Origin of the sequence: Ectobacillus panaciterrae DSM 19096 (assembly GCF_000430785.1) — a bacterium.
GTDB classification, from domain to species: domain Bacteria; phylum Bacillota; class Bacilli; order Bacillales; family Bacillaceae_G; genus Ectobacillus; species Ectobacillus panaciterrae.
Genome location: NZ_AUMR01000028.1, coordinates 1 through 57671, shown reverse-complemented (window position 1 = coordinate 57671; position 57671 = coordinate 1). Strand labels below are relative to the sequence as shown.

The following is a 57671-nucleotide window of genomic DNA, read 5'->3' as shown; positions in this document are numbered from 1 at the left end:
CGTTTGCGACATTATACTGTAGACCGCAACCGTTAAGTGCCAGGCGAGCTGTCCTAATGAAAAATGCTCTTTCGCTACTCGCTGCTGCAAAGATTCATCCGTCAGCGCTTCCAAAATCCGCTGCGTCGCTACCGCTTCGTGCTTCCATTCTTCCGCAAATTCTTTCAAGCTTACAAACATGTCAAATCTCCTCCTTAAAAACCTTGATGAGTTTAGTATAAAACATGTTCGCTGACAGCAGTCTGTCATCATTTTTCATATAATCGCACAATTTCTTGCGCTTTTTCATGCAAAGTTGCCCGCACATAGAGCGGTTCCAGCACTTCCACGGCATCCCCGTAACTAAGCAGCATGCCGTACAACCATGGCTGATCCGGCATCGTTGTTTGTACGAGTATAGCTCCATCGCTCTCAACCTCAATATGAGAGGATTGAAATTCATCCGCCACTCTGTACCGAACCGATGGGCTGAAGCGCATCATGATATGTATACGGGAAGATGGATTCGGTTTGGTCCACAACGCTTCCAGCTCTTCCTGTGATTTCTCCCGCCGCTTGAACTCCGTTTCCAGCACCTCTAAATTTTTAATTCGGGACAGCTTGAAAATACGATAATCCTCACGCTCGCGGCAATACCCGTACAAATACCAACCGTGCCCTTTGAGTGCCAAGGCCATCGGTTCAACTAAACGCTCTAGCTCTTCTCCTTGTTTATTAACATAGAAAAAACGAACAAGACGTGTTTCCTTTATTCCCTTGCGTATGCCGACAGTCTTCTCTTTATTGCCATCATCCACCGGCCAAGGGTGGAAATCCACAATCAGACCGTGTCCGGATTCTGTTTGTGGATTGTTTGCTATTAAAGCTCCAACCTTATCCATAAGAGCTCCGATTTCCCGATCCTCCAATGTCGCCTGAATCCCTTTCAGCGCGCTGAAAATGGAATGCAGCTCCTCTTGAGAAACGAGCTGCCGGTCCAGCTTATAGCTATCTATGATTTCATAGCCTCCGGCTGCCCCTGAGTAGGACACAATTGGAATCCCTGCTTGATTAATCGTCTCTAAATCTCGATAGATGGTGCGCAGCGACACCTCAAACCGCTCTGCCAGCTCCTTGCCGCTCACCCTTTTGCGGCCGAGAAGCAGCACTGTGATAGCCAACAGCCGTTCCAGCTTCATACACGTTCCCCTCCTTTATAAGAGCTTCTCGAAAAAACGTGATTAACCCCCCGCCGTAATGAGAACTCTTTTGACCTATAATGCTTCCATTCAACAGTCTTTGTATTACTTTAATAATGATTCTGAAAAGCCTTAATCATTTCCTTCTATAAGTAACCCTATATCAATGGAGGAAAAATAAGATTATTCTTATAGCCACACTGAACTTTTATTGATGGTATTTTTATATGTATATGTTAATAAGAATAGAACGAACGTAGTATTTACTGGGGGGTTGGGAATGAACAGGGATGAAGTCGTATTACATCCTGATACGGGTGTTACATCTGGAATGTTTGTTGAGCGATCATTAAATGAAATTCGTTTTTGGTCTAGAATCATGAAAGAGCATTCTTTATTTCTTCGATTGGGTTTTAGATGTGAGGATACTCAACTAATCCAAGAGGCTAATCAATTCTACCAATTGTTTGAACACATCGAACAAACCGCACATTCCTTTACAAATCAAACAGATCCTGAGCAAATAAAAAGATTTAATTCAGAAGTACAACAAGCTGCAACCCATATTTTCGCATTTAAACGAAAAGTTCTAGGATTAATTCTCACATGTAAATTGCCAGGGCAAAATAATTTTCCACTGTTAGTTGATCATACAAGTAGGGAAGCTAACTATTTTAGAAAACGTTTAATTGAATTAAATGAAGGTAAATTGAAAGCTCTTCCTGATGCTATTATTAAAGAAAATGTCTTCTTCTTAAGGATTATGGCAGACCATGCTAAATTTATTGGTCATCTTCTTGATCCAGCGGAAAGAAAGCTTGTAGATATGGCTCGGAATTTCAGCAATGATTTTGATCAATTGATGTATCAAGCAATTGACTTAGAATCTATGAAGCCACAATCTCAAACAGTTCCTCTTTTAGATCAATTCCTGGATCAAAATCGTGTGTCGGTCGCATCTCTTCGGGACTTTAAGAAAACGGCACGTGATTTAATTGAGCAATGTAAAATAAAGAGTATCATTCATCCACTATTAGCAGACCATGTTTTCCGTGAAGCTGATAGATTCCTTGAAATAATTGATATGTTTGATGCTCATCTTACAAGCGGTAAACCACAATCTAGACAGTAGAAGATTAAAGAATATAGAGTTAATTGTACCCCGCTTATGGAGAAAGGCACTATTTTTTCCATAAGCTGAGAAGTTAACAATTTATTGTTAGCTTCTTTTCCTTGTGATGGTATCATATTCCTTTGTCAACTACCATGGAAGAGCAGTGAACCTTTCATAATCTGTGGTGTAGCGAAGAGCGGCATGGGTGACTAATGGGTTTAATTAAAAAAGGAGTGTGTGTTAAAAAATAGCCTGTATCTATGATTACTTGGTAATCTAAGATACAAGCTTTATATTTCGGTAAATAACTGTCCTTATATATTTAATGTACAAGAGTGTTTTCCCATAGCATTGTTCTTAAAGCGCTTTTATCGTCCTCTTCTGTCGCCTTGACGCTGCTTCGGCTTCGCATTCCCTTTGAATTGAGACTGCTTCTTGCCATAAGCTTTTTCACTTGGCTGTTTGCGGCTTCTCTCTTTCTTTCCTTTATCTTCTTGCTTTCCCTTATACTCTTTTCTTTTCCGGTCCTCTTTCTTTTCAAAAGAATCATTCTTCTGCGGCTGCGCTGTTTCCAGCTTGCTGCGCTGAATTGACATCTTAATGCCTTTTTCAATCATCTCTAAATGCTGCCGGTCCTTCGGTGCGAAAAGGGTGACCGCAAGCCCTGTTTCCCCTGCTCGCCCTGTGCGCCCGATTCTATGGATGTAGCTTTCCACATCATGCGGAATGTCATAGTTGAACACATGTGTGACACCTTCCACGTCCAGCCCTCTGGCAGCTACGTCTGTTGCTACTAGGAATTGAATTTTCGCCTGACGGAACCGTTCCATTACCTGTTCACGCTTTGATTGCGACAAGTCGCCGTGCAGTTCATCAGAGTTATATCCATACTCTTGTAACGCGGCATTGAGCGTACTTGCTCTTCGTTTCGTACGGCAAAAAATCATCGCAAGAAACGGCTGATATTCGTCCAACAGCATTCGCAAGGCCGATTGCTTCGTCCGGTCTGTCGTTTCCACTGCCTGCTGACGAATATCCTTCACTGTAACTTGTGCCGTTTTGATTTGTACGTTCTCCGGCTTCTTCATATACCGTTTTGCAAGCGCACGAATTTCCCCTGGCATAGTTGCGGAAAACAGTGCGGTTTGTCTGTCTGGAGACGTTTTTTCAATAATATCCTCTACCTCGGATAAGAACCCGATGTGAAGCATTTGATCTGCCTCATCCAGCACAAGAGTAGCGACACGGGAAAGATCGATGGTTTCACGCCGTATATGATCCAACAAGCGTCCCGGCGTTCCTACCACTACGTGCACAGCTCCCGCCAATCTTTTCATTTGCCTTTCAACGTCCTGTCCGCCGTACACCGCCAGTACATGAACATCAGGCAAGTGCACGAGCATCTTTTTAATTTCATTCGTAATTTGAACCGCAAGCTCACGCGTAGGCGTGACAATCAACGCTTGTATGTACGGCTGCTGCGGATCGACCGCTTGTAATATAGGAAGCACGAATGCTAACGTTTTGCCTGTTCCAGTTTGCGCCTGCGCCACCACATCTTTTCCTGCAAGCAAAAGCGGAATTGCTTTTTCTTGCACAGGTGTTGGTGCAGTCCGTCCATTTTCCTGCAGCGCTTTTTGCAGCTCCAGACGAATGTCCAGCTTTGAAAAATCTGTCATAGAAATCACCTCTTCATATATTATGCCTTCCTAAGTATACTGGAAAACCCTCATACCGCTGGAACTTTTTTTCCCGCATGGCTTTCTGTTGAGCGTTGTATTATAATAATTGTTACTTAATTATGAAATAAGGAGACTTTTCACATGTCAAATACAGAGCATAACGAACAAGGAACACCGCAACAAAAGAAAATGAGCCTGCAAGAAGCAATGATGCAGAAGCTTGCGAGCAAAAAACAAGCGCAAGCAAACGGAAAATCATCCATGAACGGTTCAAGTGCAACAAAAAGCATGAAAAGCCAGCAAACGAAAAAACCGAACAACCAGCGCCGCCGTACAGGTGTGTAAATGAACGGACAATACCGGAAAAACATCACTCCCGGCCTTTCTGTCAACATCGTCCTCAAGCAGGATCAACGAACAGGGAAGCTGACGAGCGGCATCGTAAAAGATATTCTGACGAACTCCGCCTTTCATCCGCACGGCATTAAGGTACGGCTGCAGGATGGGCAAGTAGGAAGAGTGAAAGACATTATCGCAAAGTAAGAGCTGTATCCACAAAATGGATACAGTTTTTTTACACGCTTGTCTCCTGCAGCACAAGTCTTGAATACTATAAAGTAAAACAAAAAAGCAGGTTGATTATGCTCATATATCGAATTATCTTTACCGCTCTTTCGTACTTGGGCACACCGTACGTATGGAACGCTCCATCTCATCAAACAGCCTCATTCGATTGCAGCTCCTTCATTCAGCACGTATTCGGCATTCATGGAATCGCGCTGCCTAGAAGCTCACGGGAGCAATTTCAAATAGGGACTTCCGTTGCCTTTTCTAATTTGCAGCGGGGGGATATACTATTCTTTACAACAAAACAGAGGAAGAAGAAAAGGGGAATTGCAAAAGTGGGACATGTCGGATTGTACTTAGGAAACAATTACATGCTTCATACGTATCGGGAAGGAAGAAAAGTCACTATTTCTGAATTGAATTCCCATTGGCGCAGTGCTTTTATGGGCGCAAAACGAATAGAACAGCCCCAATAAACCGGGGCTGTTGCTTATAAATTGTATTTATAGAGCACTAAGCTTACATATTGTGCAAAAATCATACATCTATCTTTGCTGCTCAGCTCCTCATATGCTTCCTTCTTTTGAATGATTTCAATACAGCGACTTTGCGTTCTTCAAATATACTTACTTAATCTTACATAATCCATTAGCAACAGTCTTTGTGAAAAGAGCCTGCAAATAAAAGGTTTCCCCTAAGGTAAGCTCTTATAATTCCATTTGGTGTGCTTCCATCAGGATACGTCCCCATTCTGTCATGCCGCCAAGCGCTGCGGCAAGCAATACATAAGCGATTACGACTTTCCATTTTGTTGCAGCTGACGCCTCGTAGTAACGGACGATTGGCTCCATTTCGTCCCTCCAGCGCTGAATTTCTCCCCCTGCGCCTTGCTCATCCAACGCCCGCGCCCAACCTTCTTCTGTCGTATTGAGCTCTGTGTAATATTGAATGTGAGATAGCACTTCCGATTCCCACTTTTCCGCTTTGGATGGGCTCGGGTTATGTTCTAACTCATTCATCCGCTGCACGAGTGCAGAATACCCGTCTGGTTCCCCCAATCTTTCACACCACGTATCGTAAATATCTATCTTCGTGCTTAATTCTTTTATACGGCGTTCTTCCTTGAATCGGTTCCAAATTGTACCGATTCCAAACAGGATAATCAGCCAAGTCAAGACGCCTCCGAATGAAATGGCGGCAAAAATAAGCCCTCCCAATCCAATGAGCCAGATGCGCGGACTCACAACCGCGAGGATGCGTCCACCGTCAAGCGGCGATACAGGCATAAGATTGAATAAATTGATTATGCCGCCTACTGCGATGACCATCGCCCAGAAGGGATTTTTTGTGATAAGATACATACCAGCCGCCACAAGGACGGATAACAAACCGAAGAAAGGACCCATGTATCCAATGAAACTTTCTGTTCTTGCATCTTTTGGCTTCTCTTTAAGTCCGATAACCGCTCCCATGAAAGGGATGAAGAGCGTCGGACTTGTAGGGATGCCCTTCATCCTCGCCCCCAGACCATGACCGCCTTCATGCACGGCGAGAAGCGCGACAAGCGCCACCCCAAACTTCCATCCATAGATTATCGCGTAAGCTCCAATGCTAAGGAACATGCTGAAAAGTGTAGAGAACTTGAATATCTTCAGCGCTACAAGCACATATTTCAACTTTCCTAATGCCAACGCACCGATCCCCAACAATACACCTAAGAATGTGGATTTATTGCCATTTCGTTTCTCCATAGATTTCACCTGCTCTCATTTTTTATTTTGAATCGATACGAAACGAGCATGGTATATAGCTCCTTATATTCGCCTTTTGCATCTCCTTTTCATCATACCAATCTCCTTATCTGCTTTGCAGTCTTGACATGAAAAATTATCCTTTAATCCCTTTTTCTCTCATAAAAAAGCCTTTCCGCTTCATTCGAAAAGGCTGCTTCTTGCTATTTCACATTGAACATAAAATCACCGGAGCTTCATCAAATGAGATTTGCCTTCTCATCATTTTATCAAGGGATATTCCATCTTTCGTAAATCCTGTAGAAGCAAACTCGATCATTCCTGCCGCACATACAATCCCCCCGCTAACGCTACCTTCTTCAGCATATTCATTCACCTCTCGTACTTTTGATATTTAACACAATGTATTGCACCGCTGCTTTATACAAGAGCTTACCTGCCGGAATGAGAACTGTACCAAGCAGCACGCCTAATCCTCCTAAAATCAAATCAGTATAACCAAGTTTCCTAGAGTTTTTACACCAGCATCCTCATACCTTTACAAAGTCTTAACATTGGATTAATGTGGGATAAACATTATGAAAGTATCCTAAAACAGTAAACAATCAACAAAAACATTAAAAAAACAACATCCGTAGGAGGAGTTTTTGATGAAACGTGAATGGAGCAAGAAGTCTTTTAAGTCTATTCAAGCTGGAATATTAGGAATGAGTTTACTAGGTTTAGCTGCTTGCGGAACAAAAGAAGAGACTACTGCCCCAACTGTTAGTGATTCAAAATCGTTAACAATTGGAGAAATGGAAGCCAAGGCAAAGAAAGAAGGAAGCATTAACAGTGTTGGTATGCCTAATACATGGGCAAACTGGGGCGAAACATGGGATGACGTGACAAAAAAATATAATTTGAAGCATACAGATACAGACTTATCCAGTGCTGAGGAGATTGCTAAATTTGAATCCGAAAAAGAGAATGCAACAGCTGATATCGGTGACGTGGGGATTTCTTTTGGACCAATTGCTGAAAAAAAAGGCTTAACCCTCCCATATAAAACTTCTCATTGGGATGAAATACCTAAATGGGCGAAAGATGATAAAGGAAATTGGGTTGTTGGATACCAAGGAACAATTGCATTTCTTACTAATAAAAAATTGGTGAAAAACCCGCCAAAATCCTGGGATGACATTTTAAAGGGAGATTACAAAGTAACGATTGGAGATGTTCAGCGCGGAGCGCAGAATCAGATGGGGGTTCTTGCTGCGGCTATCGCTTACGGTGGTAATGAATCGAATATTAAGCCAGGACTTGACTATTTTGCTAAGCTTGCCAAGCAAGGCCGCCTTAGTCTAACGGATGCAAAGCCGGCTAACATTGAAAAAGGCGAAGTAGAAGTTGCAATTGTTTGGGATTTCAATGCACTTAGTTATGCTGAACAAATCAATCGTGACCAATTTGACGTAAGTATTCCAAAAGAAGGTTCGGTAGTAAGCGGTTATACAACCATCATCAACAAATATGCAAAACATCCGTATGCAGCGATGATGACTAGAGAATATATCTTAAGTGATGAGGGACAAATTAACTTAGCTAAAGGATTTGCTCGCCCAATTCGTGATGTACAACTTCCAAAAGAAGTAGCTGACAAACTGCTTCCAAAAGAGCAATACACAAATGCAAAACCAGTTCAAGACTCCAAAGCTTGGGAAAAAACTGCTAGTACTTTACCGCAGCTTTGGCAAGAAGAGGTGTTAGTAAATGTCAAATAAAGTGATAGCTATTGTTGTTGATGGTATGCGATATGATAAAGCATGCGAGGCGCTAGGATTTATTCAGCATCTGGTTGAAACGAATCAGGCGGCACTTTACAAAGTGAAGTCTGAGCTTCCAAGTCTTTCCCGTCCATTATATGAAGTATTACTAACAGGTACGCCCGCATCAATGAATGGAATTACGTCAAATCAAGCCGTTCGTCTCTCTACCGAGAAAAGTCTCTTTCATCTTACGAAAGAAAACGGCTTAAGAAATGCAGCGGTATCTTATTACTGGGTAAGCGAACTTTATAATCGCGCGCCATTCCATTTTATTGAAGACCGTGAGCAAGAAGATAAGTCTAAGCCTATTCAATGCGGAAAGTTCTATTGGGATGATGACTATCCGGACAGCCATGTGCTGATGGATGCTGAGGCTTTGCGCAGAAAGCATGACCCTCACTTTTTATACATTCACCCTTTGGGCGTTGATGTGAAAGGAGAAAATTACGGTTCGGAATCTAAAGAATACCGTGAGCAAATCTTAAAAATGGGAAGCTTGTTAGCACAGCTTCTACCTATTTGGATGAAAGAAGGTTACCATATTTTAATTACATCTGATCATGGCATGAGTGAATACGGCAACCACGGCGGCACAACTGATGGTGAACGCGACGTACCGCTTTTCATCATCAGCCCAAGAGTTGAAAACGGAATTCATGGAGAAGTAATTCCGCAATTAGCTTTTGCACCACTCGTTTGTGAACTCTTAGGTATTGAGCCGACCGATAAAATGATTTCATATAGATTGCCCGGGTTAAAAGAAACGGTTTCCCTTTAAAAAGGACAATCTATCTAAAACTACAACAAAGAAACATGATCGAATTGTAATTGATCAATTATATAAATGTAACTAAAAATCGACATAAAAACGTTTCTTTTAGAGGGGAGAGAGCATCCGGCTAAGCGTAGAAGCGGTCAAACCCTTTTCGTGGCCCATGCAGGGAGAGAGAGAGGGAGCACGCGCAGTTTCCCTTTTGTTCTACACGGCAAACGATAGATATGTCGGAATAACAAAGCGGACTTATATAGAAGCTTAACTTTCCTTTAAAGGTTATCTTGTTTGTTGCATTTAAATTCAAGAACATCATTTCCCAGATAGTATATATAACTTGAGTCTATCTGGCTATATAGCCAGATAGATTCCAAAAATTGTTAGCACATATAGAGGAGCGAAAAATCTTGCAAAAAATTAAAAAACAAAAATTGTATTTATTAGCTCTTTTACTGCCGTTTATCATTCTTGTTATTGGCTTTGAAATTGGGCCGTTAGCTTCCATGATTAAAAACAGCTTTTATGCAGACGATGGAATTAATATTACAATTAATCAATATTTAACCATATTTAAAAGCAAATTTTACTTACAAGCAATTCATAATAGCGTCCTTATTTCATTATTTTCTGCAATAACTTCTATTATGGTAGCCGTTGTTATCGCCTATTCATTTACGAAATTCTCAAAACAAGTACAAAATCGCTTACTTATGATTGCCAATATGACTTCTAATTTTGAAGGAATTCCTCTTTCTTTTTCATACATTATTTTACTCGGAAACAATGGGTTATTTACTTTGCTTTTTGCCAAGCTTGGATGGGATGTGTTTGCAAAGTTTAATTTATATTCTTGGACTGGATTAATTCTTGTTTACGTTTACTTTCAAATTCCGCTCGCTGTTATGCTTCTTTACCCTGCTTACCAGGGTATAAAAAAACAATGGAAAGAAGCCGCAGCGTTATTAGGAGCTTCAAAACTGCAATTTTGGCTTCATATTGGCCTGCCGATTCTGCTGCCTAGTATTGCAGGTATATTCAGTATTTTGTTTGCAAATGCCATGGGTGCTTATGCTACAGCATATGCATTAGTTGGTAGCAACTATAATTTATTGTCATTGCAAATTGCGGCTCTGGTTGCCAGTGACGTTACATTAAAGCCACAGCTGGGTAGTGCGTTAGGTGTTCTTCTAGCTTCGACTATGATCGTAGCGATGTGGTTTAATCAACGAATGATGCGCCGCATTAGGAGGGATTTACGATGAAATCTTCATTACATTTCCATAAAATAGCTGTTGGATTACTAATCATCTATTTATTAATTCCGCTTATGGGAACATTTTTATTTTCTATTGCTGGTAAGTGGGATCATACTATTTTACCTGAGTCTTTTACAATGAAGTGGTACATTGAATTATTTCAAGATGAAAGGTTTTTTGCTGCCTTTCAACGCACACTGTTTCTGATTGTTATGTCTGTGGGACTTAGTATTCTCATTATGCTTCCGACAATTTTTATCATAACCGTATATTTTAGTAAATGGGAAGGGATGCTCCAAGCAGCGGCCATGCTTCCTTATGGAATCCCTCCAATTGTTGGGGCTGTCGGGTTAATCAAGTTATATTCGAATGGGCCGATTCAAATTTCTGGAACGCCTTGGATTTTGATTGGTGCGTATTTTGTTACTATTTTACCATTTATGTATCAAGGTATCCGGAACAGTCTGCGGACAATTAATGCAGTAGAACTTGTTGATGCAGCTGAGTTATTGGGTGCGTCAAAATTCCAAGCTTTTCGAACAGTAGTGTTTCCAAATATCTTATCCGGTATCCTAGTGTCCACCCTATTATCAGTTGCCCTTTTGTTTAGTGAGTTTTCTTTTGCTAAGTTGCTCGTTGGCGGTCAGTTTGAAACCCTTCAAATTTATCTTTCCAACAAACTAAATACTAGCGGTCACTTAACAAGTGCAATTGTTATTACGTATTATTCAGTGATTTTATTTTTAACATGGGCAGTTTTAAAAATCACGTTTAGAAACCAAAAAAGTCCTATTCTGTTAAATAAAAAACGAATTTTTTCGATTTTCAAGAAGCAATCTCCTAAAAAAATTACTGTTTTGGAAGGTGAAAATTAATGAGCTATGTAACCATTGACCAGGTGACTAAGAGATATGAAAATCAGGTGGTTTTAAATAATATTTCTTTAACATTGCAAAAAGGGGAATTTGCTACACTTCTTGGGCAAAGCGGATGCGGGAAAAGTACATTATTACGTTCCATTGCAGGGCTTGAAGAAGTTGATATAGGAAGTATCTTGGTAGATCAAAAAAACATTACTCACTTATCACCGCGTCAGCGTGAAGTCGGTATGGTGTTTCAGTCTTATGCCCTTTTCCCAAATATGACTGTTTTCGATAACATCGCATACGGACTTAAAATGAAAAAAGAAAAAAATATTAAATCAAGAGTTCAAAACATGATTGATATGGTCGATTTAACCGGAAAAGAAGGGTCTTATCCTCATCAATTATCTGGCGGGCAACAGCAGAGGGTCGCTCTTGCACGAGCACTTGTGATGGAACCGAAAGTGTTGCTTTTGGATGAGCCGTTAAGTGCATTGGATGCAAAAATCAGGAAAAATTTACAAAAAGAATTAAAGAGAATACAGAGGGAATTGGAGATTACAACTATTTTCGTTACCCATGATCAGGAAGAAGCTATGACCCTGTCTGATAAAATCTTTATCATGAATGAAGGAAACATTGTACAATCCGGATCTCCGTCAGAAATTTATGTTTCTCCAGTCAATACGTTTGTTGCAAAATTTATTGGAAATTATAATGTTCTTCATATGGATGTTTTTCATAAGCTTATTCGCAGTACAGAATTGAAAGGATATGAAGTAGCCATTCGTCCTGAGGTTTTACAATTGATACCTGTCGGCCACGATATCTTGCCTTTACAAGATAATTGGACAGTCAAAGGTTGTATTAAAGATATTTCAATGACGGGTAATGTTTTAAGATACGAAGTTGAAACAGATGATTCTATTTTTCACGTGGATTCTCTTCACCATCAAGGGGAAATGTTGGAACAAGGCACACGCGTTCATATCCTTATACCGAAGAAAGAATGCATTGCTTTATAAACTATAAATAATAAGGTGATAAAATGTCGATTTTACCAGAAGAAAGAAAGAATGAAATTTTAAATGAACTTAAAAGAAACGGAAAGGTAAAAGTCATTGACTTGGCTAAACAATTTAATGTTTCAGAAGAAACCATTCGTCGCGATTTGACGCTGCTGGAGGAAAATGGGCTTTTGAAAAAAGTTTATGGCGGAGCAATTAAAACAACCTTTCAATCTGGAGAACCTCCATTTACACAGCGTACTGCAGTGAATCAAGAAGCGAAAATTAAAATTGGTAAAAAAGCAGCAGAGCTCATTTCAGACGGGGATGTGATTGTTATCGATGTAGGTACGACCACTGTTGAGTTCGCTCATTTCATCCAAAACAGAAAGAATATCACAATTTTAACAAACTCTATACCTGTCTCATCTGTATTAACGGAATCTCTCAATCAAAATAAATTTACAGGAGAGATTTTATTGCTGGGAGGACAAATTGACCCGAAACAACAATCTGTAAGCGGTCGCCTAACCGAGCAAATGTTGAATCAATTCAACATCGATAAGGCGTTCATTTCAGCGGGCGGTGTTTCTATTCAAAACGGCGTGAGCAACTACCATTTAAATGAAACATTGGTTTCCCGTACCATGGTCGATGTATCAAAACAAATTATTCTATTAACGGATCATTCAAAATTCGGTGTCGATACATTTTGTAAAGTTTGTTCCTTAGAAAAAGTCGATGTGATTGTCTGCGACCAACCATTTCCAGAAGCATGGAAGGATCATTCCAAATTGAACGAAATCGATTGGATCGAAGCATAGTAATCTATAAAAGGAGACATGCAACATGAGTTTAATTGCAATAGATTTAGATGGAACACTATTAAACCATCGAAATGAAATTAGTGAAGAAAATATAAAGGCTATTCAATACGCCCAAGAAAGAGGCTTTGAAGTAGTCATTTCGACAGGCCGAGCTTATTTTGATGTTCGAAAAATTTGTGAAAAGGCCGGTCTTTCTACATTTGTAATCGGTACAAACGGAGCAACCATTCATTCAAAAGATGAAAAGCGTATTTCTGCTGCTGCTATAGATAAGAACCATGTCCTGTCTATTCTTCGATGGTTAGACGAACGGAATTATTACTATGAAGTGTTTACAGAAAAAGCAATTTATACTCTTAAAAAGGGAAGAGAAGATTTCTATAATGAGATTAAAAGTATGAGCAGCGCAGATTTAGACGCAGATATGAAAGAATTAGTTGAAATGGCGGAGAGGCAATTTGATCAGTTTGGGTATGTTTTGGTTGAAAACTATCATGATATCCTAAAACAAGAGGAAGACTTTTATAATATTTTAGCATGTTCTTTCGATAAAAAGAAATTAGAAGAAGGATGGGCACAATTCAAAGAATTTGATGAGTTGCTGGTTGTTTCATCTGCTGATCATAACATTGAAATTACTAGTAAAAACGCTTCAAAAGGAATTGCCCTTGAAAAATTGGTTTCCTTGACGAATTGCTCCTTAGATCAAGCTATGGCAATCGGAGACAGCAACAATGATTTATCCATGCTCCAGAAAGTCGGATACAGTGTAGCCATGGGAAATGCGAAAGATGAGATAAAAAATGTTTGTACAGCAACAACTCTCAAAAATGATGAGAATGGTGTGGCTCATGCAATTTACCAATACCTTGAGAATCTCGTAATTCAAAAATAACCTGCTATAATGGCAGGTTATTTTTGAGGCTGTTAGCTTTATACGCAAGGGAATAGCAATGTTGCCACTGGCGAAGGAGAGAACCTTAAAATGGCATGGATTTATATTATGATAGCAGGTCTTTTAGAAATCGTCTGGGTGATAGGTCTTAAATATTCAAACGGGTTTACGGAATTAATACCTAGTATGCTAACTGTGGGAATTATAATTTTCAGCTTTTTTTTACTGTCAAAAGCTTTACGTTCAATTCCAGTGGGAACAGGGTATGCAGTTTTTACGGGTTTGGGTACTGTAGGAACTGTAGCTATTGGCGTGACCTTTTGGGGAGAGACAATTAATTTACTAAAAGTGTTTTTTGTTATTTTAATGATCTTTGGAATAATCGGCCTAAAAATCATTCCCCCAAATGGTCAAGCACCAAAAGAAGTTAAATGATTTGTACAAGGTTAGGTGATTATTAAATGTCTTGGTTTTTTCTTCTTATTGCTGGATTTGCTGAGATTGGCAGTGTCATAAGCCTTAAACTGGCTGAAGGGTTTAAACATTTTTTGCCCTCCGTAGCCTGTCTTGTGTTTGGGAGTTTAAGCTTTTATTTTCTTTCTCTATCATTAACTGTTCTTCCAATCGGGCCCGCTTACGCGATATGGACTGGCATTGGCTCTGTCGGAAGTGTTTTAGTAGGAATGACTTTCTTTAATGAACCTAAAGATATAAAGAGAATATTTTTAATTATTTGTATTATTATAGGAACTGTTGGTGTTAAAATAACTTCGGGACAGTGAGAAAAACTGGGCAAAAACCGCCCAATCCTTTTTATGTGGGCATCGTGTGCCTGCCGAGTATAGTATCGGTCAAACCCTTTTAGGCGCCCTAGCCTATGTTTTTTACTAAATAAGCGATTTGTTCTTTTATGTGCCGTATACTGCAAGCATCATGGATTTTAAAAGAAGGACAGATTTGGAGGCATTGAGGCGCAATTTTATACTTTCTTACTTTGCCAGTTCACCTCTCATATTTCTTGAAGATACTTTGAAAAGGACAAACACGAAATTCAAAAAATTTATCCAAGCTCAACCATAGCAGGACTACCTAGTTATATCAAGGTTTGCCCGCCTAACTCCGGCTGCAAAGGTTACGTAATAAAATTTAATTTTCAACTTAGCATGGATGAACCCATATAACCGTGCTATAAAAAGGGGAAAAAAGATGAGAACTATTCAGATCGAAGGCAAAACTGTACAAGATTGGAAAAAAGAATATCCTTTAATAAATGAATTAATTTCAACAAAGGAAGTATTTTGGTCAAACCCTAAATATGAATTGTTTCAAACAGGAATTAAAAAAACTCCACTTAATGAAAAAGATGTAAAAGCTGCGGAAGAAAGATTAAAACGTTTTGCCCCGTACATCGCTAAAGTCTTTCCTGAAACAAGCAAGCTAAATGGGATTATTGAATCTCCTATCGTTAAAATCCCTTCTATGCGCCAACATTTAGAACAAATACATGAACTAGAATTGCCAGGTGAATTTTTATTAAAATGTGACAGTCATCTTCCGATTTCAGGTTCTATTAAAGCAAGAGGCGGTATTTATGAGGTTCTTAAACATGCAGAAGATTTAGCTCTTCAACAACAGCTGTTAACACTGCAAGATGATTATTCAATTATAGATAGTGAGAAATTTAGAAACTTCTTCTCACAATATTCGATTGCAGTAGGTTCAACAGGCAACTTAGGACTTAGCATTGGAATTATGAGTGCAAAAATGGGCTTTAACGTAACGGTCCATATGTCAGCCGATGCAAAGAAATGGAAAAAAGATCTTCTTAAAAGCAAAGGAGTAACGGTTGTTGAATACAAGGAAGATTACAGTAAGGCCGTAGAAGAAGGTAGAAAGCATGCGAATAGCGAACCAAATTGTTACTTCATTGATGATGAAAATTCCAGCGATTTATTTTTGGGCTATGCAGTGGCAGCTTCTCGGTTAACAAAACAATTAGAGGATATGAATATAACTGTAGATGAAAATCACCCGCTCTTTGTTTACCTTCCATGCGGAGTAGGCGGCGGCCCCGGGGGCGTTGCTTTCGGTTTAAAATTACTATATCAAGATCATGTACATTGTTTCTTTGCAGAACCTACCCATTCGCCGTGTATGTTACTTGGTCTAGCCACGGGATTGCATGATAAAGTTTCTGTACAAGATTTTGGTATTGATAACATCACAGCAGCAGACGGCCTTGCGGTTGGAAGACCATCCGGATTTGTCGGCCAAACCATCGAGCCTTTATTAAGCGGATGTTATACTGTGAGTGATGATGAGTTATATAAGCTATTAAGTGCATTGATTGATACAGAGAATATTCACCTGGAGCCCTCCGCATTGGCAAGTGTATTTGGCCCCATTCAGCTCATTAAGGAGAAAGAAGGACAGGAATATTTAAAGAAACATCACTTAGCAGACAAAATGAAACATGCTACACACGTCATGTGGGCCACTGGCGGCAGTATGGTCCCTAAAGAAACAATGAACGAATATTACAAAAAGGGATTAGAATTATCATGAACCTCCCCCACTTACCGTTACACTACACCATTCACACGCTTGAAGTGGGGGTATTCTCGCCCAATTTTTGATAAAAAGAACTGAGCACGGGAAAACCGCCCGTGCTCAGTTCTTTTTAGATGGGTATAGCGATTATGAGTATATAACTGATTGGTTTCCCCGTCATTTTGAGGGCATTCCCCCTATCATCAAGCCGTTTATTATCCGATTTCGGCAGTTTACTATCCAAAATAGTGCATTTACTATCCAAAATGGCGCATTTATTATCCAAATTACGATATTTATTATCCGAAGAAGAAACATGATTAACAGCATTGCTGCGGAATTTTATACTTTCCTGATTCAATAAAAAATACCCTCCTGTTAAAAGGAGAGCACTAAGAAAAGCATTTTTTACTTTTATTTATCTTCATTAAGCAATCCCATCAATTCCGTCAATTCCTCATTCGTAAGATGCCGCCATTCCCCAACTCCCAAACCAGCCAGCTCTACATTCATAATCCGAACGCGCTGCAGCCGCACCACCGTATACCCTAAGGCTCTGCACATTCTCCGGATTTGGCGGTTCAAGCCTTGCGTAAGAATAATCCGGAAGACAGTTTCGCTGACGCGGGACACCTTACAAGGCTTCGTCACGGTATCCAGTATCGCAACACCTGCAGACATCTTATTCACGAAATCGTCCGTAAAAGGTTTATCAACGGTTACGATATATTCCTTTTCATGATTATGTTCGCCCCGTAAAATCTTGTTGACGATGTCCCCGTTGTTCGTAAGGAGAATCAAGCCTTCCGAGGCTTTATCCAGCCTGCCCACGGGGAAAATCCGCTCTGGATAATTCATGAAATCGATGATGTTGCCCTCTATGCTTTTTTGCGCCGTACATGTAATGCCGACCGGTTTATGCAAGGCAATGTAGACAGGGTCCGTTTCATGTTTTTCAAGCGGCTTTCCATCAATAAGAATCGTGTCCCCAGGTTCCACTATGCTGTTTTTATGTGCATGATCCCCGTTGATGGTAACGCGATTGTTTTTAATAAGCCGCTCAATCTCTCTTCTTGGGTAAGTGCCTGTCAGGCTGATATGCTTTTGAATTCTCAATAAATGACCTCCAAGGCCTACTTCCGAAATAAAATAAGAAAATCCTCGTAGCCCTCGCGCTCCAAATCCTCTTTCGGAATGAAACGCAGTGCCGCGGAGTTAATACAGTAGCGCAGGCCGCCTTTATCACGCGGCCCATCTTCAAATACGTGTCCTAAATGCGAATCCGCTTCCCTGCTTCGCACCTCCGTACGTGTCATGCGGTGGCTTAAATCAATGTTTTCTTTCACGCTTGCAGACATAATCGGCTTTGTGAAGCTCGGCCAGCCGCAGCCGCTGTCGAATTTATCCAATGAGCTGAATAACGGCTCACCCGAAACGATATCTACGTAAAGACCTTCCTTTTCATTGTTCCAGTACTCATTTTGAAAAGGCGGCTCTGTGCCGTTTTCCTGTGTCACATAAAACTGCATATCTGTCAGTTTTTCCTTTAAGTGCACGTTGTTCTTGGGCCAATGCTCCTTAATGAATGCATCTCGTCCGGAGCCCTTGCGGTACAGCTCATAGCGGAAGGGGTTTTTCTTATAATAATCCTGATGATATTCTTCTGCCGGATAAAACGGTTTTGCCGGAAGAATCTTTGTCGCAATCGGCTTTTTAAAACGACCGCTCTCTCCCAGTGCTTTCTTGGATGCTTCTGCTTTTTGACGCTGTTCTTCCGTATGATAGAAGATCACTGTTTCATAAGACTGACCGCGGTCATGAAATTGTCCGCCTGGATCAGTCGGGTCGATTTGACGCCAATACATTTCCAACAGCTCATCATAGGAAATGCGGCTCGGATCAAATGTAATTTGCACCGCTTCATAGTGCCCTGTTGTTTCTGAGCACACTTCCTTATAGGTTGGATTTTCTATATGTCCTCCCGTATAGCCTGAAACAATACCGTAAATCCCGTCTATCTCATCAAAAGGCTTCACCATACACCAAAAGCATCCGCCTGCAAACGTCGCAAGTTCTTTGTTTTGTTCTGTTCCGCTCATCCTCTTCACCTCATTTTGTAGAAGTTACTACGTATTATATCATTTCCGATGTGAGTTCCAAATTTTGAACATTAAGAAGAATAAAACCTGTCATAACGCTGTTTATTATCCGATTTAGATTACCTATTATCTAAATCGAGACACTTATTATCCGAACCTCACCTTTACCGAATCACCGTAAACCCCATCCACTCATCCGGCAGCAAGCTCTGATATTTCCTCTGTAAAAAACGATCATCAATTAATAAAATCGTACCAGTATCATTTTCGGAGCGGATAAGCCTGCCGCCTGCCTGCAGCACCTTGTTCATGCCTGGAAATACGTAGGCATAATCATATCCGTTTTTTCCGGCTGCATTGAAATAATCTTTAATAATATTGCGCTCCAGCCCGAGCTGCGGCAGCCCGACGCCTACCACGGCAACGCCGTTCAAACGATCTCCTTTTAAATCGATGCCTTCTGAGAAAATGCCCCCTAATACTGCAAAGCCGACGAGCGTTTCTTCGTTTTCAGCTTGAAACGCAGCTAAGAAGTGTTCTCTTTCTTCTTCAGACATGCCTGTATCCTGCACAATGGTTTTTACTTCCGTCTCTCGTTCCATAAACGATTCATATACATCTCTCAAATATTGATAGGACGGAAAAAAGACAAGATAGTTACCCGGACGATGTTCTATGAGTTGATGCAGTGCGGCTGCAATATTAGGCTTCGTTCTCTCTCTGTCATGGTATTTCGTTGATACTGGCTGGACGAATACTTGAAGCTGCTCTTGATGAAACGGAGAAGGAATGGAAATTATAAAATCCTCCTCCTGCGCCCCCAGCATATCCTGGTAATAGGACAGCGGCGTTAAAGTAGCGGAAAAATAAATTTTAGAACGATAGTTTTTCCCCATTTGCCGTAACAGATGGGACGGGTCCAGACAAAACAGCTTCATACGTACTTCACTTTTTTCAAACTCTGTATAAGTAACATATCGCTCATCATATAAGCTGGCGATTCGCACGAAAGATTGCACAGAAAAGTACGCATCGAGCAAGAGCGATTGTTCCTCTCCGCCGTTTCCTGCCGCAAGCTCCATCTCCGCAGCGATAATGAATTCTTCCAACAGCCTCACAAGCTCTTCATCTAGTTCCTTCCGCACAATCTGCTTTTCATCAGATTGTTTTCGCAAAGCAATGAAGTACTGATTGATGGCATGAGCCACGTCATGCACTTTTGCGTTAATCCCTTTAAAATTCCGCTTCAGTTGCAAGTAAACGGATTTATGCACTTCTGCAGAAAACATCTCTCTCGCCCTGTCCACCAGATTGTGCGCTTCATCAACCAGTAATACTGTTTGCTTCTTCTGCTCTTCAAACAAACGTTTGAATGAAACACGCGGGTCGAAAATGTAGTTGTAATCGCAAATGACCGTATCCGCTGCGTATGCCAAGTCCACTGAAAACTCAAAAGGACAAACCTTGTGCTCTAAAGCATATTTCTCGATTACGCTGCGGCTTAAAATCGTTTCATTTTCTAAAATATCAAGAATCGCATCGTTAATCCGGTCATAATATCCGTTCGCAAATTCACAGTATTCCTTTTGACATCTCGTTTCCTCTTTAAAACAAACCTTATCCTTCGCCGTAATGGTAACCGTATGCATGCATAGGCCTTTTTTCTCCATTAGAGAAAATGCCTCTTCGGCTGCCGTTCTCGTAATCGTTTTGGCCGTTAAATAAAACATGCGATCCAAGAATCCCTCTCCCATCGCTTTGGCAGACGGAAAGGTAGTGGAAATAGTTTTCCCGATTCCAGTAGGAGCCTTCGCAAATAAGCTTTTCTCATCCGCTATCGTTTTGTATACAGCACCCGCAAGCTTGCGTTGTCCTTCGCGATATGTTTGAAACGGAAACGGAAGCTCCTTGATGCTTGCATTTCTTTTTTCGCGGTGGCGCAGCTGCATGGAAGCGTAGGGCGCATACCGTTTCACGACATCAAAAACAAAGCTCTCAAGCTCCGTAAAGGATACGATTTGCCGGAACCGTTTCTGTTCCTCCGTGTCCACATGTACATATGTCAATTGCACTGTCATCTCATTCAGACCATGTTCCTTCGCATACATGTATGCATAAAATTTCGCCTGTGCCCAGTGAACCGGATGCGTTTCCTCTGTAATTTGCGACAAGTCCTTTGACGTCGATTTAATTTCATCCACTATTATCATGTCATCAGAAAAAAGCAAACCGTCACATCTTCCATCTACGATAAATTCGACGTCTTCATAAGAAAGTTCTGCTTGCACGTATACCTCTTTTTGGTCTAACTCTTTATATGTTTTCTGTATTTTTTGATGCGCCTTCGTTCCTTCTATAAGCGTCGTGCTTGTCCGGAACCCCGTGTCGATGCTGCCGCTGCGAAACACATATTCCACGAGAGAGCGCACTGAAATTCTCACTGTACCTGACATATCATCACCCGCTCATACTTTGTTCCTTCTACTATACCACGTTACGGGCGATGAAATACTGTCATACCGCTTCACCCATTATGTGCAATCTGTATACAGTCGGTACTGTCCGCAAATCTTGCCTCTCTTTCTGTAGCATAGAATAGTAAATAGCAAAAAAACAGCTGCCATCTCTCCCATGACTGCCAGCTGCTCTGCCTGGCGCAATCCTAAAACATACTTGTCAAAGAGCGAATATAGGACTGAAAGCGACCCAAAATGAGGGAGACTTCTTTCGGAAAATCGTTAAAACTAAGAAAGGTAAATTTATCCCCATATCATATATTTGCTTAATAAAAAAGCTCCTGCCTGAAGCAGAAGCTATGCGTCCTTTACGATAGGAATTTTAATTTTAACAGAAAATATATCATGTTCGTACTTATAAGATAAAATTCCGTTATATTGACCGACGAGCTTTGCGATAATGTATGTTCCCATTCCTTCATGCCCCGCTCCTTTAGAGCTCATAGCAAAACGCCGAAAAATATGGTCTGCTGTTTCTTTAGGGATAGGAAGGGTATGATTTATAATTTCTAATACAAAAATTCCTCCGCAGCTGCTTGTCCGTACTTGTATCGCTGATTTCCTCCCATGTTGTCGATATGCACTTGCAGCCTCTACACTGTTTGCCAACAAATTGCTTATAAGCTTTGCTTGGTCAATCATTTTCATTGGCAAATAAGAAAGAGGTATACGCAAATCATAATCAGCTTGCACATCATGCATCTCTGCGTCTCTTTTATATCGCACAAGAATTGCAGCTATATGACCTTCCTCGCCTTTTATAGAAGCATTTGTCTCTTCATATTCCTGAAGCAGCTCACTGAAATAATCATTTGCTTCTTCAAATTTCTTCTCATTGAGTAAATACTGGATGACATTTACGTGCTTTAAAAAGTCATGACGTTCAGAACGAATACGCCGAAAGGATTCATTCTGCTCCTGCTGCTTATCGTTGACCTTTTGAATCGTCTCTTGCATTTGGAGCTGCTGTTTTGCTTGCGTGTACCTGAGAAACTCCATGACAAATAAACCGCTCCAACAAATCGCTGCTGCAGCAGAAGAAGTCAGCGGGATTAAGCTGGCTAACAAACCTTGTACGACAATAAAACCAGCATGTTCAGGCACATGCCGGAGCAGAAAAACAAGTTCTCGACCGAATTTCATAAAATAGAAAATGGCGCAGACAACCCCTGCTATTCCAATGCCTGTCCGTGTTAAATCAGCATCCCCAACAAAACTTCCTGCACCGGCCAATATATACACAATGAATATGAGGATTGCTTGTAATCTTGAGTTCACATTTCGTCTCCTATGTTAAAAATAATTCTTTTGCAATGCATCGAGATTTATCTTTGTAATAACAGCTTTCCGATCTGTTCCGTGAAAACTCACTACATACGAATTCTTCGTATACAGGGAGAAGTTTTTCACAAAATGGATGTTAATAATAAAGCTTCGATGCGACCGGATGAAACTCCGCTTAGAAAGCTCCTCCTCTAGCTCATTCAGTGTAGTATAAACCATATAGTCGCTATCCTTTGTTGCGATCGTTGTAGAGCGGCCTGTTCTTTCGATGAAAACAATATCTTTCTTATCAATAAAATAAATATCGGTTTTTGTTCTCAAGACAAGCTTATTAGAGTCCTGCACCTCCTGCTTTTTTTTCTGCAGACGTGCAATTCCCTTCAGTAATCTATCCTTGGAGTAAGGTTTCATAATGTAATCCAGCACGTTCAACTCAAAAGCATGCACCGCATAGCCGCTGAAGCCCGTAACGAAAATGACTTGTATGTCAAGAGCATAACTGGTGATGAAATCAGCCAGCTCATAACCTGACAGCTTTGGCATTTCAATATCAGTAACAAGCAAATCTATTTCATCTTTTTTTATATGTTCATATGCTTCCTCTGCATCATCGGTCATAAAGACAATCTGAATATCTTCCTCCTTGGATAAGGTTACGAACAGCTTTTCCAAATCATATTTCGAATCATCCACTAATCCAACCTTTAGCATCCATCTTCACTCCGCACCCTATTTATCTACTACTTTACCATATTAATCCAAGTAATGGATATGTTCGCGACATAATAAGGCAGTTTCACGACAGAATGGCAGTCAAGAACCGCTTTTTCTTCTAATATAAAGCTATAACCAAAACGAAAAGGAGACTGCACGATGATTGAAGTGACGAATGTTTCCAGAAGCTTCAAAGAGAAAAAAACAGTTATTGACGCAGTAAAAGATCTTTCTTTTACGATCAGTAAAGGCGAAGTTGTAGGGTTATTAGGAGAAAACGGTGCCGGAAAAACAACGCTTCTTCGCATGATTTCCACCATGCTGGAACCGACGGATGGTCAAATTTTCATAAATGGCATTGATATTCATAAAGAACCGATGAAAATCAAGCGAAGCATTGGCGTATTATTCGGCAGCGAAACCGGTCTATATGATCGGTTAACCGCACGGGAAAACCTTGCTTACTTCGCCAAGTTGTATGGCCTAGGCAGCCATGAAACGAAGAACCGCATTGATTACCTTGCGGCACGCTTTGGAATGAAGGAATTTCTGGACCGGAAAGTCGGCGGTTTTTCAAAAGGGATGCGGCAAAAGGTGACCATCGCCAGAACGCTCATTCACGATCCTGATGTCATTCTTCTCGATGAACCGACAACGGGACTGGATATTACATCCGCGAACATGTTCCGGGAATTAATCCACCAGCTGAAAAAAGAGGGAAAGACCATTATTTTCTCCAGCCATATCATGGAGGAAGTGAAGCAGCTTTGCGAGTCCATTATTATGATTCATAAAGGACAAATGGTATTTGAAGGGCACATTGAGCAGCTGTATAAGGAAGAAGAAAGCACAGATTTAAACTATATCTTTATGTCTCGGCTCGTAAGGGGGAATCGTTAATGACATGGCATGTATATATAAAAGAGATGATTGATGCGCTTCGTGACCGAAAGACGCTTGTACTGAGCGTTATGATTCCAGTGTTATTCAATATCGCTGTTGTACTGTTTATGGATCAGGTGTTTTTAGCGGAGAAAAAGGAAACGTATAAAGTGATAGTAAAAGAAGATACGAGCCAGCAAGTTCTGGACTGGGTGAAGGAAATCAAGGATATAGAAATTGAGCTGGCTGACGATCCGATAGCTGTCGTGAAGGCTGGAAACGCACAAGCAGCCCTTGAGGTAAATTCCTCGTTCGCAAGTCAGCTGGAGCACAATCAATTTCCTGCTATTACTGTATACGCAGATTCATCCAGTCAAAAGGGAAGCACCGCAGCGGATAAAATCATGAAGCAGCTTGAAATGAAAAAACAGCAGATCGTTCAGGAACGCTTGGCTGCCAACGGAACGAATCCTAAAGTAATTGCCCCTTTTAAACTATCCTTAGAAAGTATAAGTGAAAAAGACGATATGTCATTGTATATGATTACAATCTTTTCTCAGCTTATTCTAGTTTTAGGTATCCTTATGGGGCAATTATCTGTCGCAAACGATTTGTTTGCCGGCGAAAAAGAACGCAAAACAATGGAAGCTCTCATTATGACTCCTGTGAACCGACTTCATATTATCCTGGGAAAATGGCTGGCTATTTCAACTCTAGGTATCATCGGCGGAATTTTCTCTCTCCTTACATTCGTAACGGTCGTTACATTGTTTACGGATAAGTTGTCTAAAGCGCTGAACATCAATGAGAATTTATTCTCTTTCGTATCCAGCCTGGGCATCGGTATCATTACCTTTGCACTGTTAACCGCAACAGTATTAATGATTTTAAGCCTGCTGGCAAATACGATGAAGGAAGCTCAAAATTACACTGCACCTATAATGTCGATAGTCATGATTCCGTATTTCCTGCTGATTGGACTTTCGCCTAATGAGCTGCAAGCGAAGCACTTTCTCATTCCTTTCATGAACATTTTTGCTTTAATCAAACAGCTCATGTATGGGATTTATGAGCCTATAAATATACTATACGTAGCAGGAAGCTCCCTTGCGCTAATGGCCGTATGCTTCTTTATTGCCTATGCTATGTTCCAAAAAAGCAAGTGGGTGCTTGGGAAATCATGATAGACTGACTGCCCCTCGGGTCAAGCTTACTCGGTTTTTTCGGTCTAGAATCTATAACAGAACATGTATGCTTTATCAAAAAAGTGCACCTGCAGCCTCCAAAGGCTGCAGGTGCACGCAGTATTTGTGATGAAATTGGGCAATGTAAAAAAGCAATCACATGAACCTCCCCCACTTACCTTTACACACCATTCTGTCACTTTCCCCATAAGTTGACCGTACTTGGAAACATTAGTTGGCCAGAAAATACTTACTTTTATAGGCGATTATCTAACGTAATTTGAAGCATAGCATACACTTTATCCCCTTTTTTATTTACTCTTCATGTGTTTTTTACCCCACTCTCCCATAATTTCCAGTATAGGGATAAAGCTTATCCCTTTTGGTGTTAGCGAGTATTCTACTTTAGGAGGAACTTCTTTATATACCTCTCTGTGAACCATTTCGTCTTGTTCCAGTTCCCTCAGCTGTCGTGTCAATATTCCTTTTGAAATACCAGGTAACAACCTTTGAAGTTCGTTAAATCTTCGTGTCTGCTTACTTAGATGCCATAGAATAATGATTTTCCATCTTCCTGCGGTTAAATTTTGAGTATATGTTACAGGACATACTTCTTCCTGTCCTTTAGGAGGGGTTTCCCCTTGAATATTAAAGCGAGCCATCGTGTTTTCCCTCTCTATCATAATGGTACTATTTTTGTGACTATGTCATAAAAAAATGCCTACTTTTATTATTTTGACTATGGATATACTATATACCTATACTTGATAACTCAACAAGTAAAATCTTTATATAAACAGATGAGCACACAATAAGTAATTATTACGTTTAGAGGTAATGGACTAGGTTACACTGCCGTAACAAACTGTTATAACAACAATCATTACGACAAAACATATATTGGAGGAAAAGACAATGAAAATGCTAATAACAGGTGCAACAGGAAAATTGGGAACGAAAGTTGTAGAGACACTACTGAAAACTGTACCAGCGAGTCAATTAGCGGTAAGTGTTCGCAATCCGGAGAAAGCGGAAGGATTACGAGCTCGTGGAGTGGAGGTTCGCCAAGGAGATTTTGATCGTCCAGAAACATTGGATTCTGCTTTTGCAGGTATCGACCGCTTATTACTTATTTCTGCGGATGGAGACAATGAAACGAGAATTCGTCAACATACCGATGCGGTAGCTGCGGCAGAGCGTGCTGGAGTTAAATTCATTGCTTATACAAGCTTAGGGAATGCAAGTGAAAGCACAATGTTCCTTGCCCCACCACACGTTGCTACGGAAGAAGCGATCTTGAAAACAGGCATTCCTTATTCCTTCTTACGCAATAACTGGTACTTGGAGAACGAAATCTCAAGCATTCAAGGTGTCCTGGCAGGATCCCCTTGGGTGACATCAGCAGGTTCTGGCAAGGTAGGTTGGGCACTCCAACAAGATTATGCAGAGGCTGCGGCAGCTGTACTGGCTGGGAATGGACATGAGAATACGGTCTACGAGCTTTCTGGTAAGCTCATGACTCAAGAAGAACTTGCATCTGCTCTTGGTACTGTATTAGGTAAAGAGGTACCTGTGCAACAAGTCGATGATGCTACTTATACCGACATCATGAAAGGTGCAGGCGTACCAGAATTCATTATTCCTTTCCTTGTAGAAATCCAAAAAGGCATTCGGGAGGGAGCTTTGGAAATCGAGAGCAATGATTTCGAAAAACTTCTCGGTCGTCCAGTTACGCCAATCAACGAGGCGCTGACTCAAGTCGTTAATGGAATCCCTCACACAAAATAATTGAACTTAATTAAAAACCGACCTTTCTGAATGCAACAGAGGTCGGTTTTTACATGTAAAAACTATCCAGCACTAATTAGAATCAATAAGGGTGGGTTGAGTATGAAGGACAGTTATCAGATTTTCAAGCTTTAAACAACCAAATTACGAACACCGGTATCCTGCAGCTCTTGTTCTACAGTTCGAAGCTGTTCCTCTCCTCTTGCACAAATTGCCAAACGTGCTCCTTGCTTGGCGAATGCCAAAGCAAGCGCTCTCCCTAATCCCTTTGATGCACCTGTAATTATCACAACCTGTTTGTTCATCACGTTATCCCCTTTCAGTTCTTCTACTTACATTGTAGAAAAAGAAAGGGGATGCGGCATCGGCGGGTAGGGGGAGAGTCCTTACGTAAATAGCGGGAGACGAACATGCTACTTTTGTATGAGAACGAGCTTAGAATACGATTGTCTTATTGCCATGGACAATAATGCGGTCTTCGAGGTGCCATTTTACCGCTCGCGCCAGCACACTCCGTTCTATCGAGCGTCCGATTTTCTTCAAGTCCTCTACGTTATCCCGATGATTTACACGCTTAATATCCTGCTCAATAATCGGCCCTTCATCTAAATCGTTCGTTACATAATGAGAAGTGGCGCCGATTAGCTTCACGCCCCGTTCATAAGCGCGTTCATAAGGTCTTGCGCCGACAAATGCAGGCAGAAAGGAATGATGAATGTTAATGATACGGTTCGGATAGGAAGCAACAAAATCCGGCGTCAAAATCTGCATATAGCGCGCCAGCACAATAAGATCGATATCATATTCCTGTAAAAGCTCCTTATGTTTCGCTTCTGCCTCTGCACGATTTTCCTTGGATGCCGGGACGTGATAAAACGGAATACGCAAAGCCTCGGTAATCTCGCGGGCGTCCTCATGATTGCTGATGACTAAAGCGATATCTGTCATTAAATCGCCGCTCTGCCATTCCCAAAGCAGTTCCAGCAAGCAATGCGGCTCTTTTGAAACAAAAATAGCAGTCCGCTTCACTTCATGTACATAGACAAACTTCCATCTCATCTCAAATTTCTCTGCAATCCCTCTGAATTGCGCCTTCATCTCTTGCTCCTTTTCCTGCAGTTCGGAACATTCGAACTCAATACGGATGAAAAACGTACCTCTCTCCGGATTTGTGGAATATTGGCTGGATTCCATGATATTGGCGCCGTAACCAAACAAAAATTCAGAGACAGCAGCTACAATGCCCGGCTGATCCGCACAGTGAATCAGCAGCCGGCCTCTATTTTTATTCTGTTTTTGAAATGCTTTCATATGTTCTTGTATACGCGTGTGCATGTTATGACCTTCTTCCATTTTATCTAGAAATTATACTTGAATTTCATTCATACGAAAATATATTTTACATATTTAACATTTTTATTTCAAAAATGTTATGCTCACTTTTTCGACCTAACAGCATTAGAAGCTGCCATTTTATACACAATAAGACCATGAATGATTTTCTGTGCTGAAAGGGGATTCTTATGATTAAACTTGTACTCATCCGTCATGGACAAAGTCTTTGGAATGTAGAAAACCGCTTTACCGGATGGACCGATGTGGACTTATCGGAAACCGGACTCACTGAAGCAAGAGAGGCCGGCATTATCCTGCGGAAAAATGGCTACATGTTTGACGTAGCTTTCTCCTCTGTTTTGAAAAGAGCGATTCGCACCATTTGGATCATTCTTCATGAAATGGACTTAGTATGGGTTCCCGTCCATAAGTCATGGAGGCTGAACGAACGGCACTACGGTGCGCTGCAAGGATTAAACAAAGCGGAAACCGCGAAAAAGTACGGCGAAGAGCAGGTGCAAATATGGCGGCGCTCCATGAGCGTCCGCCCGCCCGCACTGACTGAAAGCGACCCAAGATATGTAATTTCCGATCCAAGATACACGTCTTTACAAAAAGGGGAGTTCCCTCTTACCGAAAGTCTTGAGGATACGGAAAAACGTGTCTTGACATACTGGAATGAAGCGATTGCACCAGCCCTTAAAGCGGGGCAAAGAGTCATTATCTCAGCTCACGGCAATACACTGAGAGCCATTGTTCACTACCTCGATCAAGTTTCTGCAGACGGAATCGCTTCGCTGAATATACCCACAAGCATTCCGCTTGTGTACGAGCTCGACGATAATCTCAAACCAATCCGGCATTACTATCTCAGCTTAGAGGGAAAGGTTCCGGAAGGAGTAATTCCAAAGCATATCTCGCCTGAATTGCTGGATGAAGCAGAGGTTGCCGCTCCCCATATTAACTCGCAGGAAGAATAGGGCTCTTCTATATACAAGTGAATAAAAAAACCGGCTTTTTTAGTGAAGAGGAATGCGCGAACGCCTGAATTCTTTCGTTAAATAAAGAAGCTTATAAAAAAGAGCTTTTCTTATGCTAAGAAAGGCTCTTTTTTATTTCCTCCAAAACACCGTATTTGTATCATATATGACCGGCTTGCTATACTGAAGCTACTTTGATGAAACGGACAGGAGCGAAAAACATTCTATGAAAATTCTTGTGTTCTCCATGGCAACCATTATGAAGGACGTATCTATGGGCGGTTCGCAGCGTCATTTACGTGAGCTTCTTTTTTATTTTGCGAAACAGGGACACGGAGTGACTGTTTTGACAAATAAACGAAGCGATAACGCTGAGCCTTTCGAGCTTTGCGAAGGCGTTATCGTACTGCCTATTTTGCGCTTTAAAGAAACTTTCCCTATTCCATATGACACGCATCCGTTCCACTTGGCGCTTTCGTATGAAATCATCCGAAAGCATACAAAGGAACACGATGTTTTTTACATACATGATGCACAGATGGATTACGGTTATCTTCATGCCGGCATTCCGACCGTAGCTTCCTTGAAGAATTTTGTGTATCCGGAAGCCATGATTTCCGCCTTCCACACAAACCGCGACCGCTTTATCGTTTCTTGCAATTATATGTATGAGTGCGTAAAGCACACTGTGGGCCGTGTTCTGCCTGCTATAGATGATGTTTTAACAGTCGTCAAAAACGGTATTGACTTGACGGTTTATAAGCCGACGGAAAACGATTGGCGGGAGCGTCTCGGCGTCTCGGAAGATGATCTGGTCGTGCTCTTCCCGCACCGCCCAGATCTAAGTAAAGGCATCCTGCAGACGTTTGAGGTCATAAAACGATTGAAATCACACGTTACGCAGCCAATTAAGCTGTTAATGCCCAAGCATTTTGACGTTAACATATCCAAAAACACGGAAGTCTTTTATGATCAAATGCTCGAAACCGCAGAAGAATTCGGTATACGCGACTCTATCGTATATTATCCTTGGCTGCCTGGACATGAAATGCCGGAGATTTACTCCGCCGCAGACGTCACGCTTTGCATCGGTAATTTCATCGAGGCATTCGGCTATGTGCAAATTGAATCCATAGCATGCGGTACGCCGGCTATCGTCTCCAACGTGGGAGCGCAGCGCTCGATTGTGCCAGAGGGTTATCACGTGGAAAAGATTGATTATGATGATACAGAAGCAGCCGTGCAAGCGGTGCTTTCATTATTGCAAACACCTGTTAATATCGAAAAAGTTCATCGGTTCTTAGATGAAACTTACAATTATGAAGCGAACCTGTCTGGTTATGAACAGCTCATTACATCCCGCGTTCGTTACGAAGGCAATTTAAGCTGTTCCACAGATAAACAAAAGCACCAATATAAACTTGCGCCTTGGTGTTACGTATCCGAGAAGGGGATTTATCACGATTATTACTACAAGTATTTAGAAAAAGATAAGTTATATAATTTTTTAATAGGACAACAGGCTGAGCCTTTCACAGCAGAGGATACAACTCTTACAGAGCACGAGCTGACGCAAGCTGTTGAAGATGGGGTGCTTGTACCGGTACTATAAGTAACTTATTCATGATCCATGTCTTTCTAAAAAATCACTGAATACAGTTGTAAGGAAAAAATTCAAAAAAGACCAACTCGCCTTCGGGGCAAGCCCACAAGATTTTATCGCTCTAAAATCTATAACCAATTTCTTGTAGTCTACTGCAAACGGATACTCGAAATTTTATCACAAACAATCTTCTGCTGCTTCTAGCATTATCGACCTCTTCTTTTGGAGATGAAAGAACACATAATAGTAAAACGGCTGCCCTCAAGAGGCAGCCGTTTTGCATATCATGGTTTTGCCTGTACAGTCTTACTTGCCTTTACCGGTAAGAGCATTAACCCGACAGCCAGCAAGACGATAATGCTCGCAATCCCGAATGGCGCTTTAGCAGAAACAGTCTGGCCGATCACACCGGATAAAACAGGCGCCACCGCTGCTCCTAACCAGCGAAGGAAGTTATACGCACCGGATGTTACACTTCTTTCATAAGGTGAAACATCCATGACATAGCTCGTATAGAGTGCGTTGTTCAGACCGGATACCAATCCTGACAAAACGACAAACGTAATCTGCAAGATAAGACTATCGACTACAAACAATAAAGCCAGGAACAATACGAACATAAGCAGGCTGAAAGGAAGAAGCTGCTTCGGTGTATATCGTTTTTCAAGGGCGTGAGATAAAATGGCTGATCCGAAAGCTAAACATAAGCCCCAGCCGAAAAAGACAAACCCGAGCTGAATTGGTGACAGCTTAATGATAAGCGGCGCATACGCCAGCACCACAAAGAAACCATAGTAATACAGCATGCCCGAGAATGCCGCTTTGACGAATGGAGGGAAAGAGAAAATGGCGCGAATCTCACTGAATCCCGCCGCTTTTCGCTTCGTGCCTTTGTTAGGTTCAAATACAAAAAACGTAACAAGAAGAAAAGCAATGAAGATTAAGATGCTTGTGCCAAAGAATGGATAGCGCCAAGATTGGCCGCCGAGCAATCCCCCGACTAACGGACCGCATGCCATGCCAAGCCCGATTGCTGCTTCATACATGCCCACAGCTTCATGTACTTGCGCTGTTAAAGCGATAAGCAGCGTCATCGCAGTAGCAAAGAACATGGCATTCCCAAAGCCCCAGCCCGCGCGGAAAAAGGAAAGCGCCGGAATCGTATCAGAGATACCGCACAAAAAAGAAAAAATCGTTACAATTCCTAAACCAATTACCATCGTACGTTTGTCTCCAAAACGGCTTGCGAAAAGCCCTGCCGGAATCATCATAAAAGCCATTGTAAAAATATAAGCGGTAAACAGCATTTCCACCTGCCAATGGGAAGCGCCGATTTGTTCAGCGATAACCGGCAAAATTGGATCTACTACCCCAATTCCCATAAAGGCTAAAAATGTCGCAAATACTGTGATATAGCGAGCTCGTACGTGCGATTTGGTTATTTCCATCTGGTAACACTTCCTATTCTTTATTCATTTTAAGCAGGGTCTGTACTTTCCCATGTAAATCTTCCATCTCATGCTTGAACTTCTCCATTTTCTCAAGCTTTTCTTGAATCATTTGTATTTGATCTTCCAAGCCTGCCGCAATTTCTTTTAGTTCCTCTGTCCGCTTTGACTCTTCCAAGGAATTTTTATATTCTTTGCGATGCAGTTCAACTGTTTCCGCTACTGTGAGATATTCCTTCAATTCCTGAAGGGAAAATCCTAATACATCTCTTGCGTTCATGATTTTTTTTAGACGTTCGACATCCTGAGTTGTATACAGCCTTACTCCTCCCTCGCTTCGTTCCGGAGGGGCCAGCAGCTCAATTTGCTCGTAATAGCGTATGGTACGTTTCGTCAAGCCTGTTTCCTTCGCAATATCATCGATTTTCAGCCACTTCATGATTATCATCTCCATAATTTTTATCCTAAATAAGATTATATCATAAAGTTTACGTTGACGTTAATGTTAGTTCATTCTGCTAAACCGATAAATAGACTTGTATTGTAAAATTAAAAATTTTTAACTATTTAAATTGACAAAAAATATTGACTGATAATATTTTCCCTGCTAATCTTATTTTCATGCTTAAGTGAAGAAAATCTATGACGAGAAGAGTAGCCCAAGAATTTTGTTCTACAGAGAATCAACGTTTGGTGAGAGTTGATGTGCGAGACTTGTGTGAAAATCATCTCTGAGATGCAAAGCTGAACTCCTAGTAAGCTTTGCCGGATTGTCCGCCGTTACCATGGAACACGTATGATTGTACGTTGATCGAGAGCCGCAGTGCGCTTTTTGCTGCGGAAGTAGGGTGGTATCGCGAGTCAGCTCGTCCCTAACCATAGGGACGGGCTTTTTTTATTTTTCAAATTTGAAAGGAGACGTTTTTATGAAGAAGAAAGAGACTGTATTTATCGGACTTATGCTATTTTCAATGTTTTTTGGAGCCGGTAACTTGATTTTCCCGCCGTTTCTCGGCATGGAAGCTGGAACCTCATTTTGGTTGGCAATCAGCGGTTTTATCGTGACAGGTGTAGGTTTACCGTTTGTCGTTTTAGCAGCGATGTCTCTTGTAAAGGGCGGGGCACAAGCGTTAGGAAGTCGTGTACATCCGCTTTTCGGTTCTGTGTTTACTGTAATTGTATATTTATCAATCGGACCGTTCCTCGCGATCCCGCGTAATGCGAACGTCGCGTATGAAATGGGGTTGAAGTCTTTTGTGGGCGGCAGTTCCTTAAATAATTCTGTACTCTTATTATTGTTTAGTTTTGTGTTTTTCAGTCTTGTTTATGCGGTGAGCCTAAACCCATCTAAGCTGGTTGATTATATGGGACGCTGGATTACACCGGCTTTACTTCTGGCAATTGTTGTTTTATGCGTAACAGCTTTTATTCATTTGGACGCTCCTTTGCAGGCACCGGCGGAAAACTATCAATCCGGCGCATTTTTTAAAGGGTTCATTGAAGGATATTCTACAATGGATGCTCTTGCCGCTCTCGCATTTGGCATTGTCATTCTGAATACTTTCCGTCAAAGAGGCGTGAGGGATAACCGGCAATTAATGCAGTCCACACTGAAAGCTGGATTCGTAGCTGGATTGGCATTGGCCTTCGTATATGTGACAATCGGTTTAGTTGGCGCAAAAATGGCTTCGCAAGGTACATTTGAAAATGGTACAGCAATTTTGTCAGCAGCTGCAAATTCTTTTTTAGGTTACGGCGGAAAACTATTGTTGGGCGTTATTTTTACACTTGCTTGCTTTACGACTTGCGTAGGTTTAACAACAGCATGCGGACAGTTCTTTGCACAGCTTTCTTCCAAATTCAGCTATAAATTTTTCGTAACTGCGGTAACGATTGTAAGCTTCGCCCTCGCAAATCTAGGATTGAATGAAATTATCACTGTATCCGTGCCGTTCCTTGTAATGGCTTATCCATTAACCATTGTCTTAATAACACTTTCCTTCTTTACAAAAGCGCAAAAGGTATACGGAAGCGCCATGCTGTTAACGGGATTGGTTGCTTTGTATGACGGTTTGAAAGCATTCGGGCTCCAATCGAAACAGCTTCAGGACTTGATGGATATGCTACCGCTTTCCTCATTCGGGCTCGGCTGGGTTGTGCCTGCTTTGGTCGGGACTTTGTTGGGATTTGTTTGGGATAAATTCAACCGTAAAGCGCTTCCGGCAGCTTACGAGCAAAAAGCTTCTTAAAAATTATTTCGACTTTTTTTAAAACTTCCTGAAAGCTTCTGCGGAAATGCAAAAGAAGGAATCTATATAAAGAAAATAACCTGAACTTCATTCTCTATGAGGTTCAGGTTATTTTTATGGATGTTTTGTTCAAATTTCATTGTATATCGTATTCGCGTAAAGTTTACATAACATGCCTTATCGGTAGTCAATGCATCTAAGAATCTATAAACTCCCCTCCAGCGAGAGATTCCTCTCGCTGGTAGGCAGGCCAAAACGGTTACCGTTGCCAGACGCCACGTATAGTTAAAAAAATACTCATAGATTAAATGTTGAGTTTTGATCAGCTTTGTCAGTATCTACTACATTTGTTGTATTAACACCATTAAATGTTTTTATAGAAAGTCCGACATTTCCTGACCCAGATCCATGATGGTCTTTCGTATTTCCTCTCGGTGTTACGCTATAAGTATCTCCTATGTTAAAAGAACCAACAATTCTAATTCTGTTTATTACAACTTTATGAACAACTGAAGGCATTGTCTCACCTACTTTCCTAATATTTTTTTGAGGTTCCGCTAACAAAACGTGAATTTTATACGCGAAGCATCACCAAAAACGGTATCTCTTTTCTTTAATAGTACTTTGATGAGTTTTGTAATCAAAATACAAGCACTTTTAGGGCTGCTGGACAATTAATAGTCCAAGAACCATAAACGTCCGTTTCCGATACTTGTGCTAAAGACTCTTTATATACCGAAGGTTACAACCTTAACGTACAAAATCTGTAAAATGTTAGTGATACCTCTTTTTAGTATATGGTAATTGGTTCTAAAACATCATTTTTCACTGGCGAAATAAGGGCGGTATCTCGTTCTTTTATCAACATGTTCTTTATACTCTTTACTTCCTATATATGAGTGAATGATAATCTCGACATGTCCATGTGCTATGTGCAACCAAAAGGGAGTATTGTGTGCTTCTTCTCTCTGGTTTACCCTTGCATGAACCACTACAAAGATTTGACCGCTTTTACTGCCGGAGATCTGGTGACTAATACGTAATGCCGGCGGAAGATTCTTCTTTATATCCTGATAACGCCCGGCTTTTTTTGATGAATAAGAATGCGCAAATTCCTGCGAAGGCTATAAATCCTTCCACAATTATTAAATTTAGTCCCATTGTCTTATGCAAAAGCGCTATATAATCTACAAATGTATGAAGAAAAATAGCCAGCAGTACATATTGAAACTTTTTCGCTCTTACTGCGTATAGAACAAGCAGCGAGAATGCGACTTGGATGAAAAATGCGGCAATGCGCTCCGCTCCCCCAAGCAAGCCCCCTGTAAAAGTTATCTCTAATAAGCTAGCTTTCAACTGTGCCAAAGCTTCAGCAGGTACTTTTGTGCCTAACAATGCTTCAAACTGACCTGAATTTACTAAATTTATATAAACGATATTTTGAATACCAGAAATACCACCGATTATAATGGCTTCAATTCCGCCATGGCCAAGCCCGTACGCAAGACCATCTTTTCGTTCCCGGTATTTCTTCAGCAAGATCGTAAACCCGACAAACCTCCCTATCTCCTCAAAAACCCCTGCCGCCAGTGCGCCGTACAGCGTAAACCAATATGGATGCTTTGTAATTTCCGATGTTGTTTTATTAATGGTAAGCAAGTAGGCATTCATACTTCCTTCTAGAATTAGTGAAAATCCGATAAAGATGATGCTGCCCACAAGAACGGGACGAAAGGAACTATGATACTTTTTCTTCAAATAAACATAAGCTGCGACGGGAATAAGAACTGAAATCACACATTGGGTAATAAGCCCTATTATAGCCGATTGACTTATCATGCTGTTTCCCCCTTAACATGTTGTTCCAACCAATTTTCCATTACACGCAAAAACGCCTCATCAAGCGGCTGCGACAGTTGCTGACGATATACCTTCAATGGATTTAAGCCGTCAATTTCACCTTCCCACTGCTTCAAGATATGCGTCATATTTTCAATAATATGAGTCTCTGTATCTCCTTTTACTAATTCTGCAACTCTATTGACACTCTCTATCGGAGCCTGCACATCCTTCGAGCCGGTGATTACGAGCGTTGGACATGTTACATGTACTAAATCTGCAGACACGTCATAGAGAAAATGTTCTCGCATCCATTTTGCAGGCAGCTTTTTCCCCATTATCTTCATAACAGCCGCGCTGGAATTCATCAGCTTTTGGTCGAATGCTTCATTCTTCTTTCTTGCTTTTTCTCCAACTCGAAGCGTACGGACCAGCCATCCCTTAAGGCCTTTTTGTTCTTCCAAAATCCGCAATGCGTTCTCCCGCTGCCAAGCCACGATATCTTTTAAAGACATCGCACCGCCGTTCAGTAAAATCAACCCGGCAGCCGGTTCTTTTACATGAACAGCCGGACCGATAATCGTACCTTCGCTATGCCCTAAGATAACCGTTTTCGCAGCATCAACATTTGGATGCTGTTTTAAAAATTGCAGGCACGTCACACCGTCATCTACCATATCCCAAAGTCCACGCTTATATTTGTCACCTTCGCTTTGATGCGTCCCGCGCTTATCAAAACGAAGAGTAACAAATCCTTGTTCGGTCAGAACATGCGCAATATCCCTGTACAAATTCATATCTAATCCGCCTTTATTCCCGTCCCTGTCACTTTCCCCTGTGCCGGGAATAATTAAAACTGCCGGACATTGCTCATCTTTCGTATCAGCGGGAATGGTTAGGGTACCAGCTAACTTATATTCCCCCGTAATGCTTACTGCTTCTTCTCTCACTTTCGTACTCATCAGTGATCCTCTCCCTTTTTCGCCTCAGGAATAATAATGGTTGAAACGGTTCGTTTTCTTCTTTCTTCAGCCGGTTCATACTGCATTGCTTTTCTATAAGCTGCGCTGACGGATTGCAGAAACTCCATAAACTCTTCATCACTCAGATAAAGCTCTACTTGACGGAACGTTACGCCATCTTTAACTAAATCAATATGATCCTGATTCAAGTAGCTTCCAAATCCATTAATTAAAGTACCGACAAACTGCATAAATACGCTCATTTTTTCTTCTTTCGTGCTTTTCTGAAATTCCTCTGCTGATAGACCTGCTTCTCCCTTAACAAGTGCATACACTTTTTCAATTGTGCCGCGTACTTGGTGTTGTGAGACAACTTCAATTACACTTCCTTGTACGAGCTTATTTAAATTGCGATACAGCGTTGCTTGCGGAACATCGGGCAATCGTTCTCCCATCTCTTGCACAGTAAGTCTTCGATCTCCTACAAGCGTTTGTACAATACGCATACGAACTGGATGTAAAATTAATTTTGCTTTTGCTTCCAAAATAGTCACCTTACTTTTTTATTTTTAATAATATTACCATTATTAATAATGATAATATTCATTTTGAGAAAAAATGTCAATACATTTCCAATGAAAACCATTATTTTTTAAATGGGCGTAGAGCGTCTGCAACGTATAGTAACGAGCAAACCCTTTAAGCTGCTCCCCCCTGTGTCTTTTTACTACGCGCATAGACTTATGTTGTATACTGCGAACAAAAGGTAGGAATGGAAAAAGCGCGGAATTTTATACTTTCTTACTATAAAAAAAATTCCCGTCATGAAACGGGAACTCAGCTTAATTTTTATAAAACTTCTCCTTCGCTGCACGCATTTTCACCTGCAGCGCATTTTCAACCGACAAATACATACTGTTTTCCGCTTCTTCAAACTCCTGCTGAAACTGCTTTAAAAATACCGCCAGCTCCTTCTCTTTTTCCTGCCGCTGCGGGGGCGGCAGCTGCGAAATAAGCCCCAGCATATCCGGCAAGTCTTTTGTCAGGAACATTTCAAATTTATGCTGCTGCTCATACATACGGCGGGAGCGATAGTACGGAATGCTGTGAAGAACTGCGGTTGCAATATCATCAATTGTCTCCTGCAGTATCGGGTTCACTGATTTTTTATAGCTTTGGATGTACTTGAGCGCTTCTGCATAATCTTCGTGGAAATATAGTGTATAAAACGAAAGATCGAGCTTCTTCGTTGGGTGTTGATACTCATTTTCCATATAGCCCCGTACTTTGGAAACAGCTTTTTCTACATCTTCTGCCGTAAAGCTCTTTTTTTGCTTAATTTTCATATGCAGCTTCTTCTGCTCGTGCTGTGGCAGCGATGATAAGATATATCCTTTTGTGCTGCTATCCGTTGCACAAAATAGTACCGTTAAAGCCTGCAAATCCTGCTTGCCGTTTACGCGCAGCCACTGGCGAAAGAGAGGATGGTACGTGAATTCCTGCAAAAACGGCACAGACGTATGAGACATGCGGCTTAAGGAATCGATGGCTCTTTTATACGGCTTGCGCCAAGATAAGTAAAGTTTGCGTCCCACAAAAAACAGCCCTGTCATCGTTCCGAGTCCAAGAAGCAAAAGAATACCGAGAACTGTCAACAGGATAGAAAGAAAACTCATTTCATAACCTCCTCTAAAACAGTATTTTCAAAAGGAGCTTTACTTCGTTGTATACGAAATCAGCTTTTTCTTCATTTCATCATTAAACGTATCCAATTCCTTCACGAACGTTTTACTTGATTGAATGATGCGTTCCGTCGATTCCTCTGACGCTTTGATGGCAGCAAATACATTTTGGAACGATTCGCGCAGCTTATCCATTCCGATTGCCGGATTTTCAAGCAGACGCGTTGTTTCTTCTGTATTTTGCTTCAAGGCGCGGGAGTTGCTGAGAATCATCGTTTCGATTGCTTCGTTCGTTGCGTTTACCGCATCGATGCTCTTCTTTTGATTGTTGAGCGCAAGCTGGATAGAAGCGGATACTGTAACAACATTTTGCGTCATCGTAATCGCATTGCGAATCGATTCTACCAGTTTTTCATTATTTTTCTTGATGATGTCTACAGAAGCGATAGACTGCAATAAAATGCTTTTCGCTTGCTGCATATTGCGCGTGCGCACGAGAATTTTCTCCAGCGCATCGTTAATCAGCGGAACATCCTTTTGGCGATCTAGCTTTTGCCGTTCAATCTCCAGCATGTCCGCCAGCTTTCTACCAAGGTATACTTGTTTGTCTAAGTTTTGAATCTTCTGCAGCGACTGCTCTTTCAGCATTTGTAAACCGACGCTGTCTTCCTGCAGATTGTCGCGCCCTACTAACAGCGACTTGATGATAACTTCAATTTGCTTGTCAATAGATTGATACTTATGCATATATGTTTCCATTGGATTTTTGCGAAATACTTTATAGACAACCCGCTTAAGGCCGGATGCGTTGATGGAGTTAGGATCTAGCTGAGAGACAACCTTGCGCAAATCCAGCAAGGTGTTCGGGATATCATCGTTTTTGCCATTCATCATAGCAGTAACAGGCTGCTTCAAGGCAGTCAGTGTCTCGCCTGCTTCACGCTGCTCTTTATCGCCGAGCGCTGCAAGCTGGCTGAGTACGTTTGAAATGTCAGCATTTTGTTCGGTATTTAGCTTTTGTACATATGAGTCTGCTTCTTTATTTAATCGAGTAAGCTCTTCTTCTTTAATAATTACATCTACCACTGGTTCCACATGCTCCTGTGGTGATGGAGACAGAAGTTCTTTATTCTGTAAGTTTTCCAAGATAATCCCTCCTCTAACTACATTCTAGACCAAAAATACGATATATACTATGTTTTACGATAGAAATAGGTCTTTAGTCCTATTTCGCTTCCTTCATCTATCTTACCTGCTGTTACAAACTGTATCTAAAGGGAATATTGTATGCTTCTTCTCTCTAGTTTACCCTTGCATGAACCACTACAAAGGTTTGACCGCTTCTGCACGTCGCCGGATGATCTCTCCCCACTATAAAAAGACGTTTTTTTATTCACATGTATATAAAAACAGCTCGCATCCTCGAAAATAACGGCTGTTTTTAGCTTTCCAGCGCTTTTTTCAATTTTTCCACGCCTTTTTCGATAGCTTCTGCCGTTAAGCTCCCATATCCCATGACAATTTGACTGTTATGAAATCCTTTCTGTAATGCATACCGTTCAACAGGATATACCATAACGCCCTGCTCCTTCACTCGTTCCATCACTTCTTCCGTAAAATGAACGCCCGATAATTCAACGACCAAATGCATACCCGCTGCTTGTCCTAAGATCTTTGCGTCCGCAAAGTGCTTCTGCAGACATGATACCAACGCTTCCCTTCGCTCCCGATAAATCTTTTTCATGCGGCGCACATGGCGATCTAAATACCCACCTTCTATAAAACGGGCAAGCACCAATTGCTCAAGCGTTGATGTGTGACGGTCTGTAAACCATTTCAGCTTGCGAAACCGTTCGATTAAATCAGGCGGCAGCACAGCATATCCAATCCGCAGCGCAGGGGATAAAATCTTGCTGAAGGTGCCAACATAAATTACTCGTTCTGAATCAAGCCCTTGCATAGAGTGAACCGGAACACCCTCATACGTGAATTCACTATCATAATCATCCTCGACAATAAAGCAATCCATTTTGCGTGCATACTCAATAAGTTGTACACGCCGCTGAATCGGCAATGTACCGCCTAATGGAAACTGGTGCGACGGTATGACAAATACAAAGCTTGGTTTGCCTTCTGCAGGGAGCAGTTCCGGTATAATTCCTTTTTCATCTACTCGAACAGGATGTACCTTGGCTCCTGCATACGAAAAAATGGTACGCATTTCATCAGTGACAGGATCCTCGACCGCAATATGCGTTTCCTCACAGGACAACAGCTCTGTAATTAAATGTAACGCTTGCGTGGCACCCGATGTAATCACAATTTGATTTGGATGACAGCGTACTCCCCTCGCACGGAGCAAGTAACGAGCCAGCTCATTGCGAAGTTCCGGCGCCCCCTCCGCACCAGTATATCCAAAGACCTGCTCCGGCGCTTCATGGCAAACCTCTTTCGCCAAGCGCCCCCATTTATCGCGCGGAAAGTGATCCATCGCCGGGTTTCCCGCTTTAAAATCAATATATACATGGCTCTCACGACAAGCTTCTTCTTTTTGAAAAGATGGTTTGAAATAGTCCGCTATCATCTGCAAGGATGAACCCTGTGCCACATACGTACCTGATCTTGGACGCACCTCCAAATACCCTTCTGCAATAAGCTGTTCATAAGCTTCTAGTACTACATTTCTTGATACTCCAATTATTGCCGCCAGTTCCCTTGTAGATGAAATCTTCTCTCCCGCTTTCAGTTTTCTCGTTAAAATTCCATCTCGGATTTGTTCATATACTTGCTGTGTTAATGAAGTTTCACTTAAACGATTAATTGCGAATAAAAACATATAAGCGCTCCTTTTCTAACTGGCACTATATAATTTATTAAAAATTGGCTCTACTGTATACCAGTATAGCGTGTTATGATTCATTCAAAACACAAGGGAGCAAATAAAATGAAAACAATTGGTTTGATTGGCGGCTTAAGCTGGGAATCTACAACGGATTACTATCGTTACATTAATACGTTTGTCAAAGAAGAGCTGGGCGGACTACACTCTGCTAAGTGCTTATTGTACTCTTTTGACTTTGAAGAAATAGTGGAACTGCAGCACAACGGAGAATGGGAGAAGGCTACGCAATGCATGATTGATGCTGCTAAAACATTAGAAAACGGCGGTGCAGACGTGATTGTTATTTGTACGAACACGATGCACAAAATGGCTCGAGAAGTAGAAGAAGCTGTCGGTATCCCACTGATCCATATCGCAGATGCCACAGCAGTAAAAATTAAAGAACAAAACTTGAAATCAGTCGGTCTGCTTGGCACAAACTTTACGATGGAGCAGGATTTTTATAAGGAACGTCTTGCTCAGCATGGAATTGATGTCATCATTCCTGATGAAGAAGATCGTCAGACAGTGCATAGCGTGATCTTTAATGAATTATGCAAAGGGGAGTTTAAGCAGGAATCCAGAGAAGCTTATCTCCAAGTAATGAACCGCCTGCAGGAAAAAGGAGCGGAAGGCGTGATTTTAGGCTGTACGGAAATTCCATTGCTTGTAAAGCAAACAGATACTGAGATTCCTCTGTTCGATACTGCTTTGCTTCATGCGGTTGCGGCAGCGGAGTTTGCATTGGAAAGGCGTAAAAAGCCAGAAATGGTACAAATTTAATACTTGAAAAAGCCCTTGTATATCTATTATTACAAGGGCTTTTTCATTTCATATTATTTTAAAGATTCTTTTAGTGTTCATGAATTTTATTTTCTTGAAAACGTTATCATGTTTTTATTGACTTATGTCGAAATTTCGGATATATTCATTCTTGTCAGAAGTCATACATCTCACAAGATTATCCTTTACAATATAAAGATTCAAACCCTGGCATGTATGTAATCTACTACACTATTGGAGGCAGAATTTATGGATATCCAAGTGCTTATCAATAAAGCAATTGAAGCTCGTAAGCAAGCGTATGCACCATACTCCAAGTTCCAAGTGGGAGCTGCTGTTTTAACAAAAAGCGATCGGGTATATCTTGGGTGCAATATTGAGAACGCTTCCTACGGTTTAGGAAACTGTGCGGAACGAACAGCTTTATTTAAAGCGGTTTCAGAAGGCGAAAAAGACATTGCGGCATTAGCGGTTGTCGGTGACACTGACGGACCTATTTCTCCTTGCGGGGCATGCCGTCAAGTCATAGCGGAATTTTGCGAGAAAGATACTCCTATCATTCTGGCGAACTTAAAAGGCGACTTTACAGTAACGTCTATAGGTGAATTGCTGCCAGGAAGCTTTTCATCTAAAGATTTGAATCAATAATTCTATTAACATTATATTTTTTTCATAAAATAAATACTACTTAGTGGAGGCAGCGATGAAATATTTAATCTCAATTGTCGGGTTGCTTGTAGTTTTAGGGTTAGCTTGGTTAGTCAGTGCAGATAAGAGAAAAATTAAATATAAGCCTATTGGTATCATGATCGTTGTTCAGTTAATTCTCTCTTACGTACTGTTGAATACAAAATTCGGATTGATATTGATTAAAGGAATTGCTGATGTATTCAGCAAGTTGCTTGAATATGCAGGTGAAGGTGTAAGCTTCGTTTTTGGCGGGATGTTAAACAAAGGCGAAATGTCCTTCTTCCTGAACGTCCTTCTTCCTATCGTTTTCATCTCTGTATTAATCGGGATTTTCCAGCACTTAAAGATTTTACCGTTCATCATGAAATGGGTTGGTTTAGCACTTAGCAAAATCAACGGAATGGGTAAATTGGAGTCTTACAACGCAGTAGCTTCTGCGATGGTCGGCCAATCTGAAGTTTTCATTACAGTTAAAAAGCAATTGGATAAATTGCCAGCGCACCGTTTATATACATTATGCGCGTCAGCTATGTCTACAGTTTCCATGTCTATCGTTGGTGCTTACATGACAATGATTGAACCAAAATATGTTGTAACAGCTATTGTCATCAACTTATTCGGCGGATTCATTATCACTTCTATCATCAATCCTTATACAGTGGAAGACAGCGAGGATATTTTAGTTATCCAGCAAGAAGAAAAACAGTCTTTCTTTGAAATGCTTGGAGAATATATCCTTGATGGATTCAAAGTAGCAATCATTGTCGGTGCGATGCTGATCGGTTTCGTTGCTTTAATGGCTGCGATCAATAACGTGCTCGACTTAATATTCGGCATCTCATTCCAACAGATTTTAGGATATATTTTCGCTCCAGTTGCATTCATCATGGGGATTCCGGCTTCTGAAATCGTAACAGCCGGCGGTATCATGGCAACTAAGCTTGTCACGAACGAATTCGTTGCGATGATGGATTTAGCTAAGGTTGCCAAAGGCATGAGTCCGCGTACGTTAGGTATCATTTCCGTATTCCTAGTATCCTTTGCAAACTTCTCCTCCATCGGCATCATTGCAGGGGCAGTAAAAGGACTGAGCGAAAAGCAAGGAAACACAGTAGCGCGCTTCGGTTTAAGATTGTTGTACGGCGCTACGCTTGTAAGTGTATTGTCTGCGGTGATTGTGAGCTTTATTCTATAAGACGTTATAGCACTTCCCCTCCCAGCGCAAACCTGAGAAGGAGAAGTGCTTTTCTATTTATATAACCTATATATGTTATTCTTTCAGAAACGCAGTCATATCAAGAATACAAGAAGACCAATTCATGTGTGAATTGGTCTTCTATTTTCCATGAGATTTACTATGTTTCTCCCCGCGAAGAGAACCCGTTATCAAACACGGGCTCTTCTATAACTCGCATTACTTTCTTTCCAAAACCGCGACAGCCTCGCAATGCATCGTCTGCGGGAACATATCGACCGGCTGGATTTCTCTCGTTTTGAATCCCCCGTCTTCCAACACACGCAAATCGCGCGCAAGCGTAGCGGGATTGCAAGATACATACACCACACGCTCAGGCTTCATCGCAATAATCGTTTCCAACAAAGCATCATCACAGCCTTTGCGAGGCGGATCGACTACAATTACGTCCGCTTTGATTCCTTGTTTGTACCAATTCGGGATGACCTTCTCCGCTTCGCCGACCTCAAATTCCGCATTTGCAATGCCGTTCAGCTCCGCATTTCGGTGTGCGTCCTCAATAGCTTCCGGTACAATTTCGACCCCATACACCTTCTTCGCCTTTTGCGCCAAGAATAACGAAATCGTTCCAATGCCGCAATATGCGTCAATAACTTCTTCGTTGCCTGTCAATTCCGCATACTCCAGCGCTTTATCGTACAGCACCTTCGTTTGCGTCGGATTTACTTGATAAAAAGATCTTGCCGATATGGCGAACTTAATATTGCCGATATAATCATAAATATATTCAGAGCCGTACAGCACCTTCGTTTTTTCACCGAAAATTACGTTCGTACGCTTGTCGTTCACATTTTGCACGATGGATTTCACGTTTGGGAACTTCGCGATAATCTCTTCCATAATCGTGCTTTTATGCGGTAGATCCTCTGTTCTTGTGATAAACACAAGCATGATTTCGCCTGTCACCTGTCCATAACGTGCCATTACATGACGGAGCGTACCTTTATGGCGCTCCTCATTATAAGCTTGCACGCCATGCTTGGCGCAAATGTCCTTCACTTCTTGGATCAGCTTATCGTTCTCCTCAACTTGGATCAGACACTTCTTCATATCGATAATGTCATGTGTTCCTTGCCGGTAAAAGCCTGCGATGAGACCGCCTTCTCTGTCCCCGATTGGAACCTGCGCTTTATTTCGGTATTCCCATGGCTTCTCCATGCCAAGTACAGGATGAATCGGCACATCCTTCAGCCCGCCGATACGCTGCATCACGTCACGCACTTGCTTCTCCTTCGCTTTTTGCTGTCCCTCATAGCTCAAATGCTGAAGCTGACAGCCGCCGCATTGCTTGTACACCGGGCATGGTGCCTCTTGGCGGTATGGGCTCTCCTTATATAACTCCACCAAACGGCCAAACGCAAAGTTCTTTTTTACCTTAATTACTTTAACTTTCGCATGCTCCTCCGGCAAACCGTGCGGAACGAAAATCGGATAGCCATTCACCTTCGCCACGCCGGCGCCGTCATGCGTTAAATCCTCGAATACTACATCTATATACTCATTCTTCTGAATAGGGGGTGCCATTTTTGTATTCATGCCTCAACCTCTTTTTTCGAATTCACTGCGTACCATTGTATCATATTTCTTCTTTCTTTATCCATTGGCCATTGCTGATGTACTTATACAGGAAAAGCGCAAGAAAACCGGATTTAGCGGCACACTAAGAAAAGCTGATGGAAAGAAGGGATTTTATGTACAGAATATTATGCATGCTGCTTGTTGTATTTGCCGCTATACAAACTATCGTAACGGCTGCCCCAAGCGCACAAGTGACATGGGATGCGTTCCGGTACAATGCGGCCTCTACTACCATTTATACAATTAACACAAGCAACAATGTAAAAGAAGTCCATTACCGCATTTGGCGCACGGCAGACGGACAAAAAAAGGCGCAAACTTTTACCGCAAAAGACAAACAAAGAAACTTCGCCTTCGTACTGGATACGAAGCAATTTCAATCTCAGCGGGGGCAATATGAAATAGAAGCGATAGGGATAAAACAAAACGGCACAACCGCCCCGCTCGCAACATCCGCTTTAACCTTTCAGCAATACGTACCAATCTTAATGTATCATTCCATCGATGACTTCAAGGGCAGCGGCTTAGAGGAATTATATGTATCTCCCGCCAGCTTTGAGGCGCAAGTGCGTTATTTAAAAGAAAATGGCTACACCCCGCTGACCTTTGAACGCTGGAACGATATAAACCGCGTAAACAAACCTGTTTTTATCACGCTTGATGACGGATATAAAAATAACTTAAACGCTTTGAAAGTATTTCAAAGGTTAAAGGACGAGCGCTTCCAGCCAGTTGGTACGATTTTCGTTGCGGTCGGTTTCACAGGGAGGCCAAAGCGACTGTCAGAGGCCGACCTGCGCAGCATGGCGCAGTCCGGATTCTTCTCTATTCAATCTCACACCATGTTTCATCCTGACTTGACGAAGGTGACGAATTACGAGTATGAGCTAAAAACATCAAAAGAAACCATTGAGCGAATAACGGGAAAACCTGTTATGGCATTTGCTTATCCGTACGGCTTTTTAAATGACAAAGTAGTAGAGGAAACAAAGAAATATTATAAGTTTGCGGTTACCATTCGGCCGGGGCTGTTTATCGAAAAAGGAGTGCCGGATGAATATTATAAGCTGCCGCGACAGTTCGTGAGATACGGGACGACAATTGAGGAGTTTGGGAGGATGCTGCAACCGGAATAGAAAAAGGGGTAGACAGATGCTGCGTCCTGTAACTCTCCTCCCAAAATCCCATCTCTATCGACAAAATACCTATTTCCTTCCATATCTTCCAATGATATGATTATCCAGTACAATATTTTTATATAAGGATGGATAGAATGCGTAAACAAATTATTCTTGCTCTTTTTTCTGCTCTTCTGCTGGCAGGCTGCGGTATAACGGAAGCTGACGCCAAACCGAAGACGGTAGAACAAACGAGTGCACATACAGAAACGAAAAAGGAACCCGTATTTCAGCCAAGAGCGGCTGTTTCTGTAAGTCCCGTGACTTTTGAGTCTGCGAATACTACTATTTCTACAAAGGATATGAAAGAAAATGTTCCGGAAATACAGTACCGCATTTGGCGTACGGCAGACGGACAAGGGAGCTTGAAGATATTCTCTTCTAAGGATAAAGACAAGGGCTTTTCTTTCCTGTTTGATACGAAAGAATTCTCCTCAAAGCGCGGCGAATATCAAGTGGAGGCATACGGCGTAAAAGAAGACGGCAAGCAGGTGCTTCTTGCGAAATCTGCGGTGACGTTCCAGCGGCATGTGCCGATTCTTATGTATCACGCAATTGATGAGTATAAAGGAGAAGGTTTGAAGGATTTGTTTGTAACCCCTGCCAACTTCGAAGCACAAATGAAATATTTGAAGGATAACGGCTATACATTCCTGACATTTGAGCGCTGGGGTGATGTTAATAAAGTGAATAAACCCGTGCTCGTCACATTGGATGACGGCATGAAAAACAATATGAATGCTCTTCACATTCTTCAAAAATTGAAGGATGACAAGTTCCAGCCGGCTGCGACAGAGTATATGATTGCAGGCGCGATTGACGGCGGCCCTTATTGGCTGTCTTCAGATGAGTTAAAAGAAATGGTGAATTCCGGTATTTTCTCCGTGCAGGCGCATACGATGTCTCATGCAGATCTTCCGAAGATTACGAATTATGAAGAAGAGCTGAAGGCTCCAAAAGAGAGAATTGAACAAGTGACAGGCAAGCCTGTTATTGCAATTGCATATCCGTTCGGTCATTTTAATGATAAGGTTGTGGAAGAAACGAAGAAGTATTATCAGTTTGCGACAACTACGAAGCCGGGGCAATTTATAGAAAAAGGGCAGCAAAATGAAATGCTGCTCATGCAGCGCGTTCGCATCTCTTACTCTACTACAATAGAACAGTTTGCTTCATTAGTAAAAGAAAAATAGGAAGCTGCTCATACAGCTTCCTTTCTTTTTATAAATATAATGTAAATTAATAGAAATAGAGATGTTTTTAGGAAAATTTTGATTCTCCTGTCTGTTTGCTAATGATATGATTAGTTCTGATGATTACGATAAAAGGATTGATTTTATGAAGAAAGTTTTGATGATTGTATTGCTTTCATCCCTTGCATTAACTGGCTGTAATACAACGATAGCTAAGCTGAAACGAGAAGAAAAACCGTCTCAGACTGCCGTAAAGTCTGAACCAGAGCCTGAACCAAAGCCTGTAATTGTGACACAAGGAATCGTAACATGGGATCCTATTACCTATGAATCTAAAAGTACAACTTTATATATAAAAGATTTGAAGGATACATTCACTGAGGTGCAATATCATGTTTGGCGAATGGCGGATGGAACAGGCAGCAAAAAAGTGTTCTCTTCTAAGGATCGCGCCAACAATTTTGCTTTGCCGTTGTCCTTGCAGGCTTTCGACTTCAAACGCGGAGAATATCAAATTGAAACAGTTGGTTTAAAAGAAGATAATCAACAAGTGCCGCTCGCAAAATCCGCAATAACCTTCCAGCAGTACGTACCGATTTTAATGTACCACGGTATTGATGAGTATCACGGACACGGCATTAAGAGCTTATTTGTATCACCGGCCAAATTTGAAGCACAAATGAAGTATTTGAAGGATAACGGCTATACGTTGTTAACGTTTGAAAACTGGAGTGACATCAATAAAGTAAACAAGCCGATTTTTATTACATTCGATGACGGTCTGAAGGATAACATAAACGCACTCGCTATTTTTCAAAAACTAAAGGATGATCATTTCCAGCCAACTGCGACAGAATATCTGTTTCCAAACGCACTGAACACTCCGGGATTTTTGACAACAGATGATGTAAAAATGATGGCAAACTCCGGGATTTTCTCCGTACAGTCCCATACCTTAAATCATGCAAATTTGCCGTTTGTACCAAATATGGAAGAAGAAATCCGAGATTCTAAAACACGAATTGAAGAAATAACGGGCAAACCTGTCATTTCTATCGCCTATCCAGTCGGCTTGTATGATGACCGTGTAGTAGAAACGACAAAAAAGTATTATCAATTTGCGGTTACGACGAACAAAGGACAGTTTATTGAAAAAAATAAGCCAAATGAATATCTTCTCATGGAGCGCGTAGGCGTGTTTGATTTCACAACGCTGGATCAGTTTATAGCTTCCGTAAGAGAGAAAAAATAAAAGAAGGCCTCAGCCTTCTTTTATTTTTATTCTTCCCTTGTCTCCGGCACAAACAGTTCCAAATAATGATACAAGTTTTCAAACTCCATTGGTGTATCTCCGCCGTACTCGCCGTCCAAGTTAATCATCAGCTTCTCAGGCGTTGTTATCTTAATGCGATTAGCTTGCGTGTACAAAATTTGCGGATTGTTGATATGCTCGCCGCGAAGCGCTTGTGAAGCTGCCTTAATCAAGTCTGCAATAGATCCTTTTTTAAGTATAAGCAAATCAAACATACCGTCGTTAATAGAAGCATACGGCGCCATTTTTTCAAATCCGCCGACAGATGTTGTGTTTGTAATCAAGAAAAGTGTGATTTCTTCTTGCATGATTTTCCCATCATATTCAATTTCCACATATGTAGGGTGCAGGGAAGGAAGCATTTCGATTCCTTTTAAGTAATACGCAAGTTGTCCCAGTACGGTTTTCAGCTTGCTTGGCACCTCAAATGTCAGTTCTGTAATACGGCCGCCGCCGGCGATATTAATAAAATACTTATCATTAGCTCTTCCAATATCAAGCGGTACAGAATGCCCTGCACAAATAATATCGGCTGCCTCTTCAATAGTGCGCGGTACGCCGATGGCACGGGCAAAGTCGTTCGTGGTTCCTACAGGGATAATGCCGAACTTCGGACGGTGAACTTGTCCCACTAAGCCGTTGATGACCTCGTTCAGCGTACCGTCTCCTCCCGCTGCGATGACCAGATCAAACCCGCGACGCGCCGCTTCTGCCGCAGCCTTCGTCGCATCGCCTGCGCCTATAGTCGCGTGACAGGATGTTTCATATCCCGCTTTCTCAAGCTTTTCGAGCACCTCCGGCAAATGCTTTTTAAACAGCTCTCGTCCGGAAGTAGGGTTGTATATAATTCTTGCACGTTTCATAATCCCATCATCCTTAACTTAGTAGAAAATTCCCTCTAATTTTAGATGTATCATTATTAAAGTGATTTTGCAACTTTTATAGTATGGTTAAACAAACGTTTGATTAAACAGAATAGCTAATAAAATGTCAGCTTATACGAGAAAACACCCTATAATAGGGTGCTTTCAGCAGCTTTATCGCTTGTTGATTTCCTCTAAAAGAAGCTTGTTTACAAGCGGCGGGTTTGCCTGTCCTTTTGTCGCCTTCATGATTTGGCCGACTAAGAAGCCGATGGCACGGTCTTTCCCGCTTTTGTAGTCTTCAATAGACTGGGCATTGCCATCAAGAATCTCTGTGACAATCTTGCGAAGCGCACCTTCATCAGAAATTTGAACAAGTCCTTTTTCCTTGATGATTACTTCTGGATCTCCGCCTTTTTCTACTAATTCAGCAAACACCTTTTTCGCAATTTTGGAAGAAATTGTCCCCTTTTCAATCAGCTGAATCATCTTCGCTAAGCTCTCTGGCGTTAACGCGATATGATGAAGCTCTTTTTGCTGCTTGTTTAAGTAGGCAGATACTTCACCCATCAGCCAGTTGGAAGCAAGCTTCGCATCCGCTCCGTCCGCTACTGTCGCTTCGAAGAAATCGGACATTTCTTTTGTCGCTGTTAGTACGGCAGCATCGTAAGCCGGCAATCCCAGTTCTTCCACATAGCGCTTCTGACGTGCGTCTGGAAGCTCAGGAATTTGCGCGCGTACACGATTCTTCCACTCATCGTCAATGTAAAGCTCTACAAGATCAGGCTCCGGGAAGTAACGATAATCATCAGAGCCCTCTTTTACGCGCATTAAGATTGTTTTTTTGCTTGCTTCATCATAACGGCGCGTTTCTTGTTGAATTACACCGCCGGAAAGAAGCTCTTTCTCTTGGCGTGCTTGTTCGTATTCTAATCCTTTTTGCACGAATGCAAAGGAGTTTAAGTTTTTCAATTCTGTTTTTGTACCAAACTTTTCTTGTCCGATTGGACGAAGAGAAATGTTCGCATCACAGCGAAGAGAACCTTCTTCCATCTTACAGTCAGATACGCCCGTATATTGAACGATAGATTTTAACTTTTCCAAGTATGCATAAGCTTCTTCCGGTGTACGGATATCCGGCTCAGATACAATTTCAATCAAAGGTGTTCCTTGACGGTTAAAATCTACTAAGGAGTAGCCATCACCTGTATGCGTTAATTTTCCTGCATCCTCTTCTAGGTGAAGACGCGTAATGCCGATGCGTTTTTTCTTGCCGCCCACTTCAATTTCAATCCAGCCGTTCTCGCCGATCGGCTTGTCATATTGAGAGATTTGATATGCCTTTGGATTGTCCGGATAGAAGTAGTTTTTACGGTCAAATTTCGTTTCCGTGGCAACTTCGCAGTTCAATGCCATTGCGGCTTTCATTGCAAATTCTACCGCCTGCTTATTTAAAACAGGAAGCACACCAGGATAGCCCAGTTCAATTACGCTCGTTTGCGTATTTGGAGGCGCACCGAATGCATTCGGACTAGCGGAGAAAATTTTAGATTTTGTTTTTAGCTCAACATGCACTTCTAAACCAATAATTGTTTCAAAATTCATTTCATTTCGCCTCCTTTACAGTTGCGGTTTTTGTTTATGATAATCCGTCGCTTGCTCAAACGCATGAGCAGTGCGGTACACAGTTGCTTCATCAAAATGTTTGCCGATAATTTGAAGTCCTAATGGCATGCCGTTCTCACCAAAGCCGCAAGGTATAGAGATGCCGGGAACGCCTGCAAGGTTTACAGGGATCGTTAGAATATCATTTGCATACATTGTCATCGGGTCTTCAATCTTCTCTCCAAGCTTGAATGCAGGCGTCGGCGTTGTCGGCCCGATGATAACATCATAGTTTTCAAATACTTTTTCAAAGTCATTTTTGATTAACGTACGAACTTGCTGCGCCTTCTTGTAGTACGCATCGTAGTAACCGGAACTTAATGCAAATGTGCCAAGCATGATACGGCGCTTCACTTCGTCGCCGAAGCCTTCGCTGCGCGTTTGCTTGTACAACTCTAGCAGGCTTGTTGCATTGTCGGAGCGAACACCATAGCGCACGCCGTCAAAGCGTGCAAGGTTCGCAGACGCTTCAGAAGAAGACAATAGGTAATAAGTCGCAAGCGCATATTTGGAATGTGGCAGAGAAACCTCGTCCCAAGTCGCACCCATACCTTCTAATACCTTTAATGCGTTCAATACGGACTGACGTACTTCCTCGCTTACGCCTTCACCCAAGTATTCTTTTGGAACTGCAATGCGCAAGCCTTTCACGTCTCCCGTTAACGCAGATAAATAGTCGCCTGTTTCTACGTTTGCGGAAGTAGAATCCATTTTATCGAATCCAGAGATCGCCTGCAGCAAGTATGCGTTATCTGCTACTGTGCGTGTAATCGGACCAATTTGATCAAGAGAAGATGCAAACGCAACAAGGCCGAAACGAGATACACGGCCGTACGTAGGCTTTAATCCGACTACGCCGCAGTACGCTGCCGGCTGACGGATAGAACCGCCTGTATCAGAACCAAGGGAGAACAATACTTCTCCTGCCGCTACAGATGCCGCAGAGCCGCCGCTGGAGCCGCCTGGTACATATTCAATATTCCATGGGTTTTTTGTTGGATAAAATCCGGAGTTTTCGTTAGAAGACCCCATTGCAAACTCATCCATATTCAGCTTACCAATTGTAATAGTTTCCGCTTGGTTCAGCTTTTGTACCACTGTCGCATCATAAATAGGATCGAAGTTTGCCAAGATTTTGCTCGCACATGTTGTACGGAGGCCTTTTGTTACGATGTTATCCTTTACACCGATCGGCATACCGAAAAGAAGACCGTACTCGTCCGCGTTACCAAGCTTCTCATCCAATTCTCTCGCTTTCGCGCGTGCTCCCTCTTCATCTAATGTAAGGAACGCTTTTACCTTATCTTCTACTTGCGCAATGCGCTTGTAGGACTCGTCCACTAAATCTGTGACGGATATTTCTTTGCTATGCAGCTTTTTATGTAATTCAGATACAGAATGTTCAAATAGTGCCACGTATATCCCCTCCCCTATTCCAAAATTGCAGGCACGCGTACTTGATTGTCCTTATGATCCGGTGCATTTTTCATTACCTCTTCAACAGGCAATCCTTTTTCCGATACATCTTCACGCAGCACATTCTTCATATCCAATACGTGAGATGTTGGTTTTACGTTTTCGGTATCCAACTCGTTTAATTGCTCTGCAAATGTAATAATTGCATCCAACTGCTTTGAGAACTTTTCTGCGTCTTGCTCTGTAATCGCAAGACGCGCCAAATGCGCAACGTGCTTTACGCTATCAACAGAAATTCTTGACACGGCTAAGCCACCTCCATAAATATTCGTTCATTATACAATAATACTGATGATACCAGACTTCCTAGGATACAAGCAACCTATCGTGCATAAGAAAAGCGAAATCTGCTCATTTATATAAATGCAACTAAAAAAATCAACACAAAAACGTTTCTTTTAGGGGGAGAGCATCCGAATAAGCGTAGAAGCGGTCAAAACCTTTTCGTGGCCCATGCAGAGGGAAACCAGAGAGAGGGAGCGAGCGCAGTTTCCCTTTTGTTCTACGTGGTAAACGATAGATATGTCAGAATAACAATGTGGACTTATATAGGTGCAGCAACCAAAGAGTTTATGCTTTGTATTTTAAACAAAAAAGAAAGGCTCACTGCCTTTCTTCTCTGTTAAACCTATTTTTCTATAGGTGTGTCTCTCTTTATTTTTGCATCATCTTCTTCATTATCACGAATCGTTTTTTGCAGCACAAAGCTGGACATTGTTAAAAATAATGTTCCAACGAGATAGTACCCTTTTACGCTCAGCGGTTCATTCAACGTGTAAATGCCGACCAGCATGGCGGAAAGCGCGCAGATGAAAGAACCCCACGCCAAAAAAGTAAATGCTGCGGTGTTTCGTCTTTTCACAGTATAATCATCCCCTCTTATTTTCTGTCTGTATAACATCATATGAGCTAAAACCTAAGTATATAGCATACAGATTCAACAAATATCCATATATATTTACTTATACCAATTTTAGGTTCTTCTTGTAATTTAACATATCCCTGCAAGACCTTAAAGTAGCTGTTTTATATTTATGAATGAAAAAATAAATTTCTTTCTCCCGCTGTTTCCTATTGACATGAATTCCCTTTTTGAATAAACTAAAAATAAATATTACGACACTCGAAATATACGGGAGTGGAACAAATTGATTCAGTACGAAGATTTTTTAGAGTTATTGCTGAACAACGCAAGAAAGCTCTTCTACCCTGAGGAATGGGTGAAAATTGATTTATCCCTTTCCAAAACAGAAGTGTTTTGCCTTCTTTGGATGAGCCGCAATAACGAAGTCATTATGAGTGAAATCGCTGAGCTTCTGGATATACCGATGAGTACCGCAACAGGAGTTGTAAATAGACTTGTTAAAAAAGGCTATCTTGAACGCTACCGAAGCGAAGCAGATCGCCGCATCGTCGTTATTCGCCTAACTGAGCAGGGACAACAGCTTGTGGATGAAGTGAAAACGAGCGCCGCTCACTATTTTGGACTCGTAACAGGAGCATTAACTGAAGAAGAAAAAGCATTCCTACTTCACATTCTCCAAAAGGCGATGAATTCTCTCGGCAGCGAACAGCATCCTGCAGAAACAAAACCCGCAACAGGAATTCAAAACATTCCTATCGAATAGAACCCAGTATAGGGCTTTTATTCGGTATAATATTTCGATACTCGTAATATTTGACACTCGTAATTTAAAGGGGGATATAATGATGCGAATTATGTTATACACAGGAAAAGGCGGCGTAGGCAAAACAAGTATTTCTGCAGCAACTGGGATTCAGAGCGCAAAGCGCGGATTAAAAACATTGATGATGAGCACCGATCCTGCCCACAGTTTAGGAGATTCCTTAGGCATTAAGCTTTCCTCCGAGCCGACGGAAATTATGGAAAACCTATGGGCACAGGAAATTAATACAACATATGAAATGGAAAAGGGCTGGGGGAAAATTCAAAAATATATTACCCTCTTGTTCACTTCCAAAACAGTTGATGATATTACAGTAGAAGAACTTACCATGTTTCCCGGCATGGAAGATTTAATGAGTCTTCTCAAAGTATTGGAATACTACAAAGAAAACAAATACGACGTCATTATTATAGATTGCGCACCGACCGGTGAGACGCTGGCGATGCTGAGCTTCCCGGATATGCTCGGCTGGTGGATGGAGAAGCTGTTCCCGATAAAGCGGAAGGTGCTAAAAGTCGTTCGTCCGATGGCACAGCCGCTGCTTGGTATTCCGCTTCCAACTGATGATATTATGGGAGAGCTCGGAAACGTTTTGGAACAGCTCGATGAAATGCGTCAAATTCTTTCTAATAGAGATATTACAAGCGTGCGCATCGTTGTGAACCCGGAAAAGATGGTTATTAAAGAAGCACAGCGCAGCTTTACGTATTTAAATTTATATGATTACAACGTCGATGCTGTTATGGTAAACCGCGTCATTCCGGACAACGTATCCGACCCGTATTTTCAAGTATGGAAAGACATTCAGCGAAAATATAAAACAATGATTGAAGACAGCTTCGCGCCGCTTCCTATTTACTATGCGCCTTTATTCGAACAAGAAATGGTTGGGCTCGAAATGCTGAAACGCATGGGAGATACACTGTTCCAAGGTGATAACAACCCAGTGTCAGTTAAGTTCAGCCTCCGTACACAGCACATTGAGAAACAGGACAACGAATATATATTTGCTCTTCATGTCCCGTTTGCTGACAAAAAGGATTTATCTTTAAACCATAAAGGGGATGAGCTGATTGTACGCGCAGGTTCAGCCAAACGCAATATTACGCTTCCGAGAACATTGACTCATCTTACCATTCTCGGCGCAAAATTTGAGGAAGATATATTGAAAATCCGATTTGGAGGCAGCACTCATGAATGAACAATTACTGAAGAAGCTCATCCGTATGAAATTGGAAGCTGGGGCGTATGTGCTGAAGGAAATGCCGGAATCGGTTCAGAACACGGCACATATATTTTTGAAAGCTCTGCAAGAGGAACTGGGGGTTCATCTAGAAACTTCAACAAAGAAGCCGCAAAAACAAAACAGCACAGTAACAAATATTTCTATCGATTAAATGAAAAGTGGCGGGAGGCCTTTGTCTTCCGTCATTTTTTGTGTGAAGTATAGTGAAGATATTTATTTATAATTTAATAGATAAAACTATGAAATAATTAACTGGTTATATTTTCACAATTTTTTCAATAAACCTCCCTCCATTTTCCATAATATTCTATTATAATTAACATTTGAACATTCTTACATCTTAATAAACAATTGCCTATTCCCTTGTTTAAAGCACAACTATATAAATGCAACTAAAAAATCGACATAAAAGCTTTTCTTTTAGGGGGGAGAGATCATCCGGCGACGTGCAGAAGCGGTCAAACCTTTGGAGTGGTTCATGCAAGGGGAAACCAGAGAGAAGAAGCATACAAATACCCCTTTTTGGTTGCACATAGCACATGGACATGGCGAAATTATAATTCATTTATATATAAACAATTTTTCTTTTTATATAGATTTATAGGATTATCCAAAAGTAAAGTGATTTAAAAATAAATAAAAAATCATTACCTTATAGAAGGAGGGGAGAAGGATATAGCTCTTATATCCTTACGAAATGAATTACACGAAAAAAGCACTTATTATGGGCACACTCACAGCAGTCAATTTATCTGCTATTTCACCTAACGTTTTTGCCCAAGCTGATACATCTGCAAAAAAAGGGACTGTAGATGCAACATACTTATATGTTCGTTCAATTCCTTCCGCTAATGGAGCTATTTTAGGAACGCTTAAGAAGGGGCAATCTGTTTCCGTTCTCAGTAAGGAAAATGGCTGGGCCAAAATCCTCTTTAATGGCAAAGAAGCTTTTGTTTCTTTAGAATTTTTGCGTTTTAACGCTTCAGCTCCTAATCCACAACCGCCAACGAATAACAATTCGTCCGTTG

The 57671-nt window shown here is 41.5% G+C and carries 59 protein-coding genes and 1 other annotated feature (1 of these 60 running past the window's edge); of the genes, 30 read left to right on the top strand and 29 right to left on the bottom strand.

The genetic code is table 11. From position 1 onward, the window contains the following. Both H540_RS0107955 and H540_RS0107950 read right to left on the bottom strand, forming a co-directional pair. Positions 1-180: the beginning of a DinB family protein gene (locus tag H540_RS0107955; protein ID WP_028400181.1), read on the bottom strand. Its footprint begins 324 nt before the window's first position; only the first 180 of its 504 coding nucleotides appear in the window; it begins with the start codon at positions 178-180; the stop codon falls past the left edge of the window. 68 nt (positions 181-248) lie between these two features. Then, on the bottom strand, positions 249-1178 hold the full coding sequence (locus H540_RS0107950) for a helix-turn-helix transcriptional regulator (protein ID WP_028400180.1): 930 nt from the start codon (positions 1176-1178) through the stop codon (positions 249-251). Positions 1179-1458: 280 nt separating this feature from the next. Between H540_RS0107950 and H540_RS0107945 the strand changes: the two genes are divergently transcribed. Continuing rightward, positions 1459-2310 carry a DUF2935 domain-containing protein gene (locus tag H540_RS0107945; RefSeq protein WP_028400179.1) on the top strand — a complete coding sequence of 284 codons (852 nt, stop codon included), beginning with the start codon at positions 1459-1461 and terminating at the stop codon, positions 2308-2310. A 350-nt stretch (positions 2311-2660) separates the two neighbouring features. Here the strand turns inward: H540_RS0107945 and H540_RS0107940 are convergent, their stop codons facing one another. Beyond that, the gene (locus H540_RS0107940) at positions 2661-3971 is read right to left on the bottom strand and encodes a DEAD/DEAH box helicase (RefSeq protein WP_034670565.1); all 1311 of its coding nucleotides are present in this window, start codon (positions 3969-3971) and stop codon (positions 2661-2663) included. A gap of 144 nt (positions 3972-4115) precedes the next feature. Here H540_RS0107940 and H540_RS0107935 point away from each other — a divergent pair, with 144 nt between their 5' ends. The 3 genes from H540_RS0107935 to H540_RS29220 all read left to right on the top strand — a co-directional run bounded on the left by H540_RS0107935 (position 4116) and on the right by H540_RS29220 (position 5017). After that, complete coding sequence (locus H540_RS0107935) at positions 4116-4319, top strand: hypothetical protein (protein ID WP_028400177.1); 204 nt, start codon at positions 4116-4118, stop codon at positions 4317-4319. Further along, positions 4320-4517 (top strand): YwbE family protein, encoded by a 198-nt coding sequence (locus H540_RS0107930; RefSeq protein WP_028400176.1) that lies wholly within the window; start codon positions 4320-4322, stop codon positions 4515-4517. Between the two features lie 98 nt (positions 4518-4615). After that, positions 4616-5017, top strand: a complete 402-nt coding sequence (locus H540_RS29220) for a C40 family peptidase (protein ID WP_051317028.1) — start codon at positions 4616-4618, stop codon at positions 5015-5017. A gap of 231 nt (positions 5018-5248) precedes the next feature. Here H540_RS29220 and H540_RS0107920 read toward each other — a convergent pair whose 3' ends face one another. Together H540_RS0107920 and H540_RS33050 are read right to left on the bottom strand one after the other, a co-directional pair. Beyond that, positions 5249-6292 (bottom strand): site-2 protease family protein, encoded by a 1044-nt coding sequence (locus H540_RS0107920; RefSeq protein WP_051317027.1) that lies wholly within the window; start codon positions 6290-6292, stop codon positions 5249-5251. A 208-nt stretch (positions 6293-6500) separates the two neighbouring features. Next, on the bottom strand, positions 6501-6668 hold the full coding sequence (locus H540_RS33050) for a hypothetical protein (protein ID WP_155890979.1): 168 nt from the start codon (positions 6666-6668) through the stop codon (positions 6501-6503). Positions 6669-6942: 274 nt separating this feature from the next. Here H540_RS33050 and H540_RS0107905 point away from each other — a divergent pair, with 274 nt between their 5' ends. From H540_RS0107905 to H540_RS0107860, 10 genes are all read left to right on the top strand, one after another. Further along, a complete protein-coding gene (locus tag H540_RS0107905; RefSeq protein WP_028400174.1) occupies positions 6943-8055 on the top strand; it encodes an ABC transporter substrate-binding protein in 1113 nt (370 codons plus the stop codon). After that, entirely contained in the window at positions 8045-8878 is an 834-nt protein-coding gene (locus tag H540_RS0107900) for an alkaline phosphatase family protein (RefSeq protein WP_028400173.1), read from the top strand. The genes H540_RS0107905 and H540_RS0107900 overlap by 11 nt, the downstream gene beginning before the upstream one ends. Before the next feature lie 401 nt (positions 8879-9279). Continuing rightward, positions 9280-10134 (top strand): ABC transporter permease, encoded by an 855-nt coding sequence (locus tag H540_RS0107895; protein ID WP_034670564.1) that lies wholly within the window; start codon positions 9280-9282, stop codon positions 10132-10134. After that, the gene (locus H540_RS29215) at positions 10131-11003 is read left to right on the top strand and encodes an ABC transporter permease (RefSeq protein WP_081415059.1); all 873 of its coding nucleotides are present in this window, start codon (positions 10131-10133) and stop codon (positions 11001-11003) included. The genes H540_RS0107895 and H540_RS29215 overlap by 4 nt, the downstream gene beginning before the upstream one ends. Beyond that, on the top strand, positions 11003-12016 hold the full coding sequence (locus H540_RS0107885) for an ABC transporter ATP-binding protein (RefSeq protein WP_028400171.1): 1014 nt from the start codon (positions 11003-11005) through the stop codon (positions 12014-12016). Before H540_RS29215 ends, H540_RS0107885 begins: the two co-directional genes overlap by 1 nt. Positions 12017-12039: 23 nt before the next feature. After that, on the top strand, positions 12040-12822 hold the full coding sequence (locus H540_RS0107880; protein WP_028400170.1) for a DeoR/GlpR family DNA-binding transcription regulator: 783 nt from the start codon (positions 12040-12042) through the stop codon (positions 12820-12822). Between the two features lie 25 nt (positions 12823-12847). Then, positions 12848-13720, top strand: coding sequence for a Cof-type HAD-IIB family hydrolase (locus H540_RS0107875; protein WP_028400169.1), 873 nt, complete (start codon positions 12848-12850; stop codon positions 13718-13720). A 90-nt stretch (positions 13721-13810) separates the two neighbouring features. Further along, complete coding sequence (locus H540_RS0107870) at positions 13811-14155, top strand: DMT family transporter (protein ID WP_028400168.1); 345 nt, start codon at positions 13811-13813, stop codon at positions 14153-14155. A 26-nt stretch (positions 14156-14181) separates the two neighbouring features. After that, positions 14182-14502 carry a DMT family transporter gene (locus H540_RS0107865; RefSeq protein ID WP_028400167.1) on the top strand — a complete coding sequence of 107 codons (321 nt, stop codon included), beginning with the start codon at positions 14182-14184 and terminating at the stop codon, positions 14500-14502. Between the two features lie 424 nt (positions 14503-14926). Continuing rightward, complete coding sequence (locus H540_RS0107860) at positions 14927-16285, top strand: D-serine ammonia-lyase (RefSeq protein WP_028400166.1); 1359 nt, start codon at positions 14927-14929, stop codon at positions 16283-16285. A gap of 115 nt (positions 16286-16400) precedes the next feature. Here H540_RS0107860 and H540_RS35495 read toward each other — a convergent pair whose 3' ends face one another. From H540_RS35495 to H540_RS0107830, 6 genes are all read right to left on the bottom strand, one after another. Further along, positions 16401-16631, bottom strand: coding sequence for a hypothetical protein (locus H540_RS35495; RefSeq protein ID WP_028400165.1), 231 nt, complete (start codon positions 16629-16631; stop codon positions 16401-16403). Positions 16632-16684: 53 nt separating this feature from the next. Next, complete coding sequence (locus H540_RS0107850; protein ID WP_028400164.1) at positions 16685-17386, bottom strand: pseudouridine synthase; 702 nt, start codon at positions 17384-17386, stop codon at positions 16685-16687. A gap of 17 nt (positions 17387-17403) precedes the next feature. Continuing rightward, positions 17404-18369, bottom strand: a complete 966-nt coding sequence (gene msrA, locus H540_RS0107845) for a peptide-methionine (S)-S-oxide reductase MsrA (RefSeq protein WP_034670562.1) — start codon at positions 18367-18369, stop codon at positions 17404-17406. A 164-nt stretch (positions 18370-18533) separates the two neighbouring features. Next, the gene (locus H540_RS0107840) at positions 18534-20822 is read right to left on the bottom strand and encodes an ATP-dependent DNA helicase (protein WP_028400162.1); all 2289 of its coding nucleotides are present in this window, start codon (positions 20820-20822) and stop codon (positions 18534-18536) included. 360 nt (positions 20823-21182) lie between these two features. Next, entirely contained in the window at positions 21183-22163 is a 981-nt protein-coding gene (locus H540_RS0107835; RefSeq protein WP_028400161.1) for a sensor histidine kinase, read from the bottom strand. Positions 22164-22178: 15 nt separating this feature from the next. Next, a complete protein-coding gene (locus tag H540_RS0107830; protein WP_028400160.1) occupies positions 22179-22880 on the bottom strand; it encodes a LytR/AlgR family response regulator transcription factor in 702 nt (233 codons plus the stop codon). A 162-nt stretch (positions 22881-23042) separates the two neighbouring features. Here H540_RS0107830 and H540_RS0107825 point away from each other — a divergent pair, with 162 nt between their 5' ends. Together H540_RS0107825 and H540_RS0107820 are read left to right on the top strand one after the other, a co-directional pair. Further along, positions 23043-23783 carry an ATP-binding cassette domain-containing protein gene (locus H540_RS0107825; protein ID WP_028400159.1) on the top strand — a complete coding sequence of 247 codons (741 nt, stop codon included), beginning with the start codon at positions 23043-23045 and terminating at the stop codon, positions 23781-23783. Beyond that, a complete protein-coding gene (locus tag H540_RS0107820) occupies positions 23783-24949 on the top strand; it encodes an ABC transporter permease (protein WP_028400158.1) in 1167 nt (388 codons plus the stop codon). Before H540_RS0107825 ends, H540_RS0107820 begins: the two co-directional genes overlap by 1 nt. 311 nt (positions 24950-25260) lie before the next feature. On the opposite strand, the gene H540_RS0107815 is transcribed toward H540_RS0107820, so the two are convergent. Further along, the gene (locus tag H540_RS0107815) at positions 25261-25611 is read right to left on the bottom strand and encodes a winged helix-turn-helix transcriptional regulator (protein WP_028400157.1); all 351 of its coding nucleotides are present in this window, start codon (positions 25609-25611) and stop codon (positions 25261-25263) included. Between the two features lie 253 nt (positions 25612-25864). On the opposite strand from H540_RS0107815, the gene H540_RS0107810 reads away from it, so the two are divergent. After that, the gene (locus H540_RS0107810) at positions 25865-26737 is read left to right on the top strand and encodes an SDR family oxidoreductase (RefSeq protein WP_028400156.1); all 873 of its coding nucleotides are present in this window, start codon (positions 25865-25867) and stop codon (positions 26735-26737) included. Between the two features lie 131 nt (positions 26738-26868). Here the strand turns inward: H540_RS0107810 and H540_RS31925 are convergent, their stop codons facing one another. Together H540_RS31925 and purU are read right to left on the bottom strand one after the other, a co-directional pair. Then, positions 26869-27042 carry an SDR family NAD(P)-dependent oxidoreductase gene (locus H540_RS31925; protein WP_081415058.1) on the bottom strand — a complete coding sequence of 58 codons (174 nt, stop codon included), beginning with the start codon at positions 27040-27042 and terminating at the stop codon, positions 26869-26871. Positions 27043-27172: 130 nt separating this feature from the next. Further along, positions 27173-28072 carry a formyltetrahydrofolate deformylase gene (gene purU, locus H540_RS0107800; RefSeq protein WP_028400155.1) on the bottom strand — a complete coding sequence of 300 codons (900 nt, stop codon included), beginning with the start codon at positions 28070-28072 and terminating at the stop codon, positions 27173-27175. Positions 28073-28260: 188 nt separating this feature from the next. Between purU and gpmA the strand changes: the two genes are divergently transcribed. After that, positions 28261-29052 carry a 2,3-diphosphoglycerate-dependent phosphoglycerate mutase gene (gene gpmA / locus H540_RS29210; protein ID WP_051317026.1) on the top strand — a complete coding sequence of 264 codons (792 nt, stop codon included), beginning with the start codon at positions 28261-28263 and terminating at the stop codon, positions 29050-29052. A 226-nt stretch (positions 29053-29278) separates the two neighbouring features. Next, positions 29279-30664 carry a glycosyltransferase family 4 protein gene (locus H540_RS0107790; RefSeq protein ID WP_028400154.1) on the top strand — a complete coding sequence of 462 codons (1386 nt, stop codon included), beginning with the start codon at positions 29279-29281 and terminating at the stop codon, positions 30662-30664. Positions 30665-30939: 275 nt separating this feature from the next. On the opposite strand, the gene H540_RS0107785 is transcribed toward H540_RS0107790, so the two are convergent. Further along, positions 30940-32103 (bottom strand): MFS transporter, encoded by a 1164-nt coding sequence (locus H540_RS0107785; RefSeq protein WP_028400153.1) that lies wholly within the window; start codon positions 32101-32103, stop codon positions 30940-30942. A 13-nt stretch (positions 32104-32116) separates the two neighbouring features. Continuing rightward, entirely contained in the window at positions 32117-32542 is a 426-nt protein-coding gene (locus H540_RS0107780) for a MerR family transcriptional regulator (protein WP_028400152.1), read from the bottom strand. A 194-nt stretch (positions 32543-32736) separates the two neighbouring features. Beyond that, positions 32737-32980 (top strand) — a binding site (T-box leader). A gap of 49 nt (positions 32981-33029) precedes the next feature. On the opposite strand from H540_RS0107780, the gene brnQ reads away from it, so the two are divergent. Beyond that, positions 33030-34352: a branched-chain amino acid transport system II carrier protein gene (gene brnQ / locus H540_RS0107775; RefSeq protein ID WP_028400151.1), complete on the top strand. Its 1323-nt coding sequence runs from the start codon at positions 33030-33032 to the stop codon at positions 34350-34352. Between the two features lie 297 nt (positions 34353-34649). Here the strand turns inward: brnQ and H540_RS0107770 are convergent, their stop codons facing one another. From H540_RS0107770 to pdxR, 7 genes are all read right to left on the bottom strand, one after another. Continuing rightward, positions 34650-34871, bottom strand: a complete 222-nt coding sequence (locus H540_RS0107770; RefSeq protein ID WP_028400150.1) for a spore germination protein — start codon at positions 34869-34871, stop codon at positions 34650-34652. Between the two features lie 513 nt (positions 34872-35384). Further along, on the bottom strand, positions 35385-36191 hold the full coding sequence (locus H540_RS29205) for a YhfC family intramembrane metalloprotease (RefSeq protein WP_051317025.1): 807 nt from the start codon (positions 36189-36191) through the stop codon (positions 35385-35387). Beyond that, complete coding sequence (locus H540_RS0107760) at positions 36188-37153, bottom strand: alpha/beta hydrolase (protein WP_028400149.1); 966 nt, start codon at positions 37151-37153, stop codon at positions 36188-36190. The genes H540_RS29205 and H540_RS0107760 overlap by 4 nt, the downstream gene beginning before the upstream one ends. Next, entirely contained in the window at positions 37153-37707 is a 555-nt protein-coding gene (locus tag H540_RS0107755; protein WP_245592192.1) for a helix-turn-helix domain-containing protein, read from the bottom strand. Before H540_RS0107755 ends, H540_RS0107760 begins: the two co-directional genes overlap by 1 nt. Before the next feature lie 288 nt (positions 37708-37995). Further along, a complete protein-coding gene (locus H540_RS0107750; RefSeq protein WP_028400147.1) occupies positions 37996-38829 on the bottom strand; it encodes a DUF3974 domain-containing protein in 834 nt (277 codons plus the stop codon). A gap of 39 nt (positions 38830-38868) precedes the next feature. Next, entirely contained in the window at positions 38869-39981 is a 1113-nt protein-coding gene (locus H540_RS0107745; protein ID WP_034670560.1) for a toxic anion resistance protein, read from the bottom strand. A gap of 295 nt (positions 39982-40276) precedes the next feature. Next, positions 40277-41671: a MocR-like pyridoxine biosynthesis transcription factor PdxR gene (gene pdxR / locus H540_RS0107740; RefSeq protein WP_028400145.1), complete on the bottom strand. Its 1395-nt coding sequence runs from the start codon at positions 41669-41671 to the stop codon at positions 40277-40279. Positions 41672-41779: 108 nt separating this feature from the next. Here pdxR and H540_RS0107735 point away from each other — a divergent pair, with 108 nt between their 5' ends. The 3 genes from H540_RS0107735 (at position 41780) to H540_RS0107725 (ending at position 44384) form a co-directional block, all read left to right on the top strand. Next, a complete protein-coding gene (locus tag H540_RS0107735; RefSeq protein WP_028400144.1) occupies positions 41780-42499 on the top strand; it encodes an aspartate/glutamate racemase family protein in 720 nt (239 codons plus the stop codon). A gap of 249 nt (positions 42500-42748) precedes the next feature. After that, positions 42749-43147: a cytidine deaminase gene (locus tag H540_RS0107730; RefSeq protein ID WP_028400143.1), complete on the top strand. Its 399-nt coding sequence runs from the start codon at positions 42749-42751 to the stop codon at positions 43145-43147. Positions 43148-43202: 55 nt separating this feature from the next. Beyond that, positions 43203-44384, top strand: coding sequence for a NupC/NupG family nucleoside CNT transporter (locus H540_RS0107725; RefSeq protein ID WP_028400142.1), 1182 nt, complete (start codon positions 43203-43205; stop codon positions 44382-44384). A 219-nt stretch (positions 44385-44603) separates the two neighbouring features. Here H540_RS0107725 and rlmD read toward each other — a convergent pair whose 3' ends face one another. Beyond that, positions 44604-45980, bottom strand: a complete 1377-nt coding sequence (gene rlmD / locus H540_RS0107720; protein ID WP_028400141.1) for a 23S rRNA (uracil(1939)-C(5))-methyltransferase RlmD — start codon at positions 45978-45980, stop codon at positions 44604-44606. Positions 45981-46135: 155 nt separating this feature from the next. Between rlmD and H540_RS29200 the strand changes: the two genes are divergently transcribed. The 3 genes from H540_RS29200 (at position 46136) to H540_RS0107705 (ending at position 49645) form a co-directional block, all read left to right on the top strand. After that, entirely contained in the window at positions 46136-47158 is a 1023-nt protein-coding gene (locus H540_RS29200) for a polysaccharide deacetylase family protein (protein ID WP_051317024.1), read from the top strand. Between the two features lie 137 nt (positions 47159-47295). Next, positions 47296-48393 carry a polysaccharide deacetylase family protein gene (locus H540_RS0107710; RefSeq protein ID WP_028400140.1) on the top strand — a complete coding sequence of 366 codons (1098 nt, stop codon included), beginning with the start codon at positions 47296-47298 and terminating at the stop codon, positions 48391-48393. 145 nt (positions 48394-48538) lie between these two features. Next, the gene (locus tag H540_RS0107705; protein ID WP_028400139.1) at positions 48539-49645 is read left to right on the top strand and encodes a polysaccharide deacetylase family protein; all 1107 of its coding nucleotides are present in this window, start codon (positions 48539-48541) and stop codon (positions 49643-49645) included. A gap of 26 nt (positions 49646-49671) precedes the next feature. Here H540_RS0107705 and H540_RS0107700 read toward each other — a convergent pair whose 3' ends face one another. The 5 genes from H540_RS0107700 to H540_RS0107680 form a co-directional block, all read right to left on the bottom strand. Next, positions 49672-50571 (bottom strand): diacylglycerol kinase, encoded by a 900-nt coding sequence (locus tag H540_RS0107700; RefSeq protein ID WP_028400138.1) that lies wholly within the window; start codon positions 50569-50571, stop codon positions 49672-49674. Between the two features lie 171 nt (positions 50572-50742). Further along, positions 50743-52173, bottom strand: a complete 1431-nt coding sequence (gene gatB / locus H540_RS0107695; protein WP_028400137.1) for an Asp-tRNA(Asn)/Glu-tRNA(Gln) amidotransferase subunit GatB — start codon at positions 52171-52173, stop codon at positions 50743-50745. Positions 52174-52188: 15 nt separating this feature from the next. Next, positions 52189-53649, bottom strand: a complete 1461-nt coding sequence (gene gatA / locus H540_RS0107690; protein WP_028400136.1) for an Asp-tRNA(Asn)/Glu-tRNA(Gln) amidotransferase subunit GatA — start codon at positions 53647-53649, stop codon at positions 52189-52191. A 14-nt stretch (positions 53650-53663) separates the two neighbouring features. Beyond that, positions 53664-53954, bottom strand: a complete 291-nt coding sequence (gatC, locus tag H540_RS0107685) for an Asp-tRNA(Asn)/Glu-tRNA(Gln) amidotransferase subunit GatC (protein ID WP_028400135.1) — start codon at positions 53952-53954, stop codon at positions 53664-53666. A 383-nt stretch (positions 53955-54337) separates the two neighbouring features. Beyond that, the gene (locus H540_RS0107680) at positions 54338-54571 is read right to left on the bottom strand and encodes a YiaA/YiaB family inner membrane protein (RefSeq protein WP_028400134.1); all 234 of its coding nucleotides are present in this window, start codon (positions 54569-54571) and stop codon (positions 54338-54340) included. A gap of 286 nt (positions 54572-54857) precedes the next feature. Between H540_RS0107680 and H540_RS0107675 the strand changes: the two genes are divergently transcribed. The 4 genes from H540_RS0107675 to H540_RS29190 all read left to right on the top strand — a co-directional run. Next, complete coding sequence (locus H540_RS0107675) at positions 54858-55337, top strand: MarR family winged helix-turn-helix transcriptional regulator (RefSeq protein WP_028400133.1); 480 nt, start codon at positions 54858-54860, stop codon at positions 55335-55337. Between the two features lie 79 nt (positions 55338-55416). After that, positions 55417-56598, top strand: a complete 1182-nt coding sequence (locus H540_RS0107670; RefSeq protein WP_028400132.1) for an ArsA family ATPase — start codon at positions 55417-55419, stop codon at positions 56596-56598. Then, a complete protein-coding gene (locus H540_RS29195) occupies positions 56591-56794 on the top strand; it encodes a hypothetical protein (RefSeq protein ID WP_034670554.1) in 204 nt (67 codons plus the stop codon). Before H540_RS0107670 ends, H540_RS29195 begins: the two co-directional genes overlap by 8 nt. A gap of 546 nt (positions 56795-57340) precedes the next feature. Next, positions 57341-57671, top strand: a 331-nt coding sequence (locus H540_RS29190) for an SH3 domain-containing protein (RefSeq protein WP_034670552.1), incomplete at its 3' end; no start/stop codon positions are given.

Excerpts from the sequence above, each read along its gene's own strand:
- H540_RS0107885 (WP_028400171.1), top strand. The coding sequence starts at position 11,003 with ATGAGCTATGTAACCATTGACCAGGTGACTAAGAGATATGAAAATCAG.
- H540_RS29200 (WP_051317024.1), top strand. The coding sequence starts at position 46,136 with ATGTACAGAATATTATGCATGCTGCTTGTTGTATTTGCCGCTATACAA.
- H540_RS0107735 (WP_028400144.1), top strand. The coding sequence starts at position 41,780 with ATGAAAACAATTGGTTTGATTGGCGGCTTAAGCTGGGAATCTACAACG.
- H540_RS0107830 (WP_028400160.1), bottom strand. The coding sequence starts at position 22,880 with ATGCTAAAGGTTGGATTAGTGGATGATTCGAAATATGATTTGGAAAAG.
- H540_RS0107860 (WP_028400166.1), top strand. The coding sequence starts at position 14,927 with ATGAGAACTATTCAGATCGAAGGCAAAACTGTACAAGATTGGAAAAAA.
- msrA (WP_034670562.1), bottom strand. The coding sequence starts at position 18,369 with ATGAGCGGAACAGAACAAAACAAAGAACTTGCGACGTTTGCAGGCGGA.
- H540_RS0107905 (WP_028400174.1), top strand. The coding sequence starts at position 6,943 with ATGAAACGTGAATGGAGCAAGAAGTCTTTTAAGTCTATTCAAGCTGGA.
- H540_RS0107815 (WP_028400157.1), bottom strand. The coding sequence starts at position 25,611 with ATGGCTCGCTTTAATATTCAAGGGGAAACCCCTCCTAAAGGACAGGAA.
- H540_RS29195 (WP_034670554.1), top strand. The coding sequence starts at position 56,591 with ATGAATGAACAATTACTGAAGAAGCTCATCCGTATGAAATTGGAAGCT.
- H540_RS0107880 (WP_028400170.1), top strand. The coding sequence starts at position 12,040 with ATGTCGATTTTACCAGAAGAAAGAAAGAATGAAATTTTAAATGAACTT.
- H540_RS0107875 (WP_028400169.1), top strand. The coding sequence starts at position 12,848 with ATGAGTTTAATTGCAATAGATTTAGATGGAACACTATTAAACCATCGA.
- H540_RS31925 (WP_081415058.1), bottom strand. The coding sequence starts at position 27,042 with ATGAACAAACAGGTTGTGATAATTACAGGTGCATCAAAGGGATTAGGG.
- H540_RS0107785 (WP_028400153.1), bottom strand. The coding sequence starts at position 32,103 with ATGGAAATAACCAAATCGCACGTACGAGCTCGCTATATCACAGTATTT.
- gpmA (WP_051317026.1), top strand. The coding sequence starts at position 28,261 with ATGATTAAACTTGTACTCATCCGTCATGGACAAAGTCTTTGGAATGTA.
- H540_RS0107705 (WP_028400139.1), top strand. The coding sequence starts at position 48,539 with ATGAAGAAAGTTTTGATGATTGTATTGCTTTCATCCCTTGCATTAACT.
- H540_RS0107950 (WP_028400180.1), bottom strand. The coding sequence starts at position 1,178 with ATGAAGCTGGAACGGCTGTTGGCTATCACAGTGCTGCTTCTCGGCCGC.
- gatB (WP_028400137.1), bottom strand. The coding sequence starts at position 52,173 with ATGAATTTTGAAACAATTATTGGTTTAGAAGTGCATGTTGAGCTAAAA.
- H540_RS0107725 (WP_028400142.1), top strand. The coding sequence starts at position 43,203 with ATGAAATATTTAATCTCAATTGTCGGGTTGCTTGTAGTTTTAGGGTTA.
- H540_RS0107930 (WP_028400176.1), top strand. The coding sequence starts at position 4,320 with ATGAACGGACAATACCGGAAAAACATCACTCCCGGCCTTTCTGTCAAC.
- brnQ (WP_028400151.1), top strand. The coding sequence starts at position 33,030 with ATGAAGAAGAAAGAGACTGTATTTATCGGACTTATGCTATTTTCAATG.
- H540_RS0107945 (WP_028400179.1), top strand. The coding sequence starts at position 1,459 with ATGAACAGGGATGAAGTCGTATTACATCCTGATACGGGTGTTACATCT.
- H540_RS0107710 (WP_028400140.1), top strand. The coding sequence starts at position 47,296 with ATGCGTAAACAAATTATTCTTGCTCTTTTTTCTGCTCTTCTGCTGGCA.
- H540_RS0107780 (WP_028400152.1), bottom strand. The coding sequence starts at position 32,542 with ATGAAGTGGCTGAAAATCGATGATATTGCGAAGGAAACAGGCTTGACG.
- H540_RS0107940 (WP_034670565.1), bottom strand. The coding sequence starts at position 3,971 with ATGACAGATTTTTCAAAGCTGGACATTCGTCTGGAGCTGCAAAAAGCG.
- H540_RS0107900 (WP_028400173.1), top strand. The coding sequence starts at position 8,045 with ATGTCAAATAAAGTGATAGCTATTGTTGTTGATGGTATGCGATATGAT.
- H540_RS0107730 (WP_028400143.1), top strand. The coding sequence starts at position 42,749 with ATGGATATCCAAGTGCTTATCAATAAAGCAATTGAAGCTCGTAAGCAA.
- H540_RS0107825 (WP_028400159.1), top strand. The coding sequence starts at position 23,043 with ATGATTGAAGTGACGAATGTTTCCAGAAGCTTCAAAGAGAAAAAAACA.
- H540_RS0107790 (WP_028400154.1), top strand. The coding sequence starts at position 29,279 with ATGAAAATTCTTGTGTTCTCCATGGCAACCATTATGAAGGACGTATCT.
- purU (WP_028400155.1), bottom strand. The coding sequence starts at position 28,072 with ATGCACACGCGTATACAAGAACATATGAAAGCATTTCAAAAACAGAAT.
- H540_RS0107840 (WP_028400162.1), bottom strand. The coding sequence starts at position 20,822 with ATGTCAGGTACAGTGAGAATTTCAGTGCGCTCTCTCGTGGAATATGTG.
- H540_RS0107820 (WP_028400158.1), top strand. The coding sequence starts at position 23,783 with ATGACATGGCATGTATATATAAAAGAGATGATTGATGCGCTTCGTGAC.
- H540_RS0107750 (WP_028400147.1), bottom strand. The coding sequence starts at position 38,829 with ATGAGTTTTCTTTCTATCCTGTTGACAGTTCTCGGTATTCTTTTGCTT.
- H540_RS0107865 (WP_028400167.1), top strand. The coding sequence starts at position 14,182 with ATGTCTTGGTTTTTTCTTCTTATTGCTGGATTTGCTGAGATTGGCAGT.
- H540_RS29205 (WP_051317025.1), bottom strand. The coding sequence starts at position 36,191 with ATGATAAGTCAATCGGCTATAATAGGGCTTATTACCCAATGTGTGATT.
- H540_RS0107810 (WP_028400156.1), top strand. The coding sequence starts at position 25,865 with ATGAAAATGCTAATAACAGGTGCAACAGGAAAATTGGGAACGAAAGTT.
- H540_RS0107920 (WP_051317027.1), bottom strand. The coding sequence starts at position 6,292 with ATGGAGAAACGAAATGGCAATAAATCCACATTCTTAGGTGTATTGTTG.
- H540_RS29220 (WP_051317028.1), top strand. The coding sequence starts at position 4,616 with ATGCTCATATATCGAATTATCTTTACCGCTCTTTCGTACTTGGGCACA.
- rlmD (WP_028400141.1), bottom strand. The coding sequence starts at position 45,980 with ATGAATACAAAAATGGCACCCCCTATTCAGAAGAATGAGTATATAGAT.
- H540_RS0107760 (WP_028400149.1), bottom strand. The coding sequence starts at position 37,153 with ATGAGTACGAAAGTGAGAGAAGAAGCAGTAAGCATTACGGGGGAATAT.
- H540_RS0107670 (WP_028400132.1), top strand. The coding sequence starts at position 55,417 with ATGATGCGAATTATGTTATACACAGGAAAAGGCGGCGTAGGCAAAACA.
- pdxR (WP_028400145.1), bottom strand. The coding sequence starts at position 41,671 with ATGTTTTTATTCGCAATTAATCGTTTAAGTGAAACTTCATTAACACAG.
- H540_RS0107935 (WP_028400177.1), top strand. The coding sequence starts at position 4,116 with ATGTCAAATACAGAGCATAACGAACAAGGAACACCGCAACAAAAGAAA.
- H540_RS0107870 (WP_028400168.1), top strand. The coding sequence starts at position 13,811 with ATGGCATGGATTTATATTATGATAGCAGGTCTTTTAGAAATCGTCTGG.
- H540_RS29215 (WP_081415059.1), top strand. The coding sequence starts at position 10,131 with ATGAAATCTTCATTACATTTCCATAAAATAGCTGTTGGATTACTAATC.
- H540_RS0107770 (WP_028400150.1), bottom strand. The coding sequence starts at position 34,871 with ATGCCTTCAGTTGTTCATAAAGTTGTAATAAACAGAATTAGAATTGTT.